The organism is Cupriavidus sp. AU9028 (assembly GCF_019795295.1).
Taxonomy (GTDB): domain Bacteria; phylum Pseudomonadota; class Gammaproteobacteria; order Burkholderiales; family Burkholderiaceae; genus Cupriavidus.
The window spans coordinates 1-42,951 of record NZ_JAIMCG010000026.1; the positions used below are offsets into that span (position 1 = coordinate 1).

At 67.9% G+C, this 42,951-nt stretch carries 33 protein-coding genes, 1 tRNA gene and 1 pseudogene; 21 read left to right on the plus strand and 14 right to left on the minus strand.

Translation table 11 applies throughout. From position 1 onward, the window contains the following. Positions 1–104: pseudogene (locus tag K6V06_RS20900) on the minus strand (MBL fold metallo-hydrolase); the annotation flags it as partial. 125 nt (positions 105–229) lie between these two features. Next, a complete protein-coding gene (gene miaB, locus K6V06_RS19960) occupies positions 230–1,546 on the minus strand; it encodes a tRNA (N6-isopentenyl adenosine(37)-C2)-methylthiotransferase MiaB (protein ID WP_255581991.1) in 1,317 nt (438 codons plus the stop codon). 432 nt (positions 1,547–1,978) lie between these two features. On the opposite strand from miaB, the gene K6V06_RS19965 reads away from it, so the two are divergent. Continuing rightward, positions 1,979–3,580, plus strand: coding sequence for a DEAD/DEAH box helicase (locus K6V06_RS19965; RefSeq protein WP_222245881.1), 1,602 nt, complete (start codon positions 1,979–1,981; stop codon positions 3,578–3,580). A gap of 210 nt (positions 3,581–3,790) precedes the next feature. After that, positions 3,791–4,789 carry a serine/threonine protein kinase gene (locus tag K6V06_RS19970; RefSeq protein WP_255581992.1) on the plus strand — a complete coding sequence of 333 codons (999 nt, stop codon included), beginning with the start codon at positions 3,791–3,793 and terminating at the stop codon, positions 4,787–4,789. Positions 4,790–4,799: 10 nt separating this feature from the next. Here the strand turns inward: K6V06_RS19970 and K6V06_RS19975 are convergent, their stop codons facing one another. After that, positions 4,800–5,237, minus strand: coding sequence for a universal stress protein (locus tag K6V06_RS19975; RefSeq protein WP_222245883.1), 438 nt, complete (start codon positions 5,235–5,237; stop codon positions 4,800–4,802). 381 nt (positions 5,238–5,618) lie between these two features. Here K6V06_RS19975 and K6V06_RS19980 point away from each other — a divergent pair, with 381 nt between their 5' ends. After that, positions 5,619–6,794 carry a PepSY domain-containing protein gene (locus tag K6V06_RS19980; protein WP_222245884.1) on the plus strand — a complete coding sequence of 392 codons (1,176 nt, stop codon included), beginning with the start codon at positions 5,619–5,621 and terminating at the stop codon, positions 6,792–6,794. A gap of 25 nt (positions 6,795–6,819) precedes the next feature. On the opposite strand, the gene panC is transcribed toward K6V06_RS19980, so the two are convergent. The 3 genes from panC to K6V06_RS19995 form a co-directional block, all read right to left on the minus strand. Then, a complete protein-coding gene (panC, locus tag K6V06_RS19985; RefSeq protein WP_222245885.1) occupies positions 6,820–7,668 on the minus strand; it encodes a pantoate--beta-alanine ligase in 849 nt (282 codons plus the stop codon). 173 nt (positions 7,669–7,841) lie between these two features. Then, the gene (locus K6V06_RS19990; protein ID WP_222245886.1) at positions 7,842–8,720 is read right to left on the minus strand and encodes a ScpA family protein; all 879 of its coding nucleotides are present in this window, start codon (positions 8,718–8,720) and stop codon (positions 7,842–7,844) included. A 58-nt stretch (positions 8,721–8,778) separates the two neighbouring features. Further along, positions 8,779–8,967, minus strand: coding sequence for a DUF3460 family protein (locus tag K6V06_RS19995; protein WP_222245887.1), 189 nt, complete (start codon positions 8,965–8,967; stop codon positions 8,779–8,781). Between the two features lie 150 nt (positions 8,968–9,117). Between K6V06_RS19995 and K6V06_RS20000 the strand changes: the two genes are divergently transcribed. From K6V06_RS20000 to bamE, 3 genes are all read left to right on the plus strand, one after another. Then, complete coding sequence (locus K6V06_RS20000) at positions 9,118–10,989, plus strand: autotransporter assembly complex family protein (protein ID WP_222245888.1); 1,872 nt, start codon at positions 9,118–9,120, stop codon at positions 10,987–10,989. A 73-nt stretch (positions 10,990–11,062) separates the two neighbouring features. Further along, entirely contained in the window at positions 11,063–15,283 is a 4,221-nt protein-coding gene (locus K6V06_RS20005) for a translocation/assembly module TamB domain-containing protein (RefSeq protein ID WP_222245889.1), read from the plus strand. A gap of 52 nt (positions 15,284–15,335) precedes the next feature. Continuing rightward, a complete protein-coding gene (bamE, locus tag K6V06_RS20010; RefSeq protein WP_222245911.1) occupies positions 15,336–15,884 on the plus strand; it encodes an outer membrane protein assembly factor BamE in 549 nt (182 codons plus the stop codon). Between the two features lie 33 nt (positions 15,885–15,917). Here the strand turns inward: bamE and metG are convergent, their stop codons facing one another. Further along, a complete protein-coding gene (gene metG, locus K6V06_RS20015; RefSeq protein WP_222245890.1) occupies positions 15,918–17,981 on the minus strand; it encodes a methionine--tRNA ligase in 2,064 nt (687 codons plus the stop codon). A 270-nt stretch (positions 17,982–18,251) separates the two neighbouring features. Further along, a complete protein-coding gene (locus K6V06_RS20020; protein WP_222245891.1) occupies positions 18,252–18,884 on the minus strand; it encodes an OmpA family protein in 633 nt (210 codons plus the stop codon). 440 nt (positions 18,885–19,324) lie between these two features. Here K6V06_RS20020 and apbC point away from each other — a divergent pair, with 440 nt between their 5' ends. The 5 genes from apbC (at position 19,325) to K6V06_RS20045 (ending at position 24,851) form a co-directional block, all read left to right on the plus strand. Next, positions 19,325–20,413, plus strand: a complete 1,089-nt coding sequence (gene apbC / locus K6V06_RS20025) for an iron-sulfur cluster carrier protein ApbC (RefSeq protein ID WP_222245892.1) — start codon at positions 19,325–19,327, stop codon at positions 20,411–20,413. A 2-nt stretch (positions 20,414–20,415) separates the two neighbouring features. Further along, a complete protein-coding gene (locus K6V06_RS20030) occupies positions 20,416–20,970 on the plus strand; it encodes a DUF3305 domain-containing protein (protein WP_222245893.1) in 555 nt (184 codons plus the stop codon). Between the two features lie 63 nt (positions 20,971–21,033). After that, complete coding sequence (locus K6V06_RS20035) at positions 21,034–21,705, plus strand: DUF3306 domain-containing protein (protein WP_222245894.1); 672 nt, start codon at positions 21,034–21,036, stop codon at positions 21,703–21,705. Positions 21,706–21,806: 101 nt separating this feature from the next. Beyond that, positions 21,807–23,993, plus strand: coding sequence for a 4Fe-4S binding protein (locus K6V06_RS20040; protein WP_222245895.1), 2,187 nt, complete (start codon positions 21,807–21,809; stop codon positions 23,991–23,993). 219 nt (positions 23,994–24,212) lie between these two features. After that, positions 24,213–24,851: a molecular chaperone gene (locus K6V06_RS20045; RefSeq protein WP_222245896.1), complete on the plus strand. Its 639-nt coding sequence runs from the start codon at positions 24,213–24,215 to the stop codon at positions 24,849–24,851. Between the two features lie 97 nt (positions 24,852–24,948). Here the strand turns inward: K6V06_RS20045 and K6V06_RS20820 are convergent, their stop codons facing one another. After that, entirely contained in the window at positions 24,949–25,083 is a 135-nt protein-coding gene (locus tag K6V06_RS20820) for a hypothetical protein (protein ID WP_255581990.1), read from the minus strand. An 80-nt stretch (positions 25,084–25,163) separates the two neighbouring features. On the opposite strand from K6V06_RS20820, the gene K6V06_RS20050 reads away from it, so the two are divergent. The 9 genes from K6V06_RS20050 to K6V06_RS20090 all read left to right on the plus strand — a co-directional run bounded on the left by K6V06_RS20050 (position 25,164) and on the right by K6V06_RS20090 (position 35,556). Further along, positions 25,164–25,373 (plus strand): twin-arginine translocation signal domain-containing protein, encoded by a 210-nt coding sequence (locus K6V06_RS20050; protein ID WP_222245897.1) that lies wholly within the window; start codon positions 25,164–25,166, stop codon positions 25,371–25,373. Positions 25,374–25,432: 59 nt separating this feature from the next. Further along, positions 25,433–28,474 carry a molybdopterin-dependent oxidoreductase gene (locus K6V06_RS20055; RefSeq protein WP_222245898.1) on the plus strand — a complete coding sequence of 1,014 codons (3,042 nt, stop codon included), beginning with the start codon at positions 25,433–25,435 and terminating at the stop codon, positions 28,472–28,474. Positions 28,475–28,525: 51 nt separating this feature from the next. Continuing rightward, positions 28,526–29,212, plus strand: coding sequence for a formate dehydrogenase FDH3 subunit beta (gene fdh3B / locus K6V06_RS20060; RefSeq protein ID WP_222245899.1), 687 nt, complete (start codon positions 28,526–28,528; stop codon positions 29,210–29,212). Continuing rightward, on the plus strand, positions 29,209–29,445 hold the full coding sequence (locus K6V06_RS20065; RefSeq protein ID WP_222245900.1) for a hypothetical protein: 237 nt from the start codon (positions 29,209–29,211) through the stop codon (positions 29,443–29,445). Before fdh3B ends, K6V06_RS20065 begins: the two co-directional genes overlap by 4 nt. Before the next feature lie 43 nt (positions 29,446–29,488). Then, positions 29,489–30,682, plus strand: a complete 1,194-nt coding sequence (locus tag K6V06_RS20070) for a formate dehydrogenase subunit gamma (protein WP_222245901.1) — start codon at positions 29,489–29,491, stop codon at positions 30,680–30,682. 99 nt (positions 30,683–30,781) lie between these two features. Continuing rightward, positions 30,782–31,306, plus strand: coding sequence for a superoxide dismutase family protein (locus K6V06_RS20075; protein ID WP_222245902.1), 525 nt, complete (start codon positions 30,782–30,784; stop codon positions 31,304–31,306). Between the two features lie 109 nt (positions 31,307–31,415). Beyond that, a complete protein-coding gene (locus K6V06_RS20080; RefSeq protein ID WP_222245903.1) occupies positions 31,416–32,246 on the plus strand; it encodes a formate dehydrogenase accessory sulfurtransferase FdhD in 831 nt (276 codons plus the stop codon). Positions 32,247–32,509: 263 nt separating this feature from the next. Beyond that, positions 32,510–33,076 carry a dCTP deaminase gene (gene dcd, locus K6V06_RS20085; protein ID WP_222245904.1) on the plus strand — a complete coding sequence of 189 codons (567 nt, stop codon included), beginning with the start codon at positions 32,510–32,512 and terminating at the stop codon, positions 33,074–33,076. Positions 33,077–33,294: 218 nt separating this feature from the next. Beyond that, the gene (locus K6V06_RS20090; RefSeq protein WP_222245905.1) at positions 33,295–35,556 is read left to right on the plus strand and encodes an arginine/lysine/ornithine decarboxylase; all 2,262 of its coding nucleotides are present in this window, start codon (positions 33,295–33,297) and stop codon (positions 35,554–35,556) included. Positions 35,557–35,818: 262 nt separating this feature from the next. On the opposite strand, the gene K6V06_RS20095 is transcribed toward K6V06_RS20090, so the two are convergent. The 4 genes from K6V06_RS20095 to K6V06_RS20110 all read right to left on the minus strand — a co-directional run bounded on the left by K6V06_RS20095 (position 35,819) and on the right by K6V06_RS20110 (position 40,005). Further along, positions 35,819–35,895 (minus strand) — tRNA-Val (locus K6V06_RS20095). A 124-nt stretch (positions 35,896–36,019) separates the two neighbouring features. Further along, on the minus strand, positions 36,020–37,756 hold the full coding sequence (locus tag K6V06_RS20100) for a TRAP transporter large permease subunit (RefSeq protein ID WP_222245906.1): 1,737 nt from the start codon (positions 37,754–37,756) through the stop codon (positions 36,020–36,022). Between the two features lie 11 nt (positions 37,757–37,767). Further along, positions 37,768–38,364 (minus strand): TRAP transporter small permease subunit, encoded by a 597-nt coding sequence (locus K6V06_RS20105; protein ID WP_222245907.1) that lies wholly within the window; start codon positions 38,362–38,364, stop codon positions 37,768–37,770. Positions 38,365–38,697: 333 nt separating this feature from the next. Beyond that, complete coding sequence (locus K6V06_RS20110) at positions 38,698–40,005, minus strand: MFS transporter (RefSeq protein ID WP_222245908.1); 1,308 nt, start codon at positions 40,003–40,005, stop codon at positions 38,698–38,700. A 163-nt stretch (positions 40,006–40,168) separates the two neighbouring features. Here K6V06_RS20110 and K6V06_RS20115 point away from each other — a divergent pair, with 163 nt between their 5' ends. Continuing rightward, entirely contained in the window at positions 40,169–41,158 is a 990-nt protein-coding gene (locus K6V06_RS20115; RefSeq protein ID WP_222245912.1) for a LysR substrate-binding domain-containing protein, read from the plus strand. 68 nt (positions 41,159–41,226) lie between these two features. Here K6V06_RS20115 and argH read toward each other — a convergent pair whose 3' ends face one another. Beyond that, the gene (gene argH, locus K6V06_RS20120) at positions 41,227–42,636 is read right to left on the minus strand and encodes an argininosuccinate lyase (RefSeq protein WP_222245909.1); all 1,410 of its coding nucleotides are present in this window, start codon (positions 42,634–42,636) and stop codon (positions 41,227–41,229) included. Between the last annotated feature and the right edge of the window lie 315 nt (positions 42,637–42,951).

Here is a 42,951-nt window from a genome sequence, read left to right on the forward strand (position 1 = left end):
ACCTTCCCCGCCCGCACCGCCGCCTCGCTGACCACCCCGCGCGCCCCGCCGAAGTGGTCCACATGGCTGTGCGTGTAGATCAGCGCCACCACCGGCCGGGGGGGGGGGGGGGGGGGGGGGGGGGGCCCCCCCCCCCCCCCCCCCCCCCCCGCGACTGCCAGGTGACTTGCACGATCCGTGCCGGAAAGCGGTGCAGGGGCACCGGATCAGGCGAGCGTGCCGGCCGGCATCATTGCCGCAGTGCGATGTCGCCGCGCAGCGAGTGGGGGAAGGCCTGGGTGATCACGACATCCACCATCTGGCCAACGAGCCGCTGGCGGCTTGCCTCGGACGCGCCGGGCAGCGCGAAATTGACCACCCGGTTGTTCTCGGTACGGCCGTGCAGCTCGGTCGGGTCCTTGCGCGCCGGCCCCTCGACCAGGATCCGCTGCACCGTGCCCACCATGTTCTGGCTGATGCGCTGCACGTTCTCCTCGATGGTGGCCTGCAGCCGCTGCAGGCGCGCCAGCTTGACCTCGCGCGGCGTGTCGTCGTGCAGGTTCGCCGCCGGCGTGCCCGGGCGCGGGCTGAAGATGAACGAGAAGGAGGTGTCGTAGCCGATCTCCTCGACCATCGCCATCAGCTTGTCGAAGTCCGCGTCGGTCTCGCCGGGAAAGCCGATGATGAAATCCGACGACATGGACATGTCCGGCCGGATCGCGCGCAGCTTGCGGATGATGCTCTTGTATTCGAGCACGCTGTAGCCGCGCTTCATCGCCATCAGGATGCGGTCCGAGGCGTGCTGCACCGGCAGGTGCAGGTGGTTGACCAGCTTGGGCACGCGCGCATAGGTGTCGATCAGGCGCGAGGTGAATTCCTTCGGATGGCTGGTGGTGTAGCGGATGCGCTCGATGCCCGGGATCTCTGCCACGTATTCGATCAGCAGCGCGAAGTCGGCGATCTCGCTGGTGTCCCCCATGGCGCCGCGGTAGGCATTGACGTTCTGGCCCAGCAGCGTCACCTCGCGCACGCCCTGGTCGGCCAGGCCGGCGATCTCGGCCAGCACGTCGTCGAACGGGCGCGACACTTCCTCGCCCCGGGTGTAGGGCACCACGCAGTAGCTGCAGTACTTCGAGCAGCCTTCCATGATCGAGACGAACGCGCTCGGGCCTTCGACGCGGGCGGGCGGCAGATGGTCGAACTTCTCGATCTCCGGGAACGAGATGTCGACCTGCGACTGGCCGGTGTGCTGGCGCCGCGCGATCATGTCGGGCAGCCGATGCAGCGTCTGCGGGCCGAACACCACGTCGACATACGGCGCGCGCGAGACGATCGCGGCGCCTTCCTGGCTGGCCACGCATCCACCGACGCCAATCACCAGATCGGGTTTGACCGCCTTCAGCGCCTTCATCCGGCCCAGTTCCGAAAACACCTTCTCCTGCGCCTTCTCGCGCACCGAACAGGTGTTGAACAGGATCACGTCCGCGTCCTCGGGGTTGTCGGTCTTCTCCAGTCCCTGGCTGGCGTGGAGCACGTCGACCATCTTGTCGGAGTCGTACTCGTTCATCTGGCAGCCGTAGGTCTTGACGAAAACCTTCTTCGGCGCGCCGGCAGCGCTGGCGGGTGCAGGGGTGGCAGCGCCGGCAGGCGGCGCGTCGTGCGGGGTCGAATTCATGGTGCCGATCTCAGTGGTTGACCTGGGGGCATCGGGTGCTTCAGGGCGATAGCATGATCTGCGCGGGCGGGTTGCAACGACAAGCGCGCCACGCGAAGCCCGGTATTCTACCCTCAGCCTGCGCCCCGGGCCGCGCTGCCCGGGCGCGAAAAATCCATCACGCTGTTACACTAGAGGGCTTTTCCCAAGGAAGCGGGCAAGCACCACGCTTTCGCGGCATCGACGCCAGCACGATAGTGCACTCCGGCATGTGCCGTTCATTGAACATCCACGTCGTCCACGCGCCTGGCAGCATGCTGCGCAGGGGCGGCCTAAGCATATTTCATGTCTTTCTCAGATCTTGGCTTGTCAGACAAGCTCGTGCGCGCAGTGGCCGAGCAGGGCTACACCACGCCCACTCCGATCCAGGCGCAGGCCATCCCGGCCATTCTCAAAGGTGGTGACCTTCTCGCCGGCGCGCAGACCGGCACCGGCAAGACCGCCGGCTTCACGCTCCCGATGCTGCAGTTGCTCTCCGACGCCGCGCCCGCGGCGCGCGGCGAGCGCCCGCGCATCCGTGCGCTGGTACTGACGCCGACGCGCGAACTGGCGGCGCAGGTCGAGGAAAGCGTGCGCAACTACGGCAAGTATCTGCGCCTGCGGTCGATGGTGATGTTCGGCGGCGTGGGCATCAATCCGCAGATCGAACAATTGCGCCGTGGCGTCGATATCGTCGTGGCCACGCCGGGTCGTCTGCTGGACCATGTGGGCCAGCGCACGATCGACCTGTCGCATGTCGAGATGCTGGTGCTGGATGAAGCCGACCGCATGCTCGACATGGGGTTCATCCACGACATCCGCAAGATCCTGAACGTGCTGCCGCCCAAGCGGCAGAACCTGCTGTTCTCGGCCACCTTCTCGGACGACATCCGCGCGCTGGCCGACCGTCTGCTGGACAACCCCGCATCGATCGAGGTTGCCCGCCGCAACACCACCGCCGAAACCGTCGCCCAGCGCGTCTATCCGGTCGACCGCGAACGCAAGCGCGAACTGCTGGCGCATCTGGTGCGTACGCACGACTGGCATCAGGTGCTGGTCTTCACCCGCACCAAGCACGGCGCCAACCGGCTGGCCGAGCAGTTGACCCGCGAGGGCCTGTCGGCGCTGGCGATCCACGGCAACAAGAGCCAGTCGGCCCGTACCCGCGCGCTTACCGAATTCAAGGCCGGCACGCTGCGGCTGCTGATCGCGACCGACATCGCGGCGCGCGGCATCGACATCGACCAGCTGCCGCATGTGGTCAACTTCGACCTGCCCAATGTGCCGGAAGACTATGTGCACCGCATCGGCCGCACTGGCCGCGCCGGCGCCGAGGGCGAGGCGGTGTCGCTGGTTTGCGTGGACGAGCACGGCCTGCTGCGCGATATCGAGCGGCTGATCAAGCGCAAGATCGACCAGGTGGTGCTGCCCGGCTTCGAGGTCGACCCGACCATCGCGCCCGAGCCGATCCAGAAGGGACGGCAGGCACGCGGCGGCCAGGGCGGGCAGGGACGCGGCGGCCAGCCTGGCCGCAACGCTGAAGGCCGGCGTGACGGTGCCGAACGGCGCGACGGTGCGGAACGGCGCGAAGGTGCTGGACGGCGCGAAGGCGGCCGTGACCGCGCCCAGGCCGAAGGGCAGGGCGCTGGCGCCGGGCAAGGCCGCCGGCCGCGTCCCGGTAACGGTAACGGTAACGGTAACGGTAACGCTCAGGGCCAGGGCCAGCCCCGGCGTGGCGAGCCGGCCGGACAGCCGGGCGGCCGTGGCGAGGCAGGCAATGGCGCACGCGCGGGCGGCAGAAGCAATGGCGACGCCCCCCGGGACGCCGCCGCGCCGCGCAGCGGACGGCGTCCGGCGCAGCCGCAGGCGGCACTGCTGGGTGGTCAACGCAGCGGCCCGCGCTCATAATCGGCCGCAGGGTCGGTCGGCAACGGGATCCGGCGCGAGGATCGCGTGGATCCGGTCGCCGGCCCGCCAGTACCGCACCACACCGCAGTTCCAAGGCCGGGAGGCAGCGTGAATCACTCCGACAGCGCGAAAGCGACCCCAGCGCAAGCCGATGCATCCGATGTATCCGAGGTATCGGGTGCATCCGGACCCTCGGAGGCCGGGAGCGACCTGCCTTTCGAGGGGCTCACGCCCGATACGATCCTGCATGCGGTCGAAGACGCGGGGCTGGTGCCGGACGGCCGCCTGCTGGCGCTGAACAGCTATGAAAACCGTGTCTGGCAGATCGGCGTGGAAGGCGCCGCTCCGGTGGTGGTCAAGTTCTACCGGCCGGGGCGATGGTCCGACGAGGCGATTCTCGAAGAGCACCAGTTCGTGCAGCAGCTCGCCGACGCCGAGATCCCGGCGGTGCCCGCCTGGCGCGACGCGCAGGGTCGGACGCTGCTGTCGCACGCCGGCTTTCGCTATGCCATCTTCCCGCGCCAGGGCGGGCGCTCCCCGGAACTGGGCCGGCGCGACACGCTGACCTGGCTTGGCCGCTTTATCGGCCGCATTCATGCCGTGGGAGCGGCGCAGCCCTACCGGCATCGGCCTGCACTCGATCTGCAGTCGTTCGGCACGGCGCCGCGCGACTGGCTGCTGGCCCACGACTGCGTGCCGGCCGAGCTGGTGGCGCCGTGGCGCGCGGCGGTGGACCTCGCGCTGGACGGCGTGCGGCGCTGCTACGAGCGCGCGGGGGACGTGTCGATGATCCGGCTGCACGGCGACTGCCACCGCGGCAACGTGCTGTGGATCGACCCCGAGGACGCCCGCGGCGATGCCGCGGGGCCGCATTTCGTCGATTTCGACGACAGCCGCATGGGTCCGGCGATGCAGGACCTGTGGATGCTGCTGGAAGGCGACCGCGCGGCGATGCAGGACCAGCTTGCCGACATCCTGGCCGGCTACGAGGACTTCGCCAGCTTCCCGATGCGCGAGCTGCATCTGCTGGAAGCACTGCGCACGCTGCGGCTGCTGCATTACAGCGCCTGGCTGGCGGCACGCTGGCGCGATCCGGCCTTCCCAGCCGCGTTCCCGTGGTTTGGCACGGGCCGCTATTGGCAGGACCGCATCCTCGAGTTGCGCGAGCAGATCGCGCTGATGGACGAACCGCCCCTGTGGGGCGGCTGAGCGCGCAGGCTTACTTCGTTTCGGGTGCCTTGACCAGCAGCACCGGGCAGGCGGCGTGGGCTACCACGCGGCCTGCCACCGAGCCGAGCACGGCGTCGAAGAAGGAGCCGCGACCGTGGGTGCCGATCACGATGGCGTCGGCGCCGACGGACTTGGCCAGGCCCACGATCTTGTCCGGCGGGAAGCCGCTGAGCGCGTGCTTCTGCACGGGCACGTTGGCGGCTTCCAGAATCTGGCAGACCGACTGCATGGCCTTCTCGCTCTCCTCGCGGTGCCAGCCGTCGATCGATTCCTTGCTGACGAAGGCGCGCACCCCGCCATTGACCTCCGGCGCGACATGGACGACATGGACGGTAAAGTCGCGTTGCAGCAGACCGCCGTTGGCGATGAAGCGGGCAGCGGCGTCGCTGAAGGGGGAGCCGTCGGTGGCGAGCACGATCTGGGACATGGCGATTCTCCTGTCTGGTTTCGAGGGGGCACGCCGGCTCGCGCGTCGCGGGCAGGCTGCTTGAAACAGTGTGGCAGCGCAGCGGCCGGTGCGACACGATCCAGATCAAAAACTATTGAAGTGATCCAGGGGTCATGCCGTAACGCCAGCCATGCGTGCGGCAGGGAAGGCTGGTCCGCCTGCTGCCACCGGTGCGCAACCCGCATCCCTTGCCACCATCCGAGTGCGGAACTGGTCTCAAGTTCCCCCTGCCGCCGCCGTGCCGGGGTTTACCGCCATGTCGCGTCATGCCCCGCTGATAAAATCGCGCGTCTGCCCGCTTTCGCGGCCGTTTTCTGATCCCGCGGATGGCGGCCGGAGCCGCTCCGCTTCCCTGCTTTCATGGTCACCGGATATCTGCGCGTTCTGCTTGCCAGGCTGCACCTGTACATCGGGCTCGGCTTCGGTCTGCTATTTGTGCTGCTGGGGCTGACCGGCGCCGCGCTGGTCTGGCGCGAAGAGATCGACGTCGCGCTCAATCCCGACTTGCTGCTCGCCTCCGCGCCCATCGACGTGCCGGTGTCGCCGATGCACGTGCAGGCCGTCACGCGGGTGCTGGAGGGCGATCCGCGCTACGGCCGCCCGAAGCTGCTGATGCTGCCGCTGTCCGGCCAAGACGTCTTCGTTGCCTGGTATGCGCTGCGCGCCGACAGCCATCCAACGCCGGTGCTGATGAAGGGCAAGGGCAAGGCCATGTCGTTCGAGGGGACCCGGGCGCGCCAGGTGATGATCGACCCGGTCACGCTGGCGGTAAAGGGCGAGCGGATCTGGGGCCAGGCCGGGCTGTCGCGCCCGTTGCTGATGCCCACGCTATTCCATCTCCATCATTACCTGCTGGCGGGCGAGGCCGGGAGGGTGCTGCTCGGTGTCGCCAGCCTGCTGCTGCTGGTTGGCGTGCTGGCCGGCGTAGTGCTGTGGTGGCTACCGCGGGCGCCGGACACTGCCGCGCCAGTGCGGCCGGAGCGGCTGCACCGCCGCGCCGGCATCGTGGCCGCGCCGGTCCTGCTGCTGATCGCGTTTACCGGCTGGTATCTGAACCTGCCCAGGTGGGTGACGCCGCTGGTGGGCGGCGTAATGGAGGTGGCGCCGCCAGTCGCGCCGCCGAAGGCTCCCGCGCCGGGTGCGGGTACGCCGATCGAGCCGGAGCAGGCGATGCAGCGCGCGCAGGCGCTGTTTCCGGACGGGGCGGTCACGCGCGTGGCATTCCCCAAGCGGTCCGCGCCGGCCTACGAGATCCGCTTGCGCCAGCCCGACGAGGTCCGCCAGGGTGAGGGCGCGACCCGGGTCTGGCTCGATGCCTTTTCGGGGGAATTGCTGGCGGTGCGCGATCCGCTGAACGCGCCCGAGGGCGACCGGCTGCTGTACTGGATGTATCCGCTGCATACCGGGGAGGCCTTCGGCATGCCGGGACGGGCGGCGGTCAGCTGCCTGGGCGCCGTGCCGCTGCTGTTTGCGGTGACCGGCGCGCTGGTCTGGTGGAACCGCCGGCGGCTCGCCCGCGCGCGGCAGCGCGCCTGACGCTGCCGTCCGGCGGCCTCGCCCGTCAGATTTCCAGGTTGTCGATCAATCGGGTCGCCCCCAGCCGCGCGGCGGCGAGCACCACCAGCGGCTCGCCGGCGGCCAGATCGTCCGCGCCGGGCGCCTGCAGGTTGCTGCGCTTGCGGATCGACACATAGTCCGGCTTCCAGCCGCGCGCGGCCAGCGTTTCCACCGCCCGCGCCTCGACGGCGGCAATCGCGTGCTGTGCGCCCGCCTGGGCGAGCACTTCGTCTCGCACCTGGTTCAGCGTGCGGTACAGTTGCGGCGCCTCGGCGCGCTCGGTCTCGGACAGGTAGCGGTTGCGCGATGACAAGGCCAGGCCGTCGTCGGCCCGTACGGTCTCGGCCGGCACGATATCGATGGGCAGCGCGAACTGGTTGGCCATCCGGCGCACGATCATCAGCTGCTGGTAGTCCTTCTTGCCGAAGACCGCCACGCGCGGCTGGATGCACGAGAACAGCTTCATCACCACAGTGCAGACGCCGTTGAAGAAGCCCGGGCGGAATTCGCCTTCCAGGATGTCGCCCAGATCGTGCGGCGGATCGACGCGGTATTCCTGCGGCTCGGGGTACATGTCGCGCTCGGTCGGCGCGAACAGCACGTAGACGCCTTCCTTCTGCAGCTTCTCGACGTCGTCCTGCAGCGTGCGCGGATACTTGTCGAAGTCTTCGTTCGGGCCGAACTGCAGCCGGTTGACGAAGATCGATGCCACCACCGGATCGCCATGCTGGCGCGCCAGCCGCATCAGCGACAGATGCCCTTCGTGCAGATTGCCCATGGTCGGCACGAACGCGACGCGGTTCTGCCCGCGCAACTGATCGCGCAGCTCATGGATCGAGGAGATGACTTTCATGAATTCGGTGGTGCTGTCGTGATGGGAAGGACGCGATGGACCGCAAGAGGCGCAGCCCAACGGCGGGGCACCGGTCTGGTGCCGGCTGTCGGCGGATTGTAGATCATGTGCGGCGCCGCGTCCGCCGGCGCAGGACATTGCGCTCCCATTGCCGGGAACGGGCCGCGGTGGCGTCAGGCCGGCGTATAGGCCAGGCGCACGTAGATCGGCGCGTACGGTTCGGCCTGCGTGATTTCGAGCAGCGCTTCGCGCGACAGCTCGAGCATCGCGATGAAGTTGACGACCACCACCGGCACGCCCTTGCCCGAGCGGATGGCGTCCTCGAACAGCTCGGTGAACTCCATGAAGCGCGCATGCTGCAGCCGGCGCAGGATCTGGCTCATATGCTCGCGCACCGACAGTTCTTCGCGCGAGATCTTGTGGTGCTGGTTCAGCTTGGCGCGGCGCAGTACGTCCGCCCAGGCGGCCTGCAGGTCGCCGGTGTCCACGTCGGGAAAGCGTGGCGCGGCGCTCTGCTCGATATAGACCTGCGAGCGCAGGAAGTCCCGTCCGAGCTGCGGCACCTCGTCCAGCCGCTGCGCCGCCAGCTTCATCTGCTCGTACTCCAGCAGACGCCGCACCAGTTCGGCGCGCGGATCTTCCGCGTCCTCGTCGCTGTCGGCCTTCTTGACCGGCAGCAGCATCCGCGACTTGATCTCGATCAGCATCGCGGCCATCAGCAGGTACTCGGCGGCCAGCTCCAGGTTGCTCTTGCGGATCTGCTCGACATACGCCAGGTACTGGTTGGTGACCTGCGACATCGGAATGTCGAGCACGTTGAAATTCTGCTTGCGGATCAGGTACAGCAGCAGATCCAGCGGGCCTTCGAACGCCTCGAGAAAGATCTCCAGGGCGTCGGGCGGGATATAGAGATCCTGCGGCAGCTTGAACAGCGGCTCCCCGTACAGACGCGCGAAGGCCATGCCATCCACCGTGTCGGGGGTGGCAGCCTCTGCCGCCGCGCTGGGCAATTCGATTGCCAGGGCGAGCTTGTCCTGTTCGCTGGAATTCATCTGGGCGGGAAGTCGCGGCGTGGCGGGGGCACCGCCAGCGCCGACGCCGTTACCGGGATCAGTCCAGCGAGTAGACGTAAGGTTTCTGCGGCACGCGCGAGGCTTCCGCGCGCTGGCGCTCTTCCAGGTCGATCGGGGCCTTGTCCCACAGGATGGCGCGGCCCTGACGCTGCTCGGCTTCGATCGAGGGGCGCTGCTGCTTCAGCGACTTGAGGAACTGGGTGATGTCCGATTCGTAGAGAGCCATGGTTCGAGAGCAATGCGGGTTGTGCAAACGTCAGGATTTTACCGTATTGGCGCCTGGCGGCAGCCTCCGGTGCTGCCGCACGACCGCCAGTTTTTCGGCATGGGGCCTGGACTGTGGTCAAATAACGACTTTGTCGGACCGCGACGACGAATGATATTGCACCTGGGCATCATGCGAATCCGCCTCGCCCGCGGCAAGGCCGGCAAGGCGCCGGACGCCGTGACGCTGTGCCGCCCCACGCGGCGCATCCCTGCTTCGCGGGTCCTGCCGTCCCTGGTTGTCCTGCTGGCCACCGTCGCCGGCACGCTGCTGGCCGTTTCCCCGGCGCTGGCCGCCTATCGCGTCGAAGTCGAAGCTCCCGACCCGCTCAAGGACATCCTGCAGGAGCACCTGGACCTGGTCCGCTACCGGGAGCGCACCGATCTGACCGACGACCAGTTCGCCTACATGGTGGAAACCGTCGGTGACCAGGTACGCCAGTTCGCCGCCACCGAAGGCTGGTTCGATCCGCAGACCACGGCCCGCGTGGAGGGCAGCGGCGACAAGCGCGTGGTGCACATCAGCGTCGATCCGGGCGCGCGCACCCTGATCCGCGATGTCAACGTCAGTGTGGACGGTCCCGCCGCCACCCGGTCCCCGCGGCAGGTCGCCGACCTGGTGAAGAACTGGGGACTGCCGGCCGGTCATGCCTTCCGCCAGGGCGACTGGGACAAGGCCAAGGAGGACGCGCTGGTATCGCTGCAGAGCGATACCTACTACGGCGCCAAGCTGGAAGAATCGCAGGCGCGCATCCTCGCCGACGAACAGGCCGCCGACCTGACCGCCCGCTACGACAGCGGGCCGGCCTACCGGATGGGGCCGCTGGTGGTCGAGGGCGCGCGCCGCTATCCCGAGCGGATCGTGCGCAACGTCAATCGGCTCGGCGTGGGCGAGCCCTACCATGTGGAGCGGCTGCTGGACCTGCAGCGGGCGGTGCAGAACCAGCCCTACTACTCCAACGTGCAGGTCGACCTGGGCGAGGCGGCGCCCGACGACGACGGCCAGGATGACACCGTGACCGCGCCGGTGGTGGTGCGCGTGCGGGAGTATCCGCCGCACCGGATCACCTCCGGGGTCGGTTACAACACCGACACCGGGGCGCAGGTCGAAGGCCGCTATTCGTACTACAACATGTTCAACCGGGCCTGGGTGCTCGACTCCCAGGCGCGGATCGAGCAGAAGCGCCAATACGGTTTCCTGGAGCTGGCGATGCCGCCGGACAGCCGGACCTACCGCAACAGCGTGTATGGCAGCTACGACCATACCCGCGACCTGGAAAACACCGACACCACCAGCTGGCGCGGCGGCCTGCGGCGCTCCCGTTCGCTGGATCGGATCGACACCACGCTGTCGCTCGACTTCTTCTACGACAGCCTCGAACCCTATGGGCAGCCACGGCAGCTGAGCCGCGCGCTGGTGCCGCAATACGCCTGGACCCGCCGCAACGTCGACAACGAGATCTTCCCGCGCCGCGGCAATGTCATCAACACGCAGGTCGGCGCGGCGGTGGAGGGCATCCTGACCGACCAGAGCTTTGCGCGTTTCTACGGCCGGATCCGGCAGTACATCCCGGTGCGCTCGCGCGACCTGGTGCTGGCACGGCTGGAAGTGGGCGCCAACCTGACCAGCGGGGGCGCAAGCGGCATTCCCGCGTCGCTGCGCTTTCGTGCCGGCGGCACGGATTCCGTGCGCGGCTACGACTATCAGTCGATCGGCACGCGCCAGGGCAACAGCGTGTTGCCCGCCAAGTATCTGGTGACCGGCAGCCTGGAATACCAATACTGGTTCAAGCCAGACTGGGGCGCGGCGGTGTTCTGGGATGCGGGCACCGCGACCGACGACCTCGATGGCGTGCGGATCTACCACGGCATCGGCGTCGGCGCACGCTGGAGGAGTCCGGTCGGCCCGGTCCAGCTGGACATCGGCTACGGCATCCAGCAGCAGCAGTTCCGGCCGCATATTTCCCTGGGGGTGGCGTTCTGATGCGGGGCAGCGATCGATCCCCGGCGCCGGACAAGGCCGGCCTCCACCATTCCGGCAGCGCGCGGAGGCAGGCATGAACGGCACCGACATGCCGGCCGTGCCGGCCCAGGGCAGCGAGCCCCGCGCGCCCCGCAAGCGCCCGCGCTGGGTGCGGGCGCTGCTGTGGTTCCTGCTGGTGCTGGTGGCGCTGATCGTGCTGGCGGTGGCCGGCCTGCTGGTCGCCCTGCGCACCGAGACCGGCTCGCGCGAACTGTGGGGCCTGGCGGGCCGGCTCACCGGCGGCGCGCTGACCGGGCAGTTCGAGGGGGGCACGTTCGCCAATGGGGTGCGCCTGCGCGATGTTGCCTTCGTGCGCGGCGACACCCGTATCGACGTGACGAGTATCGACGGCAACTGGGCGCTGGCATGGCGGCTCGGCCCGGGCGGCGCTCGCCTGCATGTGGCCTGGCTGCGCATCGGCGAGGTGCAGGTCAACCTGCCCCCGGCCGTCGACGAGCCGGACGACAAGCCGGCCACCATGCCGCAGTCGCTCGAGCTGCCGCTGACGGTGGACGTCGACTCGCTGACACTGCAGCGGCTGACCTTGCGCCGCGGCCTGCTTGCCACGCCGGCGACGGACCCGATGGTGGAGATTACCGACCTGGCCGCGTCGCTGCATTCGGACGGCGAGCGGCATCGGCTGAGTCTGGCCAATGTCGGCACCCCCTACGGCAAGCTCTCGGCCAACGCGCAGCTCGGCGGGGCGGCGCCGTTTCCGCTCAATGCCGAGGCGCTGCTGGAGGGCAGCTGGCAGAAGGAGAGCTTCAGCCTGAGCGCGCGCGCGGCGGGCAATCTGGAGTCGCTGCGGGCCGATCTCGAAGCCACCGGCGAGCGCATCCGCGCGCGCGGCGAGGCCGACGTGACGCCGTTCGGCACGGTGCCGTTCACCCGCCTGGTGCTGCGCGGCGACCGCATCGATCCGCGCCTGTTCAGTCCGTCCGCGCCCCAGGCCAATCTGAGCGTGCAGGCCGACCTGCGGCCGGTCAGGCCGGCTGCCGCTCCCGCTCCCGCTCCCGCTCCGGCAAGCGCTCCCGCGGCCAGCGCGCCTGCCGCGAGCGTCCCGGCGGCCAGCGCGCCACCGGGCGGTGCGGCACCGGGCGGTGCTGCACCTCCGGCGGCGGCGCCCCTGACGGTGGCCGGCCCGATCAGCATCACCAATAGCGAAGCGGGCGCGATCGACACCGGCCGGCTGCCGGTGACCACCATCGAGGCGAGCGTCGAACTGAACGCCTCGGCCCAGCATGTGCGCGAGCTGCGCATCGGCCTGAGCGGAGACGGGGAGATTGCCGGCTCGGGTTCGTTGCGCGACGGTCATGGCGGCTTCGACCTCGATGTGCGCCGGGTGGATCCGCATGCGCTGCACGGCGCGCTGCGGCCGATGCGCCTGTCCGGTCCGGTCATCGTCCGGCTCGAACCGGGACGCCAGAGCGTGGCGCTGGACATCGGCGGCGGACCGTTGAAGCTGTTTGCCGACGCCCGCATCGACGCCGAGGCGGTCACGCTGGCGGCGCTGCGGGTTGGCCTGGCCGACGGCAGCGTGCAGGCGGAAGGGCGGCTGGGTCTGAAGGAGCAGCAGCCCTTCGCCTTCAAGGGCCGCATCGCCAATCTGGACCCGTCGCGGCTGGCGGATGTCGCGCGCGGCCGCATCAACGCCAGCTTCGACGCCAATGGCACGCTGGCGGAGGTCATCCGCGCCGCGCTGGATTTCAGCATCGGCGACAGCGAGTATGCCGGGCTGCCGATGACCGGGGGCGGCAAGGTGCGCGTCGCGGGCAAGCGGCTGCTGCCAAGCGAGGCGACGCTGTCGATGGCGGGCAACCGCGCCGACGTTCGCGGCAGCTTCGGCGCGCCCGGAGACCGGCTGCGGGTGGCGGTGGACGCGCCGCAGCTGGACCGCCTGCGCTTCGGCGTGAGCGGCGCGCTCAAGCTGGACGGCGACGTCGCGGGCACGATCGAGCGGCCCGAAGTGACCGCCACTTATTCGGCCAGTGCGCTGGCGTTCGGCGAGCACCGGCTGGCGTCGGCCAACGGCAGCGCCGAGCTGCGCGGCGGGCTGGACGGCCCGCTGCGTTTCCGTCTCGATGCCAGCGGGTATCGCGGGCCGCAGATGGGCATGCGCACCCTGAGCGCCCGGCTCGACGGCACCCAGGCCAATCACACCTTCGAGGCCAGCGGCGAAGGCCGCATGCGCGGCAATCCGCTGCAACTTGCCGTGGCCGGCCAGGGGAGCTGGCAGGGCGAGCGCTGGAGCGGCACCCTGCGCACGCTGCAGGAAACCGGCACCTTCGACCTGCGCCTGGCCCAGCCGGTCACCGTCACCGCGGCGGCGCAGCAGCTGGTGCTGGGGGCGACCCGGCTGACGTTCGGGCCCGGCACCATCACCATCGGTGCGCTCGACTGGAACCGCGGCCGGATCCGCTCGAACGGCGCCATCGACGGCCTGCGCGTGGCGCATCTGCTGCAAATCATGGAAACCGTCACCGGAGACGCGCCGCCGGTGCGCTCGGACCTGGTGCTGGACGGCAACTGGAACCTGAATCTGGCCGAAACCGCGTCGGGGTTTGCCGAACTGCGCCGCCGCGGCGGCGACCTGTCGGTCAATGCCGGCCGCGGCTTCACCACCCTCGGCCTGGGCCAGACCGTGTTGCGCGCCGACATCGCGGGCGGACGCATCCAGCTGCGTGGCAACGTGGAGTCGTCGCGGATCGGCTCGGTGCGCGTCGATACCTTTGCCGGGTTGACGCCGACGCAGGGCGTGCAGTCGGTGACGCCAGCCTCCGCCATCGGCGGTCGCGTGGTGCTGGACGTGCCGAAGCTGGCGGCGGTGGAGACGCTGACCGGCCCGCAATACGGGCTGGAAGGAAGACTGGCTGCCACGCTCGATCTGGCCGGCACGGTCGGCGCACCGCTGCTGACCGGCGCCGTCAGCGGCGATGACCTGGGTGTCACGCTGTACGACCAGGGCATCCGGCTGCAGAACGGCACGATACGCATCGCCCTGGACCGCAACGTGATCGAGCTGCGGCAGGTGGTGTTCCATGGCGGCGACGGCACGCTGACCGCCAGCGGCAATGTGCGGCTGGGCGAAGCCGATCCGACGTTGTCGGCGCGGATCGTCGCCGACCGGCTGCAGCTGTTCGCCAGTCCGGAACGGACGCTGGTGCTGTCCGGCCAGGCCACCATGGCCAGCGAAGCGCGCCAGCTGGCCATCCGCGGCCAGTTCCGTGTCGATCGCGGCCTGTTCGACCTGCCCAAGGCCAGCGCGCCGGTGCTGGGCGACGACGTGGTGGTGATCCGCAATGACGATCGGCGCCGCCGCCAGCTGCGCACCGAGTCGACGCCGGTGGTGCCCGAGTCCAGGCCGACGCCGGGCTTCGCGCCGGTGATCGACCTCGCGCTGGATCTGGGCAGCAATTTCCGTTTCCGGGGCGCCGGCGCCGATCTGTTGCTGGCCGGACGCCTGAATGTCGACAGCGAGCCGTTGACGCCGCTGCGGGTGACCGGTACGGTCAACGTGGTCAACGGTACCTACGAAGCCTTCGGCCGGCGCCTGCAGATCGTGCGCGGCGTGGTCAACTTCAATGGCCCGGTGAACAATCCCAACCTCAATATCCGCGCGATGCGGCTGAACCAGGAAGTGGAGGCCGGCGTCGAGGTCACCGGCACGGTGCGCTTCCCGCGTGTGCGGCTGGTCTCCGAGCCCAATGTGCCGGACGAGGACAAGCTGTCCTGGCTGATGTTCGGCTACGGCGCGGAGAATGCCGGCACCGCGCAGCAGCAGGCGTTGAGCGGCCAGGCGCTGGGCGGCGCCGCGCTCGGCATGCTGGGCTCGCGCGCCGGCAAGGGCGTGGCGCAGCGCTTCGGCTTCGACGAGTTCTCGATCGGACCGAGCACGGCGGGGCTGACCGACACGCAGGTGGTCAGCGTGGGCAAGGCGGTGACCGAGAAGATCACCGTGGGCTACGAGCAGGGCCTGACCTCGGCCGGCAACGTCGTCAAGCTGACCTGGGCCTTCTCGCGCCGCTGGTCGTTGCTGGCGCGAGGCGGCTCGATCAACGGTGCCTCCTTGCTGTTCAACCGGCGCTTCAGCAGCTGGAGCGCCCTGTTCTCAGGCGGACCGGCGCGCCGGGATGCCGACAGGAGAGTCAATGAGAGTGACGCCGACCGGCCGCAAGGGGCCGGACCAGCAGAACGTGCCGATGGCGGCGAGGGGTCCGGGGACGCTACGCCAGCGGTGGAGCCTGTCCGTCGATGACAGCGCCAACGCGCAGCGCCACCGCGGCGGTCCCCGCCGCGGGTTGGCAGCGATGGGCCTGATCGCGTCGGTGCTGGCGCTGTTCGGTTGCGACCAGCGCAAGGTGGACGAGGCCGTGAACCGCGCGCAGGAAGGCGCGCGAGCGTTCTGGCATTCGGTACAGCCGGACAGGACGCTGTTTCGCGGCATCGAGACCGGCGTCTCCACCGAGGAGGATGTCAGGCGCACCGCCGGGCGGCCCGACCTCGTCTGGGAAGACGAGAGCGGGGCGCGCACGCTGGAGTACCCGCGCGGACCGGAGGGCGCCACCACGTGGCAGGTCACCATCGGCACGGACGGCCGCGTGGCCAGGATCGAGCAGGTGCTGACCGCGGAGAATTTTGCCCGGGTGCGGGCGGGGATGAGCGAGGACGGCGTGCGCCGGCTGCTGGGGCGGCCGACCACCGTGGAAGCGTACGCCCGCAAGCGCGAGACGGTATGGAGCTACCGCTGGTGGGAGAGCAGCCAGCAGCAGGCCATGTTCAATGTGCACTTCGGCGCCGATGCCCGCGTCACGCACACCTCGCGCAGCGACGATCCATCGACCACGAAGGGAGGCTGAGCGGGACCGGGCGTCCCGCTCCCGCCCTCGGGCCTAGCGGATACGCATGCCCGGCACGGCGCCTTCGTGCGGTTCGAGGATGAACAGGCCCGGCGTGGCCTTTTCGTCCGCCGCCGAGGCCGCCAGCACCATCCCTTCGGACAGGCCGAACTTCATCTTGCGTGGCGCCAGGTTGGCCACCACCACGGTCAGCTTGCCGACCAGCTGCTCGGGCTGGTAGGCCGACTGGATGCCCGAGAACACGTTGCGGGTCTTGCCTTCGCCCAGGTCCAGCGTCAGTTGCAGCAGCTTGTTCGAGCCCTCGACCTTGCTGCACGCGACGATGCGCGCCACGCGCAGGTCGACCTTGGCGAAGTCGTCGATGGTGATGGTGTCCGCCACGGGCTCGATCGCCGCGCCGCTGGCCTGCGCCTGCGGCGCCGTGGCCTGCAGCGAGTCGCGGTTGGCGGCGAGCAGCGCCTCGATCTGCTTGGCATCGACGCGGGTCATCAGATGCTGGTACGGCTGGATCGGCAGCTCGCTGCGCAGCGGCCGGGTCACCGAGGCCCAGTCCAGCGGCGCGATATTCAGGAAGCGCTCCACTGCCGCGGCCACGTTCGGCACCACCGGTTTCAGGTAGACCGTCAGGATGCGGAACGCTTCCAGCGAGATCGAGCACGCCGCGTGCAGTGCCGCGCGCTGGTTCTCGTCGCGCGCCAGTTCCCAGGGCTTCTCGGTGTCGACATAGGCGTTGACCGCATCGGTCAGCTCCATCACCAGGCGCAGCGCCTTGCTGTATTCGCGCGCTTCGTAGAGCTGGGCGACCTGCGGCGCGGCATCGCGCAGCTGTGCCAGCAGCGGATGTCCCAGCGCGGTGTCGTCCACCTTGCCGTCGAAGCGCTTGACGAGGAAGCCGGCGGCGCGGCTGGCGATATTGACGTACTTGCCGACCAGGTCGCTGTTGACCCGCGAGATGAAGTCGTCCAGGTTCAGGTCCAGGTCTTCCATGCTCGCGTTGAGCTTGGCGGCGAAGTAATAGCGCAGCCACTCCGGATTCATGCCGGTGTCGATATAGCTCTGCGCGGTGATGAAGGTGCCGCGCGACTTGCTCATCTTGGCGCCGTCCACGGTCAGGAAGCCGTGCGCAAACACGTTGGTCGGCGTGCGGTGGCCGGAGAACTTGAGCATCGCCGGCCAGAACAGCGTGTGGAAGTACAGGATGTCCTTGCCGATGAAGTGATACTGCTCGGCATCGGAGTCCGGGCTGACCCAGCTGGCGAAATCCATGCCCTTGCGCTGGCACAGGTTCATCAGGCTCGCGTAGTAGCCGATCGGCGCGTCCAGCCAGACATAGAAGAACTTGCCCGGCGCACCGGGGATCTCGAAGCCGAAGTAGGGCGCATCGCGCGAGATGTCCCAGTCCGACAGCGTCGACGCCTCGCCATCGCTGCCCAGCCACTCCTGCATCTTGTTGGCCGCCTCGGGCTGCGCCAGACCCGCCACCCACTCGCGCAGGAAGCGCTCGCAGCGCGGATCGGACAGCTTGAAGAAGTAGTGCGTCGAGGTCTTGCGCACCGGCGTCGCACCCGACACCACCGAGTACGGGTTCTTCAGCTCGGTCGGGCTGTAGGTGGTGCCGCAGACTTCGCAGGAGTCGCCGTACTGGTCCTTCGCGCCGCACTTGGGACACTCGCCCTTGATGAAGCGGTCGGGCAGGAACATCGACTTGACGGGATCGAAGAACTGCTCGACATCGCGCTCGGCGATCAGGTCCTGTTCCTTGAGTGCCAGGTAGAACGACTCGCACAGCTGGCGGTTCTCGTCCGCATCGGTGCTGTGATAGTTGTCGAACGACACCAGGAAGCTGTCGAAATCGCGCTTGTGCTCGGCCCAGACGCGGTCGATCAGCTGCTTGGGCGTGATGCCTTCCTTCTCCGCGCGCAGCATGACCGGGGTGCCGTGGGTATCGTCGGCGCCGACGTAATAGACCTCGTTGCCCATCATGCGCTGGAAGCGCACCCAGATATCGGTCTGGATGTACTCGACCAGATGGCCGATGTGAATCTGGCCATTGGCGTAGGGAAGGGCGGAAGTGACGAGGATTCGACGTGCTGTCATGGAATGGCGGTCGGGAATGCGGTTGGTGTCGTGTGCCCTGGCGCGCGGGGCGCGGGGGAAACCGCCATTCTAGCAAGCGATGGGCGATGGCTTTCGTCGCGATTGCCCGGCCGTGGCCGCAATGGGCGTCGCGGCCAAAAAAAAGCGCCGGTCAGAGCCGGCGCAGCTTTCCACAACGGAAAAGGAGGAGAAATCAGGTACCGCCCGGGAGGTCAGCCACCAATCGCGAGCCAGCAACGGCAGCAAGCGGTACCTGTCTCTATGACAGGGTCAGCCGCCGATTGGTTTCAAAAAAATTTCGACGCGGCGATTTTGCGCGCGGCCGGCTTCGGTCTTGTTGTCCGCAATGGGCTGGGTTTGGCCCCGTCCCTCGGATGCCAGCCGGTTCGAAGCGACGCCGCGTTCACCCAGATAGGTGGACACGCTCTGGGCGCGGCGCTGCGACAGCCGCATGTTGTAGGGCGCGTTGCCGGTGCTGTCGGTATGGCCGATCACCGTGGCCGACACGTCCTGGTGCTGGTTCAGCGTCTGCGCGACCTGGTCCAGCACGGAGCGGAAGCTCGGCTTGATGGTGGCGCTGTCGGTGTCGAAGGTAACCTGGCTGGGGATGTTCACCTTCAGCGAGCCGTCCGGCTGCTCGGTAATCTGGGTGCCGGTCCCGGCGGTGTCCCGGTTCAGCTTGCCGCGGATGGCGTTCCAGTTGTACCCGACCGTACCGCCCGCGGCCGCGCCGACGGCGGCGCCCACGGCCGTGCCGGTGCTGTTGCCACCGATCAGGTTGCCAAGGCCGGCCCCGACGGCGGCGCCGACGCCGGTGCCCACTGCGGTATGCGTACCTTGCTCAGTGGCGCAGCCGGCCGCCAGGGCGGCGACGATCGAGAGGCTGACGAGCTTGACTTTCATGCTTTCTCCTTCTGACGACTTTTGATGTTTGGTCGCCGGCGCTGATTGGCAACGCGCCGCGCGGTGGCCAGTCGTGTTGAATTGTGACTTGTAACTAACGTTGGCGCCGTGAACCGGCTGGTAACTCTTCCTTGCGGAATGCCTTATTGCGCCAGCACCGTCACAAAAGCGCAAGTCGGCGTCTTCTGACACAAGCACGGCGGCTGGGCAGATGAACCGCCGGCCTGGCGGTCTTGGGCGGGGCTGGCCGCAGGGGCACTACAATAGGCATAGCCCCCCTCGTGCACAAGCGGCGGCCTGTGACATTTGTAAGCGGCTGTAATCCCCTTGCAAAATGAGGGGTATTGGCAGTTCAGCCACAGCGGCGAACCTTCCCGGCGGGAATGGTCACACTTTGATACAGTACGCGGCTTCCCAAATTTTCAGTAGCGGAGATTGTCTTGAGCCTTACCGTTGAACAGGTTACGCAGGCGCTGCGCACCGTGATCGATCCGAACACGGGCAAGGACCTGGTGACGACGCGCTCGGCGCGCAACATCCGTGTCGACGGCGGCGACGTCTCGCTCGACGTGGAGCTGGGATATCCCGGCAAGAGCCAGCTCGACATCATCCGCAAGCTGGTGATCGCCGCGCTGCGCGAACTGCCCGGCGTGAGCAACGTCAGCGTAGCGGTGACGATGAACATCGTCGCGCATGCGGTGCAGCGCGGCGTCAAGCTGCTGCCCGGCGTCAAGAACGTGATCGCCGTCGCCTCGGGCAAGGGCGGCGTCGGCAAATCGACCACGGCGGTGAACCTGGCGCTGGCGCTGGCCGCAGAGGGCGCGCGCGTCGGCATGCTGGACGCCGACATCTACGGTCCGAGCCTTCCCACCATGCTGGGCATCGACGGCCGGCCCGAGTCGGCCGACGGCCAGACCATGGAGCCGTTGGAGGGCCACGGCCTGCAGGCGAATTCGATCGGTTTCCTGATCGAGCAGGACAACCCGATGGTCTGGCGCGGGCCGATGGTGACCTCGGCGCTGGAACAGCTGTTGCGCCAGACCAACTGGCGCGAGCTCGACTACCTGATCGTCGACATGCCTCCGGGCACCGGCGACATCCAGCTGACGCTGTCGCAAAAGGTGCCGGTCACCGGCGCGGTGATCGTTACCACGCCGCAGGACATCGCCTTGCTGGACGCGAAGAAGGGACTGAAGATGTTCGAGAAGGTCGGCATTCCGATCCTCGGCATCGTCGAGAACATGGCGGTCTACTGCTGCCCGAACTGCGGCCATGTCGAGCATATCTTCGGCGAGGGCGGCGGCGAGCGGATGTCCGAGCAGTACGGCGTCGATCTGCTGGGCAGCCTGCCGCTGAACCTGTCGATCCGGCAACAGGCCGACTCGGGCCGTCCGACCGTGGTGGCCGAGCCCGACAGCCCGGTGGCCGAGCTGTATCGCGGCATCGCGCGCAAGGTCGCGGTCAAGGTGGCCGACCGGGCCCGCGACATGAGCAGCAAGTTCCCCAGCATCGTCGTGCAGAACACCTGACCATGGCAGCAGCAGAGCAGCCCGGCGCGCCGGCGTCGCCCCCCAGCGTTCCCGCAGCCGCCGACCGGCCCGCGGTGACGATGGCCGTGGTGATGCGCCAGGTGGCGCTGGCAAGCCGCTGGCAGCCCTGGAAGTGGGAGCTGGAGGCGGTGCTGCCGGATCTGGGCGAATTCGGCGACACGGTGCAGTGCCTGCAGCAGGATGAGCGGGGCGCGCGCTGGCTGTACCCGGGGTTCGAGGTGGTGCTGTTTCGCGACCAGGCGGAGGGGTACTACCTGAACCTGACATCGGCGCATCCCTGCTGGTTCGTGCTGTGGCGGATGGACGAGACGGAGCCCGACGAAGGGCTGCGTCGCCCCGTACCGATGGAAGTGTCGCTCTCGTACAACGAAGCGGGACGCTGGCTGGATGCCGGCGAAACCGTCGAGAACGTGCCCCTCGACGCCGGTCAGCGCGACTGGCTGCAGGCGTATGTCGAGCAGCACTACCGGCCGGAGCCGAAGAAGCGGCGGCGGCCGGAGTCGTTCAAGGCGCCGGAAGAGCGTGCCAAATATTGATCGGACCCGACCCCGACATTGCCCGGCGTGGCGCAGCCCGCGCCGGCGAACCGAAGCCGCAGCATGAGTGACACCCGCCAATCCGGCGACGCATCCTTCCTGTCCCGCTGGTCGCGCCGCAAGGCCGCGGCCCGCGAGGGCAAGCCGTTGGCCGAGCAGCCGGTCCAGCAGCCGATGCCCACGGCCGCGCCCCCGGCCGGCCCGGCCGCCGGCGTGCCGGCCGGCGGCACGGCTGCTGCAGCGCCCGCAGCGGCCCCGCCGGTTCCCACGCTGGAGGACGTCGCGCAGTTGAAGCCGGGCGAGGAGATCGCCCGCTTCGTCGCCCGCGGCGTCGACGAGTCGGTCAAGCGGGCGGCGCTCAAGACGCTGTTCGCCGATCCGCATTTCAATGTGATGGACGGTCTCGATATTTATATCGACGACTACACCAGGCCCGATCCGATTCCGCCCGAGGTGCTGCGGCGGCTGACCCAGTCCGAATCGTTGCGGCTGTTCGAGCCGCTGGACGAGGAGGAGCAGGCGTCGCCGTCGCTCGCTTCGACGCAACCCGTGCCCGCGGAGCCCGAGGGCGAACCCGTGCCGGCGCCAGAGGCGCAGGACGCCTCCCGCGCCGAAGGCGAGGAGCCGCTCGACGCCCCGCACCTTGCCGCCTCGCCCGCCTCGCCCGCCTCGCCCGCCTCGGAACGCGAGGCGCGCAATCCCGGGCCGGGGGTCCCAAGGGACGACCCGACCTAGCCCCGGCCGGTGCGCCGGCCTACAATGACGCCTCCCCACAAAACCGCCGGACAGGAACCCGCTCAGCAGAAGCGGCATGGACCCGGCAAGCAGTCCCCGACATGCCCACGCTGATTTGCAATTGCAACGACACCATGCCGCTCGACGCGGCTGCGCTGTCGGGTGCAACCACCCGGCCCGCAGGATCGCCTGCCGCGCCCTTGAAAGTTCACCGCCTGCTGTGCCGGCGCGAGATTGGCAGCTTCCAGTCCGCGCTGGATGGCACCGAGGACGTGATCGTCGCCTGTACCCAGGAGCGGCCCCTCTTTACGGAAGTCGCGGCCGAGGCCGGCGCCGACGGCGTCGTGACGGCGCCGGTGCGCTTCGTCAATATCCGCGAGACCGGCGGCTGGTCGCAGGGCGCGAGCCGCGACCCGGCCACGGCGAACGCCAAGATCGCCGCGCTGCTGGCCGCTGCCGCGCTGCCCGATCCGGACCCGGTGCCGGTGGTGGAATACCGCTCCGGCGGCAACGTGCTGGTGGTCGGTCCGGCCGCTCGTGGGCTGCACTGGGCCGAGCGCCTGCAGCAGATGGGCCTGGAGGTGACGGTACTGCTGGACGCCAGTCGAAGCCCCGGCGCTGCCAGTGAGCGCAGCCCCGCCGGGCAGGGCCAGCCGTTCTCGCGCGCCTTTCCGGTCCATGGCGGCAGGCTCGCCAGCCTGACCGGCTGGCTCGGCGCGTTCGAGGCAAGCTGGGAGACCGGCGCCGGCAAGAGCAATCCGATCGACCTGGACCTGTGCACCCGCTGCAACGCCTGCATCGACGCATGCCCGGAAGGGGCGATCGACTTCAGCTACCAGATCGACCTGACCCGCTGCGACAGCGCGCGCGCCTGCGTCAAGGCGTGCGGCACGGCGGCGGCGATCGACTTCGAGCGCCGTGGCGACACGGTGACCGAGCGCTTCGACCTTGTCTTCGACCTGGGCGACGAGCCGATGCTGACCATGCATGCGCCGCCGCAAGGCTACCTGCACGCGGGGGCCGATCCGATCCGCCAGGCCGAGCGGGCGCTGACGCTCGGCCGCATGGTCGGGGAGTTCGAGAAGCCCAAGTTCTTCCAGTACAAGGAATCGATCTGCGCGCACGGCCGTAACCAGACCACCGGCTGCTCGGCCTGTATCGACATCTGCTCGACCGAGGCGATCCGGCCGCGCTGGCAGGACGGCAAGGGCCGCATCGAGGTCGCCCCGAATCTCTGCATGGGCTGCGGCGCCTGTACCACGGTCTGTCCGACCGGGGCCATCAGCTACGCCTTCCCCAAGCCGGACCACCTTGGCCGCCGGCTGCGCACGCTGCTGACCACCTATCGTGAGGCCGGCGGCCGCGATGCGGTCGTGCTGCTGCACGGCGAGGAGCATGGCGGCGCCGAGCGCATCCTGGCGCTGGGCCGGGCTGCCCGCGCCGGGCAGGCGCAGGGCGTGCCGCCCAACGTGATTCCCGTCAGCGTGTTCCATCCGGCGGCGGTCGGCATCGAACTGTGGCTGGCCGCGCTGGCCTGGGGCGCCGACCGTGTGGCGGTGCTGCTGACGGGCGAGGAAGCGCCGCAGTATCGGGAGGCGCTGGCCGCGCAGATGGGCGTGGCGCAGGCCATCGTGTCGGGGCTGGGTTATCCGGTCAACGCCTTCACGCTGGTCGACGGCTCTGCCGTGACCGTGCTGGATCAGGGCCTGGCGCAACTGACGCCGCGCCGCGCGACCGTGCCGACTGCGCCGTTCCACGCCGCGGCGGCCAAGCGCGAAACCCTCGCCGCGGCCATCGACCATCTGGTCGCGCATGCGCCGTCGCCGGTCCAGGAGTTGCCACTGCCCGCCGGTGCGCCGCTGGGCGCGGTGCGGGTCGATACGCAGCGCTGCACGCTGTGCATGTCGTGCGTCGGCGCCTGTCCTTCGCAGGCGCTGCGCGACAACAGCGAGCGCCCGGTGCTGTCCTTCGTCGAGCGCAACTGCGTGCAATGCGGGCTGTGCGAGAAGACCTGTCCGGAGGACGCGATCCAGCTGGTGCCGCGGCTGCTGGCCGGCGATGCCGCCCGCCAGGCCGTGACCCTGCACGAGACGCGGCCGTTCCACTGCATCCGCTGCGCCAAGCCGTTCGGCACCGCGCAGATGGTGGAAACCATGCTGGCTCGGCTGGCCAATCATCCGGCCTTCGCCGGCGCGGCGTCCGAGCGTCTGAAGATGTGCTCGGATTGCCGGGTGGTGGATATGGTGGAGAAGGACCCGGGGGCGGCCAGCGGGGCGACGCTGCAGTAAAGGGCGCTGGCCCCGGCCGGTTCTCGCTGCCCTCTCCGCCGGCCCCTCTCCCGCATGGCGGGAGAGGGGAGCAAACCATCGGCATGGGAAAGCCTGCCGGTCTTCCCCCCTCTCCCGCCTGCGGGAGAGGGGCCGGGGGAGAGGGTAAACCACCGCTATCTTGCCCATCTCCTCCGCATCCCCTACGCTCCCGCCCGCGCAACCCGCACGACCGCAACCATGACCGAACCGCAACCGATCCAACTCACCGCTCATGCCGGCGCCCCGGGCGACCAGGCCGAGGAAACCGCCCGCGCCGATCTGTACGGCCTGCTGGCGTCGCTGTTCTATCGCGCGCCGGATGCCGCGCTGCTGCACCATATCGCCGCCAATCGTGCGGCGGCGCAGGATGCAGGCACCGCGCTCGGGCATGCCTGGAACGGGCTGTGCGATGCCGCGGCCGTGACCAGCACCGAGGAAGCCGCCGACGAATACCTGTCGCTCTTCATCGGCGTGGGCAAGCCCGACGTGTTCCTTTACGGCTCCTACTACCAGGCCGGCTTTCTCAACGAGCGTCCGCTGGTCGCGCTGCGCGAGGATCTGGCGCGCTACGGGCTGGAGCGGCACGACAACGTCTCGGAGACCGAGGACCATATCGCCACGCTGTGCGAAGTGATGCGGTTCCTGATCGCCGGCGACGACCTGTCGGTATCGAACCTGGGCGAGCAGCAGCGCTTCTTCGCGCGGCACCTGCAGCCCTGGGCGGACGCGCTGTGCACGGCGATTGCCGCTCATCCGCGCGCGCGCTTCTATGCCGCTGTCGCGGAATTGCTACGCGCGTTCGTCGAAGTGGAATCGGTCGCGATGGAGATGCACTGACCGTAGTGCGCGCGGGCGGGGGCGCACTGGCGGCCATCGTTGCCGCAATTCCGGCCAAGTTGCGGCGCGCCGGAAAAGGGTTGGGCCGCTCGCGCCGTTAACTGCCGCCGCGCGCGTCGACAAGCCGCGCAGCGGGCCCGCTATTGCCCGTTTTGCCGGCGTTTTCGAGGCCTTTGCTGCGCTGCGCCATCATGACCTGAAATCGGGATAAACCCTTGTCAAGCATGGTCATTGGGCACATAAGCATCTACAATACGCAAAACAATACATAACTGGTTTGGTAATCGGTAATTGTTACCGAGGAGCCCCCACATGAAAGAAAAGCAGACTCGGGTCGCGCGTCGCAATTTCCTTGCTGGCGCGGGCGTGGTGGCCGCCGCCGCGGGCACCGCTGCACTGACCTCGCACACACCCTCCCTGGCCCCCTTGGCCAACTCCACGCCGGACGCCGCCCCTGCCGACAGCAAGGGCTATCGCATCTCCGAGCACGTGCGCAAGTATTACCGGACGACGCTGGTGTAAGCGCCGGGCCGCTGGGCCCGCGCGTCTTTCCGCTTCGTTGCATTTCTTCAAGGTGACACATGATTCTGACCCGCAAGTCCGCGGCCCAGGGCGCTTCCGCACAGCCCGGTAGCCGGCTCGCAAGCGCGAACGCCTCCGCTTCCGCTTCGACTTCCGACTCCGCAGGACGCCTGAGCGCGCGTCTGGCCGCCAGCCTCGCCGGCGCGATGCCGACCATGGATCGGCGCGGCTTCCTGAAGCGCTCCGGTATCGGCGTGGGCGCAGGCCTGGCGGCCTCGCAGCTGACGCTGATCCGCAAGGCGGATGCCGCCAGCGGCGGCGCCGCGGGCGACGGCAAGGGCGATATCGTGGTACGTCGCACGGTGTGCGGCCACTGCTCGGTCGGCTGCGCCGTCGATGCGGTGGTGCAGAACGGCGTATGGGTCCGCCAGGAGCCGGTGTTCGACTCGCCCATCAACATGGGCGCGCATTGCGCCAAGGGCGCGGCGCTGCGCGAGCACGGCCACGGGGAATACCGCCTGAAGTACCCGATGAAGCTGGTCAACGGCAAGTACCAGCGCATCAGCTGGGACCAGGCCCTGGACGAGATCACTGCGAAGATGACGCAGATCCGCCAGGAAACCGGTCCCGATTCGCTGTTCTTCGTCGGCTCGTCCAAGCACAACAACGAGCAGGCCTATCTGATGCGCAAGTGGGTGTCGTTCTTCGGCACCAACAACACCGATCACCAGGCGCGTATCTGCCACTCGACCACCGTCGCGGGTGTGGCCAACACCTGGGGCTACGGTGCGATGACCAACTCGTACAACGATATGCAGAACGCCAAGGCGGCGCTGTATATCGGCTCGAACGCCGCGGAAGCGCACCCGGTGTCGATGCTGCATCTGCTGCACGCCAAGGAAAACGGCTGCAAGGTGATCGTGGTCGATCCGCGCTACACCCGTACCGCGGCCAAGGCCGAGCAGTACGTGCGCATTCGCTCGGGCACCGATATTCCGTTCCTGTTCGGGGTGCTGTACCACATCTTCAAGAACGGCTGGGAAGACAAGAAGTACATCGAGGACCGCGTCTACGGCATGGACAAGGTCCGCGAGGACGTGCTGGCCAAGTGGACACCGGACAAGGTCGAGGAGGCCTGCGGCGTGCCGGAGGAGCAGGTCTACCGCGTGGCCAAGACCATGGCGGAGAACCGTCCCAGCACGCTGGTCTGGTGCATGGGCCAGACCCAGCACTCGATCGGCAACGCGATGGTGCGCGCCTCCTGCATCGTGCAGCTGGCGCTGGGCAACATCGGCGTGTCGGGCGGCGGCGCCAACATCTTCCGCGGCCACGACAACGTGCAGGGCGCGACCGACGTCGGCCCCAACCCGGATTCGCTGCCCGGCTACTATGGCCTGGCCACCGGCGCGTGGAAGCACTACGCGGCGGTGTGGGGTGTCGACTACGAATGGATCAAGTCGCGCTTCGCTTCGCAGGCGATGATGGAGAAGTCCGGCACCACGGTTTCGCGCTGGGTCGACATCGTGATGGAGAAGAACGACCTGATCGACCAGGACAACAACGTCCGCGGCGTGTTCTTCTGGGGCCATGCGCCGAACTCGCAGACGCGCGGCCTGGACATGAAGAAGGCGCTGGACAAGCTGGACCTGCTGGTCGTGATCGACCCGTACCCGTCGGCTACCGCCGCGATGGCCAACATGCCGCCGGCCGAAGGCGACAAGGTCAACCCGAACCGCGCGGTCTACCTGCTGCCGGCGGCGACACAGTTCGAGACCACCGGTTCCTGCACCGCGTCGAACCGCTCGCTGCAATGGCGCGAGAAGGTCATCGAGCCGCTGTTCGAATCGATGCCCGACCACACCATCATGCAGGCCTTCGCCGACAAGCTGGGCTTCGGCAAGGAGCTGTCGCGCAACTTCAAGATGATCGAAGTCAAACGCGCCGGCCGTACCTGGATGGAGCCGGAGCCGGAATCGATCCTGCGTGAAATCAACAAGTCGCACTGGACCATCGGCTACACCGGCCAATCGCCGGAACGCCTGAAGGCCCACATGCGCAACATGCACATGTTCGATGTGCGCACGCTCAAGTGCAAGGCCGGCAAGGACGCGGCCACCGGCTACGACCTGACCGGCGACTATTTCGGCCTGCCGTGGCCGTGCTACGGCACGCCGGAACTGAAGCACCCGGGCTCGCCGAACCTGTACGACACCACCAAGCACGTGATGGATGGCGGCGGCAACTTCCGCGCGAACTTCGGCGTGGAGCGCGATGGCGAGTCGCTGCTGGCGGGCGACGGATCGCACTCGGTGGGCGCGGAAATCACCACCGGGTATCCGGAGTTCGACCATGTCCTGCTGAAGAAGCTGGGCTGGTGGGACGACCTGACCGATGCCGAGAAGCAGGCGGCGGAAGGCAAGAACTGGAAGACCGACCTGTCCGGCGGCATCCAGCGCGTGGTCATGAAGAACCACGGTTGCCATCCGTTCGGCAACGCCAAGGCGCGCGCCGTGGTGTGGAACTTCCCCGACCCGATTCCGCAGCACCGCGAGCCGATCTACTCGCCGCGCCCGGACATGGTGGCGAAGTACCCGACGCACGACGACAAGATGGCGTTCTGGCGCCTGCCTACGCTGTACAAGACCCTGCAGCAGCGCAATATCGAGACCAAGGTGCACGAGCGGTTCCCGATCGTCCTCACCTCGGGCCGCCTGGTCGAGTACGAGGGCGGCGGCGAGGAAACCCGCTCGAATCCGTGGCTGGCGGAGCTGCAGCAGGAGAACTTCGTCGAGATCAACCCGCGTGCGGCATCGGCGCGAGGCATCCGCAACGGCGACTACTGCTGGGTGGCAACGCCGACCGGCGCCCGCATCAAGGTGCGCGCGCTGGTGACCGAGCGCGTCGGTCCGGATACCGCCTTCATCCCGTTCCACTTCTCGGGATGGTGGCAGGGCAAGGACCTGAAGGATTACTACCCGGAAGGCGCGATGCCGATCGTGCGCGGCGAGGCGGTCAACACGGCGACCACCTACGGCTATGACTCGGTGACGATGATGCAGGAAACGAAGACCACCGTCTGCCAGATCGAGCGCTTCGCCTGAAGCGCCGGCTGACGAGTCATAACACCGGACGGAACAGGTCAGGGGAACACAATGGCACGAATGAAATTTATCTGTGACGCGGAGCGCTGCATCGAGTGCAACAGCTGCGTCACGGCTTGCAAGAACGAACATGAGGTACCGTGGGGCGTCAACCGCCGCCGCGTGGTGACCGTCAATGACGGCGTGCAGGGCGCGGAGAAGTCGATCTCCGTGGCGTGCATGCACTGCTCGGATGCGCCCTGCATGGCGGTCTGCCCGGTGGACTGCTTCTACCGGACCGACGACGGCGTGGTGCTGCACGACAAGGACGTCTGCATCGGCTGCGGCTACTGCTCCTATGCGTGCCCGTTTGGCGCGCCGCAGTTCCCGGCCAGCGGCACCTTCGGCGTGCGCGGCAAGATGGACAAGTGCACCTTCTGCGCCGGCGGCCCGGAAGCCAACGGCACCGAAGCCGAGTTCGAAAAGTATGGCCGCAACCGCCTGGCGGAAGGCAAGCTGCCGCTGTGCGCGGAGATGTGCTCGACCAAGGCGCTGCTGGGCGGTGACGGCGACGTGATCGCCGACATCCTGCGCAACCGCGTGATCAAGCGCGGCACCGGCGGCGACGTGTTCGGCTGGGGCACCGCCTACGGCAGCAAGGGCCAGCAGCAGGCCGGCCAGAACGCGCCGGCGGGCACGCCCGCTCCGGCACAGCAGCCCAACGGCGGCCCCGCGGCCGCGGCAGGGCAGCCGTCATGAAGCGCCTCGTTCTGATTCCTCTGGCCGTGGCCGCCGCGCTGGTGCTCGGCGCCTGCTCGGAAAAGCCGCAGACCACCAGCGCGTCGCACCGCAAGGCGGACGCGCAGGCGTGGAAGGGCGCTGCCGACGATCCCTTCGTCGCCACGGGCTGGACCCAGGGCGACCAGGAAAGCTGGCGCAAGCAGATCCGCCAGCGCAACCAGTACCAGAACGAGTACACGCGTGTTCAATGAGCCGGTCGCGCAATCGTATGACGCCGACCGAAGGAGAGCGCACATGACCGCCAAGCTGTTTTCCACGCTGGCAAGCCGCCTGTCGGCCGCCGCGTGCGTGCTGGCGTTGGCCGCGCCGCTGCTCGTCGCCACCGAGGCGAACGCGCAGGCGCAGGCCCCGGCTCAGCAGAACCAGGCAGCCGACACCAACAACCCGGCGACGCACCCGCAGCAGCCGCTGCCCGGCATCGTCTCGCAGAACATCTTCGATGTGCCGCAACGCGATATCGCCGCCGAGGCGCGCGAGCAGCAGAGCCGCACCGTCGAGCAGCCGGGCAACAACGCGCCGGTCTGGCGCGAGATCAACTCGGACCAGCGCCACTACAGCAGCCTGCCCGACAAGGAAGCCGGCGTGCTGATCCAGCGCACCGGCCAGTCGTGGCGGCTGTTCCGCAATGGCGTGATCACTGTCTGGGGCGGCTGGCTGTTGCTGGTGGTGCCGGTGGCGATCCTCGCGTTCTTCGTCTGGCGCGGCACCATTCCGATGAAGTCCACCCCGACCGGCCGCATGGTCGAGCGCTTCACGCCGCTCGAGCGCATCGTGCACTGGACCATGGCGATCGCCTTCCTAGTGCTGGCCGTGTCGGGCATCATCATGCTGTTCGGCAAGCATTTCCTGCTGCCGATCATGGGGCATACGCTGTTCGGCTGGCTGACCTACATCCTGAAGAACGTCCACAACATCGTCGGACCGGTCTTCACGCTGTCGGTGATCGTCGGCTTCGTGGTGTTCGTGCGCGACAACCTGCCCGGGCGCGAGGATTTCGCGTGGCTGCGCGGCGCGGGCGGCATCCTGTCCGGCAAGCACATCCCGAGCGGCCGCTTCAATGCGGGCGAGAAGGGCTGGTTCTGGGTGGGGCTGTTCGTCTTCGGCGTGACCGTGTCGGCGTCCGGCTGGGTACTGGACCGCATCGTGCCCGGCATCGACTACTACCGCTCGACCATGCAGCTCGCCCATATCGTTCATGCGATCTCGGCGATCCTGATGATGGCGATGTCGCTGGGCCATATCTACATGGGCACCATCGGCATGCAGGGCGCCTACCGCGCCATGCGCGACGGCTATGTCGACGAGGCCTGGGCCAAGGAGCACCACGAGCTGTGGTACGACGATATCAAGTCGGGCAAGGTGCCGGCGCAGCGTTCGAAGCCGCCCCAGGCGGCGGCGCCAGCGAGGGCGAGCGCGGGCGAAGCCTGACGTTGACGACGGGAGGGGCCGCCGCGGCGGCCCTTTCTTCGCCCGGCGCGCTGCAAGGCTACAATGCATGCGGAACAACACCGTAAAAGGAGGTTCGGCATGAAGCGAGTTCTGTTGGGTCTGGCCGCGGCAGCGGCGCTGGCCGGCTGTGCGCAGACGGGTCCGTCCGGTGAGGGCGAGCGCGCCGTGGCGACGTTGCAGCCCAAGAGCGGCACCTCTACCCAGGGCACCGTGACCTTCACCCAGCATGGCAACCATGTGATGGTGCTGGCCGATGTCACCGGCCTGCCGCCCAATTCGGTCCATGGCTTCCATGTGCACGAGAAGGGCGACTGCTCGGCACCGGACGCGATGAGCGCCGGCGGGCATTTCAACCCGTCCAACAAGCCGCACGGGTCGATCGCCAATCCGCAGCACCATGCCGGCGACATGCCGAACCTCACGTCCGATGCCAGCGGCCGCGCGCGCGCGTCGTTCCATCTGACCGACATCACCGTGACGCCCGGCGCCAATAGCGTGGTGGACCGCGCCGTCGTGGTCCATACCGGTCCGGACGATTACCAGACCCAGCCGACCGGCAATTCCGGCGGCCGGATCGCCTGCGGGACCGTGATCAAGTCCTGATCCGCCCGCGCCCACGCTGCCCTTGCTGCCTGCGCAGAAGGGCAGTCCAGTTTCCTGCGGAACGGGCAGGCCATGCCGGCCGGTTCCATGTCGTGATCTTCGTTTCTCCATGTCCCTGCGTCCCGAACTGAGTCAAGCCGCCGTCCCGCTGATCGAGGAGGTGGAAGTCGTCGACGAGCAGGGGCGAGTGCGGCCGGCCTGGCTGCCCGGCGAACGGCCGCTGACGGTCTATCTGGACAAGCGCGAGCTGGTCACGCTGATGACGCTGGGCGGCGCGCCCGAGGCGCTCGTGCTCGGCTATCTGCGAAACCAGCGCCTGGTCGAATCGGTGGAGGACATTGCGGCGATCCAGGTCGATTGGGAAACCGAATCGGCGGCGGTCACGACCCGCGCCGGCATCGATCGCATCGAGGAGCGCACCGCGCGCAAGATCGTCACCACCGGCTGCGGGCAGGGCACCGTGTTCGGCTCGCTGATGGACGAGGTCGATCAGATCCGCCTGCCCGACGACGCCGTGCTCGAGCAGGACACCCTCTACAGCATCATCGATACCATCCGGCTGCAGCAGTCGGTCTACAAGCAGGCCGGCTCGGTGCACGGCTGCGCGCTGTTCCAGGGGCGCGAGCTGCTGATGTTCGTCGAGGACGTGGGCCGGCACAATGCCGTCGATGCCATCGCCGGGCGCATGTGGCTGGAGGGCATGAGCGGCGCCGACAAGGTGTTCTATACCACCGGCCGCCTGACCAGCGAGATGGTCATCAAGGGCGCGCAGATGGGGATTCCCTTCCTGCTGTCGCGCTCGGGGGTGACGCAGATGGGCTACCAGATGGCCAAGCGGGTCAACCTGACCCTGTTCGCGCGCTGCACCGGCAAGCATTTCCTGCTTTATACCGGGCACCAGCGCTTCCGGCATAACGCGCCGCAGGCGGTGGTGGCGTAGGCGGGATTGCGTCTCCTGCCGGTGTACTCCCCTCTCCCACTTGTGGGAGAGGGGCGGGGGAGAGGGCATCGGGCGCATGGTCGGGCGATAGCGGTCGATCCGGCGCCGTTACCCTCTCCCCCGGCCCCTCTCCCGCAGGGGCGGGAGAGGGGAGCACACCGCCAGCCTGCCGAGGGCCTCGCAACGATTGGTTGTACAATGCGGCCCACCATTTTTATGCCTGCGCAGCTCTGCCGCGCGGGCCATCGTCCAGCCGCTACCCTATGACCATCAAATCCGACAAGTGGATCCGCCGCATGGCGGAACAGCACGGCATGATCGAGCCTTTCGAGCCCGGCCAGGTCAGGGAGTCGGACGGTCGCCGCATCGTGTCCTACGGCACGTCGAGCTACGGCTACGATATTCGCTGCGCCAGCGAATTCAAGATCTTCACCAACATCAACAGCACCATCGTCGATCCGAAGAATTTCGACGAGAAGTCGTTCGTGGATTTCCAGGGCGATGTCTGCATCATCCCGCCCAATTCGTTCGCGCTGGCGCGCACGGTGGAATATTTCCGCATTCCGCGCAATGTGCTGACGATTTGCCTGGGCAAGAGCACCTATGCGCGCTGCGGCATCATCGTCAATGTGACGCCGTTCGAGCCGGAGTGGGAAGGCTACGTGACGCTGGAGTTTTCCAACACGACGCCGCTGCCCGCGAAAATCTATGCCGGCGAGGGCTGCGCGCAGGTGTTGTTCTTCGAGAGCGACGAGGTCTGCGAGACCTCGTACCGCGACCGAGGCGGCAAGTACCAGGGGCAGCACGGTGTCACGCTGCCGAAAACCTGATCCGCCAGCATTGCCCTACAATGCCGCCGGTTGAGTTCGGACCGCCGGCCGCGCCTTCTGCCATGCCGCCCGGGTGCGCAATTCTGCGCGCGGGTATCGCGCTTGCCGCACCCCGATGCGCGGCAGGCCACCACTGGTCCAGCCATGCCCGGCTGGCCCCGATTTTGCCTTCCTTTTCCTCTATTTCCCGTGGCCCCGGCCATTAGCGAGGACGCCCGATGAAATTCCGCTTCCCCGTCATCATCATCGATGAGGACTTCCGCTCCGAGAACATCTCCGGCTCTGGCATCCGTGCGCTTGCACAGGCCATCGAGGCCGAGGGCATGGAGGTCATGGGCCTGACCAGCTACGGCGACCTGACGTCGTTTGCGCAGCAGTCCAGCCGCGCCTCGACCTTCATCGTGTCGATCGACGACGACGAATTCGCCAGCGGCGCGGACGAGCCCGAGGCGGCCGCGATCGAGAAGCTGCGCGCCTTCGTCACCGAAGTGCGGCGCCGCAACTCGAACCTGCCGATCTTCCTGTACGGCGAGACGCGGACCTCGCGGCATATCCCCAACGATATCCTGCGCGAGCTGCACGGCTTCATCCACATGTTCGAGGACACGCCCGAGTTCGTGGCCCGGCATATCATCCGTGAAGCCAAGGTCTATCTCGATTCGCTGGCGCCGCCGTTCTTCAAGGCGCTGATCGACTATGCACAGGACAGCTCGTACTCGTGGCACTGCCCGGGCCATTCGGGCGGCGTGGCGTTCCTGAAGAGCCCGGTGGGCCAGGTGTTCCACCAGTTCTTCGGCGAGAACATGCTGCGCGCGGACGTGTGCAACGCGGTGGACGAGCTGGGCCAGCTGCTGGACCACACCGGACCGGTGGCGGCGTCCGAGCGCAATGCCGCGCGCATCTTCAATTCGGACCACATGTTCTTCGTCACCAACGGCACGTCGACGTCGAACAAGATGGTGTGGCACGCGAACGTCGCGCCGGGCGACATCGTGGTGGTGGACCGCAACTGCCACAAGTCGATCCTGCACGCGATCATGATGACCGGCGCGATCCCGGTCTTCCTGATGCCCACGCGCAACCACTACGGCATCATCGGCCCGATCCCCAAGAGCGAATTCGACCCGGAGACCATCCGCCGCAAGATCGCCGCGCATCCCTTTGCCAGCCAGGCGAGGAACCAGAAGCCGCGCATCCTGACGATCACGCAGGGCACCTACGACGGCGTGCTGTACAACGCCGAGCAGATCAAGGAAATGCTGGCGACCGAGATCGACACGCTGCATTTCGACGAGGCGTGGCTGCCCCACGCGGCCTTCCACGACTTCTATCGCAACATGCATGCGATCGGCCATGACCGGCCGCGCAGCAAGGATGCGCTGGTGTTCGCCACGCAATCCACGCACAAGCTGCTGGCGGGGCTGTCGCAGGCCTCGCAGATCCTCGTGCAGGACTCGGAGACGCGCAAGCTGGACCGCTACCGCTTCAATGAAGCGTACCTGATGCATACGTCGACCAGCCCGCAGTACTCGATCATCGCGTCGTGCGATGTCGCGGCGGCGATGATGGAAGCGCCGGGCGGCACCGCGCTGGTGGAAGAGAGCATCCAGGAAGCGATGGACTTCCGCCGCGCCATGCGCAAGGTCGAGGGCGACTATGACGCCGGCCAGAACGGCGACTGGTGGTTCAAGGTCTGGGGTCCGGAAGAGCTGGTCGAAGATGGCATCGGCGACCGCGAGTCGTGGATCCTGCGGGCAAACGACCGCTGGCACGGCTTTGGCGACCTGGCCGATGGCTTCAACCTGCTCGATCCGATCAAGGCGACCATCATCACGCCGGGGCTGGACGTGGACGGCGAGTTCAGCGATCGCGGCATTCCGGCGGCGATCGTCACGCGCTATCTGGCCGAGCACGGCATCATCATCGAGAAGACCGGGCTGTACTCGTTCTTCATCATGTTCACCATCGGCATTACCAAGGGCCGCTGGAACTCGCTGGTGACCGAGCTGCAGCAGTTCAAGGACGACTACGACCAGAACCAGCCGCTGTGGCGCGTGCTGCCGGAATTCGTCGGCAGGTTCCCGCAGTACGAGCGGATGGGCCTGCGCGACCTGTGCGATGCGATCCACAGCGTCTACAAGGCCAACGACGTCGCGCGCGTGACCACCGAGATGTATCTGTCGGACATGGAACCGGCGATGAAGCCGTCGGACGCGTGGGCCATGATGGCGCACCGCGAGATCGAGCGCGTGCCGGTCGACGAGCTGGAAGGGCGTGTTACCGCGATCCTGCTGACGCCGTATCCGCCGGGCATTCCGCTGCTGATTCCGGGCGAACGCTTCAATCGCACCATCGTGCAGTACCTGAAGTTCGCACGCGAGTTCAACCAGCTGTTCCCGGGCTTCGAAACGGACATCCACGGGCTGGTTGCCGAGGAAGTCGATGGCAAGCGGGTGTATTACGTGGATTGCGTGAAGTAGGCACGCTGCCCTCTCCCCCGGCCCCTCTCCCGCAAGCGGGCGAGGGGAGCAAATCGGCGGCGTTTCTGTTGCTGTCGGTGTTCCCCCTCGCCCCTTCAAGGGGAGAGGGCCGGGGAGAGGGGTTGGTCTTGCCGCGCGCGCAACAAGCACGCACGGAAGCCCGCCTGCATTGACGCAGCGATAAAAAACCAGGGAAAAAACACGCGATGTTCCGGAGCGGCACACCCCGGCGCGACAAGCGCCGAGGTGGTCCGGAATGCGTTGGTAGGCTCGATTGGACTCGAACCAACGACCCCCACCATGTCAAGGTGGTGCTCTAACCAGCTGAGCTACGAGCCTGTGGAAGGCGCGAATTATACAGGCATTCGCGCGAAGCACAAGAGGTTGTCGGGAATCGGTAAAAAAAGAACGGCGCGTGGGTTTCACGCGCCGTTCTGCTTTGGTTTCGGGAAACCCGTCCGCGCTACTTCTGGAACTCGAACACCGGCGCCGCCGGCGCTTCCTGTGCCGGCTCGCTCGGCAGCGCCGTGCCGCCCGGGAGCGTCGGCGCCTCGGGCGCCGGCCCCGCGCCTTCCGGCGGCGGCGTGCCGAAATCAAGCGACGACGCGGCGGAGGGCGACGTGCCTGACCCGCCCGTGTCGATGCTCAGTTCCCGCGTGATGCTGCGGTCCTGCTGCTTGACCGTGCCGGTCGACACCAGGCCCGGGAAGAGGATGATCAGCGCGACCATGATCAGCTGGATCACCACGAACGGCACCGAGCCCCAGTAGATGTCGGAGGTCTTCACCTCGCGCGGCGCGACCGAGCGCAGGTAGAACAGCGAGAAGCCGAACGGCGGGTGCATGAACGAGGTCTGCATGTTGACCGCCAGCAGCACGCCGAACCAGATCAGGTCGATGCCCAGCTTGTCCGCAACCGGCCCGACCAGCGGCACCAGGATGAAGGCCAGTTCGAAGAAGTCGAGGAAGAAGGCCAGCAGGAAGAACAGCACGTTGACCGCGATCAGGAAGCCGGTCTGGCCGCCGGGCAGCGCCGTCAGCAGGTGCTCGACCCAGATATGGCCGTCCACGCCGTAGAAGGTCAGCGAGAACACGCGCGCGCCGATCAGGATGAAGATGACGAAGGCGGACAGCTTCAGGGTCGACTCCATCGCCTGACGGGTCAGGTTCAGGTTCAGCCTGCCCTTGATCAGCGCCAGGATCAGCGCGCCGAGCGCGCCCATGCCGCCGCCTTCGGTCGGCGTGGCGACGCCGATGAAGATGGTGCCCAGCACGAGGAAGATCAGCGCCAGCGGCGGGATCAGCACGAACGTGACCTTTTCCGCCATCTGCGACAGCAGGTTCAGCTTCAGTACCCGGTTCGCCACCGCCACCACGAAGGCGAAGGCAATCGCCGCGCCGATCGAGACCACCAGCCGTTCGTCGAGCGCGCCATCCGGCTTGTAGGTCAGATCGACCGCCACGCCGACCACGGTCGCCACGGCTGCCAGCACCAGCACCGACATTGCGCCGCTCTTGCCACTGGGCTCGCGGAAGACGCGCGCCTCGGGCGGCAGCGCGGGCGCGGCGCTCGGCTTGATCAGCGACACCAGCAGCACGTAGCCCATGTAGAGGCCGGTCAGCACCAGGCCCGGGACGAAGGCGCCCTTGTACATGTCGCCGACCGAGCGGCCGAGCTGGTCGGCCAGCACGATCAGCACCAGCGACGGCGGGATGATCTGCGCCAGCGTGCCCGATGCCGCGATCACGCCGGTGGCGAGCCGCTTGTCGTACTTGTACTTGAGCATCAGCGGCAGCGAGATCAGGCCCATCGAGATCACCGAGGCCGCCACCACGCCGGTGGTCGCCGCCAGCAGCGCGCCGACGAAGATCACCGCATAGGCCAGGCCCCCGCGGATCGGGCCGAACAGCTGGCCGATGGTATCGAGCAGGTCCTCCGCCATGCCTGACCGTTCGAGGATCAGGCCCATGAAGGTGAAGAAGGGAATCGCCAGCAGCGTGTCGTTCTCGATGATGCCGAACACGCGGCTGGGCAGCGCCTGCAGCAGCGCCGGCGGCAGCATGCCGAGCTCGATGCCGATAAAGGCGAACAGCAGGCCGTTGGCCGCCAGCGCGAAGGCGATCGGGAAGCCGGACAGCAGGAAGACCACCAGCGAGCCGAACATGATCGGCGCCATGTTGTCCATCAGGAATTGCGTCATCGCGGTCTCGCTCAGGCAGTGGGGGAGGGACCGGGACGGTCACCGTCGGCCAGCGCCGCATTCTGTGCGGGGCTGTGGCCGTGCTTGCGGAAGGCCTCGAAGGGCAGCAACCCCTGCAGATAGGCGACCCGCTTGATCAGCTCCGACACCCCCTGCAGGATCAGCAGGAAGAAGCCCGCGACGATCAGGAACTTGGCGGGCCAGCGGATCAGGCCGCCGGCGTTGCTGGACATCTCGTTGCCGACGAAGGACAACATGAAGTAGGGCCACGACAGCCACAGGATGATCAGCGAGATCGGCAGCAGGAACAGCAGCAGGCCGACAATGTCGATCCACACCTGCGTGCGCTCGGAGAAGCGGCCGGCGACCACGTCGATGCGCACGTGCTCGTCCTTGCGCAGGGTGTAGGGCGCGCCGAGCAGGAAGACGCCGGCGAACATGTACCACTGCAGTTCGAGCCAGGCGTTGGAACTGATGCTGAAGGTGTAGCGAATGATGGCGTTGCCCGCGCAGACCAGTACGGCAAGCAGGACCAGCCATTTCGCCGACTTCCCTATCGCGTCGTTCACGGCGTCGATAAGCCGCGAGATCCGCATGAGCAGAGACATGTGATCGTCCTTGGGGATTGAGACCAAACAGGGTCAAATCAGGGGTGGCGCGACAGTTTACGGCTGAAGGCCCGGCCCGATCGCTAGGGGCAATCCCCAATTCGTCACATTACAGGGGGCGAATCGAAGCGGATGGAGGGGGGTGCGCAAGAAAAAACGCCCCGCAAGGGCGGGGCGCCGGACTGCGCGAAAAGCGCGTTGACCCCGCGAAAGCGGGGTCCCAGTGGCGTTCGAAGACGCTGGATTCCCGCCTTCGCGGGAACGACGGGTTGGTGGTTCAAGCCCTGCGGCAACCAGACGACGCCTGAGCGGCGCCGCAGGGAAGGGAGGAGATCAGGCCGCGGCGGGCACCGCGCCGCTGGCCGCGACGGGCCGGTCGTCGATCGGCCAGTGCAGCAGCGCCGCGCCCAGCCCCACGCCGATGGCTCCGAGCCATACCAGCTCATAGGACCCGGTGCGGTCGAACAGGTAGCCGCCCAGCCAGACGCCGAGGAAGGAACCGAGCTGGTGTCCGAGGAAGACGAAGCCGAACAGCGTGCCGACATAGCGGGTGCCGAAGACCTTCGATACCAGCCCGTTGGTCAGCGGCACCGTGCCCAGCCACAGCAGCCCCATCGCGGCGGCGAACACGTAGACGGACAGCGGGCTCAGCGGCACCAGCAGGAACAGCGCGATCGCCGCGGTGCGCAGCAGGTAGATGGCGCTGAGCGCCTTGTGCCGGGGCACGTAGTTGCCGAGCAGGCCGCAGGCATAGGTGCCGCCGATATTGGTCAGCGCGATGAGGGCCAGCGCCGCCACGGCGTGCCGGGCCTGCAGCCCGTTGTCGACGAGATAGGCGGGCATATGGGTGGCGATGAAGGCCAGCTGGAAACCGCACGCCAGGAAGCCGATATTGAGCAGCCAGAAACCGCGGTGGCCCAGCGCCTGGCGGATCGCCGCACCCATCGACTGCTCGGGCACTGCGGCGGGCGGCTCGGCTTTGCTTCCCTCGCCCGCTTGCATGAGAGGGGCCGAGGGAGAGGGCGGTAGAGAGGGCGAGCGGCGCTCCCGCAGCGGCAAGGCCAGCGGCAGCGCGATCAGCAGCGTCGCTGCCATCGCGACGAGCGTCGCGGCCCAGCCGAAGTTGCCGATCACGGCCTGCACCCCCGGCACCAGCAGGAACTGGCCGAGCCCGCCGAACGCGCCCGCCAGGCCCAGCGCCCAACCCCGCCGGTCCACGCTGATCATGCGGCTGAGCGCCGCATAAACCACGCCGAAGGTGGTGCACGACATGGCAAGGCCGATGCAGATCCCGGCACTGAGCAGAAAGCCCGTACTGGTGGTGGCTTGCGTCATGCCGACCAGTCCTGCCGCGTAAAGCACCAGTCCCCCGGCCACCACCCGCCCGCTGCCATAGCGGTCGGCGATCATGCCGGCGATCGGCTGGCCGGCGCCCCAGAAAAGGTTCTGCACCGCCAGCGCGAAGCCGAACGCTTCGCGCGTCCAGCCGCGCTCCATCGTGATCGGCAGCAGGAACAGCCCTTGTACATGGCGCATGCCCATGGCCAGGCCGAGGATCAGGCCGCCGGCCAGCACGATCGTCAGCGGGCTGGACAGGGCGGCGGCCACCGGCGATGGGGGAGTAGGTTCAGGACGAGTCATGATGACGGCCTTTGAATGAGCGGTTAGCATGTCAAACGAAGAGCGATGCCGCTCCCCGTCGGTCGGGAGAGGCGCTGGTTTCGCCTCTCTGCCAGCCGCTATTTGGCGCCGTCGTGCCGGCGCGCTCAACTGATCTTTTTGCTGCTTCGCATTCGCCATGGGAATGTCAACACTGGTCGGACTGCCGTCGCTGGACCTGCTGCGCAGCTTTGTCGCGGTGGGCCGGCGCATGAGCATCACGCTGGCAGCCGACGAGCTGTGCCTGACCCAGTCCGCCGTCAGCCGGCAGATCGCCGCACTGGAAGGGCAGCTCGGCGTGCCGCTGCTGGTGCGCCGGCACCGCGCCATCGGGCTGACCGACGACGGCGAACGGCTGTACCGGGTGGCCGAGCCGGCGGTGAGGGAATTGCAGGAAGCGGTTGGCGAGCTGCGGGCGAACGGCGCCGCGCGGCCGGTCACGCTGACGGCCAGCGTCGGGGTGATGGGACTATGGATGTTGCCGCGCCTGGGCCGCCTGCAGCGCGACCATCCCGGGCTGGAACTGCGGCTGTCCGCAAGCAACCGGCGCAGCGACCTGCGCGCCGAGCAGATCGACCTGGCGATCCGCTACTGCGTGGCACAGGCGGCGCCAGCGGGCTCGGTGCCGCTGTTCGGCGAAACCATCGCCGCGGTGGCGCATCCGCGGCTCGCGCAGGCGCTGGGCAAGGGCGGGCTGTCGACCGCACAGGCGATGTCCGAACTGCACCTGCTAGAACTGGACGACAACATCAACCCGCGGCTGCGCTGGGCGGGCTGGCTCGCGGCGAGGGGCTGGCAACAGGCCCGGCCGCGGGCCATGGTGCGGTTCAACCAGTACGATCAGGTGATCCATGCCGCGTTGGCGGGGCAGGGCGTGGCGCTGGGCCGGCTGGAACTGATAGCGGGGCTGATCGCCGAGGGGCAGCTGACGGTGCTGGATGCGCCGGCTGCCATGGAGGAGCCGGGCGAGGCGCTGGGGTATTGGCTGATCCAGGCGGACGCGCGGCCGCGCCAGGCGGTACGAAAGGTCGCGGAGTGGATCTTGCGGGAGGCCGAAGCGGTGCGGGCCGCGGCTGCCCTCTCCCCCGGCCCCTCTCCCGCAAGCGGGCGAGGGGAGCAGGCCGGCAGCCGTTGAGGTGCCGGTGGTGTTCTCCCTCTCCCGCTTGCGGGAGAGGGCCGGGGAGAGGGCAGCCCGAGCGCTCGTTACAGCGAGGCGCGTGCCGCCGCGATGGCCGCGCGGACCTGGTCCGGCGCGGTGCCGCCGATATGGTTGCGCGCCGCAACCGAGCCTTCCAGCGTCAGCACGCCGTGCACGTCGTCACCGACCAGTGTCGCCTTGTCGCCCAGCCCGGTGGCCTCGCGCAGTTCCTCGACGGTCAGATCCGCCAGGTCGCACTGGCGCGCATCGCAGGCACGTACCGCATGCGCGACGGCTTCATGGGCGTCGCGGAACGGCAGGCCTTTCTTGACCAGGTAGTCGGCCAGATCGGTCGCGGTGGCATAGCCCTGCAGCGCCGCCGCGCGCATCGCCTCGGGCCGCACGGTAATGCCCGGCACCATGTCCGCGAAGATGCGCAGCGTGTCGACCAGCGTATCGACGGTATCGAACAGCGGCTCCTTGTCTTCCTGATTGTCCTTGTTGTACGCCAGCGGCTGGCCCTTCATCAGGGTCAGCAGGCCGATCAGGTGGCCGTTGACGCGGCCGGTCTTGCCACGCGCGAGTTCGGGCACGTCGGGGTTCTTCTTCTGCGGCATGATCGAGCTGCCGGTGCAGAAGCGGTCGGCGATATCGATGAAGCCCACGCGCGGGCTCATCCACAGCACCAGTTCCTCCGAGAAGCGCGACACATGGGTCATCGCCAGCGCCGCGGCGGCGCAGAACTCGATGGCGAAATCGCGGTCGCTGACGGCGTCCAGCGAGTTGCGGCACACGCCGTCGAAGCCCAGCTGCTGGGCGACGAACTCGCGGTCGATCGGATAGCTGGTGCCCGCGAGCGCGGCGGCGCCCAGCGGCAGGCGATTGACGCGCTTGCGGGTGTCGGCCATGCGCTCGGCGTCGCGCGTGAACATCTCCACGTAGGCCAGCAGGTGATGACCGAAGGTGACCGGCTGCGCCACCTGCAGGTGGGTGAAGCCCGGCAGGATGGTATCGGCATGCTGCTCGGCCAGATCCAGCAGCGCGCCGCGCAGGTCGGCCAGCAGGCCGACGATATTGTCGATCTCGCTGCGCAGCCACAGGCGGATATCGGTCGCCACCTGGTCATTGCGCGAGCGGCCGGTGTGCAGGCGCTTGCCGGCGTCGCCGACCAGCGCGGTCAGGCGCGCCTCGATATTCAGGTGGACGTCTTCCAGGTCGAGCTTCCACTCGAAGCTGCCCGCCTCGATCTCGCCACGGATCTGCGCCATGCCGCGCTCGATCTGCTCGCGATCGGCGTCGCTGATGATGCCCTGGCGGGCCAGCATGGCCGCATGGGCGAGCGAGCCCTGGATGTCGAACAGGGCCAGGCGCTTGTCGAAGAACACCGAAGCGGTGTAGCGCTTGACCAGATCGGACATCGGTTCGGAGAAGCGGGCGGACCAGGCTTCGCCTTTCTTGGCAAATTGGGAGGTCATGGCGATGAGGCGGTGAGGCCGCGCTGCGGCTGGGCCCGGCGCGGCAGGGACGAAAGGAAAGGCGGAATTATATCGTTGGCGGGGGTGTTGGCGTTGGCTTGGCGGTTCGCTGCCCTCTCCCCCGGCCCTCTCCCGCAAGCGGGCGAAGGGGAGCGCACCGTCGGGACAGGAAGCGCGCTGGGTTTGCTTGTAGTGGTCCAATTTCCTCAGACAGGTCGATAGGTGGAAAATCACCATCGACGAGGAAATCAGATGACTAGAGCACGCAGGAAATTCGACCCCGACTTCAAGCTGGAAGTGGTCCGGATGGTTAAG

What these genes read in the sequence shown, in the direction of transcription:
- K6V06_RS20100 (WP_222245906.1), bottom strand. Translation starts at nt 37,756, where the DNA reads ATGACGCAATTCCTGATGGACAACATGGCGCCGATCATGTTCGGCTCG.
- metG (WP_222245890.1), bottom strand. Translation starts at nt 17,981, where the DNA reads ATGACAGCACGTCGAATCCTCGTCACTTCCGCCCTTCCCTACGCCAAT.
- argH (WP_222245909.1), bottom strand. Translation starts at nt 42,636, where the DNA reads ATGACCTCCCAATTTGCCAAGAAAGGCGAAGCCTGGTCCGCCCGCTTC.
- K6V06_RS19965 (WP_222245881.1), top strand. Translation starts at nt 1,979, where the DNA reads ATGTCTTTCTCAGATCTTGGCTTGTCAGACAAGCTCGTGCGCGCAGTG.
- K6V06_RS20000 (WP_222245888.1), top strand. Translation starts at nt 9,118, where the DNA reads ATGATATTGCACCTGGGCATCATGCGAATCCGCCTCGCCCGCGGCAAG.
- panC (WP_222245885.1), bottom strand. Translation starts at nt 7,668, where the DNA reads ATGAAAGTCATCTCCTCGATCCATGAGCTGCGCGATCAGTTGCGCGGG.
- K6V06_RS20055 (WP_222245898.1), top strand. Translation starts at nt 25,433, where the DNA reads ATGATTCTGACCCGCAAGTCCGCGGCCCAGGGCGCTTCCGCACAGCCC.
- miaB (WP_255581991.1), bottom strand. Translation starts at nt 1,546, where the DNA reads ATGAACGAGTACGACTCCGACAAGATGGTCGACGTGCTCCACGCCAGC.
- fdh3B (WP_222245899.1), top strand. Translation starts at nt 28,526, where the DNA reads ATGGCACGAATGAAATTTATCTGTGACGCGGAGCGCTGCATCGAGTGC.
- K6V06_RS20030 (WP_222245893.1), top strand. Translation starts at nt 20,416, where the DNA reads ATGGCAGCAGCAGAGCAGCCCGGCGCGCCGGCGTCGCCCCCCAGCGTT.
- K6V06_RS20040 (WP_222245895.1), top strand. Translation starts at nt 21,807, where the DNA reads ATGCCCACGCTGATTTGCAATTGCAACGACACCATGCCGCTCGACGCG.
- K6V06_RS20035 (WP_222245894.1), top strand. Translation starts at nt 21,034, where the DNA reads ATGAGTGACACCCGCCAATCCGGCGACGCATCCTTCCTGTCCCGCTGG.
- K6V06_RS20005 (WP_222245889.1), top strand. Translation starts at nt 11,063, where the DNA reads ATGAACGGCACCGACATGCCGGCCGTGCCGGCCCAGGGCAGCGAGCCC.
- K6V06_RS19980 (WP_222245884.1), top strand. Translation starts at nt 5,619, where the DNA reads ATGGTCACCGGATATCTGCGCGTTCTGCTTGCCAGGCTGCACCTGTAC.
- K6V06_RS19995 (WP_222245887.1), bottom strand. Translation starts at nt 8,967, where the DNA reads ATGGCTCTCTACGAATCGGACATCACCCAGTTCCTCAAGTCGCTGAAG.
- K6V06_RS20080 (WP_222245903.1), top strand. Translation starts at nt 31,416, where the DNA reads ATGTCCCTGCGTCCCGAACTGAGTCAAGCCGCCGTCCCGCTGATCGAG.
- K6V06_RS19975 (WP_222245883.1), bottom strand. Translation starts at nt 5,237, where the DNA reads ATGTCCCAGATCGTGCTCGCCACCGACGGCTCCCCCTTCAGCGACGCC.
- K6V06_RS20050 (WP_222245897.1), top strand. Translation starts at nt 25,164, where the DNA reads ATGAAAGAAAAGCAGACTCGGGTCGCGCGTCGCAATTTCCTTGCTGGC.
- bamE (WP_222245911.1), top strand. Translation starts at nt 15,336, where the DNA reads ATGGGCCTGATCGCGTCGGTGCTGGCGCTGTTCGGTTGCGACCAGCGC.
- K6V06_RS20020 (WP_222245891.1), bottom strand. Translation starts at nt 18,884, where the DNA reads ATGAAAGTCAAGCTCGTCAGCCTCTCGATCGTCGCCGCCCTGGCGGCC.
- K6V06_RS19990 (WP_222245886.1), bottom strand. Translation starts at nt 8,720, where the DNA reads ATGAATTCCAGCGAACAGGACAAGCTCGCCCTGGCAATCGAATTGCCC.
- K6V06_RS20115 (WP_222245912.1), top strand. Translation starts at nt 40,169, where the DNA reads ATGTCAACACTGGTCGGACTGCCGTCGCTGGACCTGCTGCGCAGCTTT.
- K6V06_RS20110 (WP_222245908.1), bottom strand. Translation starts at nt 40,005, where the DNA reads ATGACTCGTCCTGAACCTACTCCCCCATCGCCGGTGGCCGCCGCCCTG.
- K6V06_RS20065 (WP_222245900.1), top strand. Translation starts at nt 29,209, where the DNA reads ATGAAGCGCCTCGTTCTGATTCCTCTGGCCGTGGCCGCCGCGCTGGTG.
- K6V06_RS20105 (WP_222245907.1), bottom strand. Translation starts at nt 38,364, where the DNA reads ATGTCTCTGCTCATGCGGATCTCGCGGCTTATCGACGCCGTGAACGAC.
- K6V06_RS20075 (WP_222245902.1), top strand. Translation starts at nt 30,782, where the DNA reads ATGAAGCGAGTTCTGTTGGGTCTGGCCGCGGCAGCGGCGCTGGCCGGC.
- K6V06_RS20045 (WP_222245896.1), top strand. Translation starts at nt 24,213, where the DNA reads ATGACCGAACCGCAACCGATCCAACTCACCGCTCATGCCGGCGCCCCG.
- K6V06_RS20820 (WP_255581990.1), bottom strand. Translation starts at nt 25,083, where the DNA reads ATGACCATGCTTGACAAGGGTTTATCCCGATTTCAGGTCATGATGGCG.
- K6V06_RS20090 (WP_222245905.1), top strand. Translation starts at nt 33,295, where the DNA reads ATGAAATTCCGCTTCCCCGTCATCATCATCGATGAGGACTTCCGCTCC.
- K6V06_RS20070 (WP_222245901.1), top strand. Translation starts at nt 29,489, where the DNA reads ATGACCGCCAAGCTGTTTTCCACGCTGGCAAGCCGCCTGTCGGCCGCC.
- dcd (WP_222245904.1), top strand. Translation starts at nt 32,510, where the DNA reads ATGACCATCAAATCCGACAAGTGGATCCGCCGCATGGCGGAACAGCAC.